General features: G+C 61.1%; 62 protein-coding genes, 1 tRNA gene and 1 other RNA gene (1 of these 64 only partly in view). 29 read left to right on the top strand and 35 right to left on the bottom strand.

Annotation, left to right across the window (positions count from 1 at the left end):
* Positions 1-582 carry the 3' portion of a complex I NDUFA9 subunit family protein gene (locus Q0Y42_RS00970; RefSeq protein WP_297799184.1) on the top strand. The gene continues 384 nt to the left of window position 1, outside the view, so the window shows 582 of its 966 coding nt (coding positions 385-966); its start codon lies off the left edge, out of view; it ends in the stop codon at positions 580-582.
* Positions 583-646: 64 nt separating this feature from the next.
* Here Q0Y42_RS00970 and Q0Y42_RS00965 read toward each other — a convergent pair whose 3' ends face one another.
* A complete protein-coding gene (locus Q0Y42_RS00965; RefSeq protein WP_297799182.1) occupies positions 647-1,453 on the bottom strand; it encodes an undecaprenyl-diphosphate phosphatase in 807 nt (268 codons plus the stop codon).
* Between the two features lie 121 nt (positions 1,454-1,574).
* Here Q0Y42_RS00965 and Q0Y42_RS00960 point away from each other — a divergent pair, with 121 nt between their 5' ends.
* The 3 genes from Q0Y42_RS00960 to queG all read left to right on the top strand — a co-directional run bounded on the left by Q0Y42_RS00960 (position 1,575) and on the right by queG (position 4,387).
* Entirely contained in the window at positions 1,575-2,483 is a 909-nt protein-coding gene (locus Q0Y42_RS00960; RefSeq protein ID WP_297799180.1) for a cation diffusion facilitator family transporter, read from the top strand.
* Between the two features lie 82 nt (positions 2,484-2,565).
* Entirely contained in the window at positions 2,566-3,252 is a 687-nt protein-coding gene (locus Q0Y42_RS00955; protein ID WP_297799178.1) for a glutathione S-transferase family protein, read from the top strand.
* A 25-nt stretch (positions 3,253-3,277) separates the two neighbouring features.
* Complete coding sequence (gene queG / locus Q0Y42_RS00950; protein ID WP_297799176.1) at positions 3,278-4,387, top strand: tRNA epoxyqueuosine(34) reductase QueG; 1,110 nt, start codon at positions 3,278-3,280, stop codon at positions 4,385-4,387.
* Positions 4,388-4,393: 6 nt separating this feature from the next.
* Here the strand turns inward: queG and Q0Y42_RS00945 are convergent, their stop codons facing one another.
* On the bottom strand, positions 4,394-4,936 hold the full coding sequence (locus Q0Y42_RS00945; protein WP_297799174.1) for an FKBP-type peptidyl-prolyl cis-trans isomerase: 543 nt from the start codon (positions 4,934-4,936) through the stop codon (positions 4,394-4,396).
* Positions 4,917-6,119 carry a threonine ammonia-lyase gene (locus tag Q0Y42_RS00940; RefSeq protein WP_297799172.1) on the bottom strand — a complete coding sequence of 401 codons (1,203 nt, stop codon included), beginning with the start codon at positions 6,117-6,119 and terminating at the stop codon, positions 4,917-4,919. Before Q0Y42_RS00940 ends, Q0Y42_RS00945 begins: the two co-directional genes overlap by 20 nt.
* A 159-nt stretch (positions 6,120-6,278) precedes the next feature.
* Between Q0Y42_RS00940 and Q0Y42_RS00935 the strand changes: the two genes are divergently transcribed.
* Complete coding sequence (locus Q0Y42_RS00935; RefSeq protein ID WP_297799170.1) at positions 6,279-6,806, top strand: hypothetical protein; 528 nt, start codon at positions 6,279-6,281, stop codon at positions 6,804-6,806.
* A 137-nt stretch (positions 6,807-6,943) separates the two neighbouring features.
* Complete coding sequence (locus Q0Y42_RS00930) at positions 6,944-7,261, top strand: hypothetical protein (RefSeq protein WP_297799168.1); 318 nt, start codon at positions 6,944-6,946, stop codon at positions 7,259-7,261.
* On the opposite strand, the gene Q0Y42_RS00925 is transcribed toward Q0Y42_RS00930, so the two are convergent.
* Together Q0Y42_RS00925 and Q0Y42_RS00920 are read right to left on the bottom strand one after the other, a co-directional pair.
* Complete coding sequence (locus Q0Y42_RS00925) at positions 7,239-7,454, bottom strand: hypothetical protein (protein WP_297799165.1); 216 nt, start codon at positions 7,452-7,454, stop codon at positions 7,239-7,241. The two genes, Q0Y42_RS00930 and Q0Y42_RS00925, sit on opposite strands and share 23 nt — an antisense overlap.
* Positions 7,454-7,795, bottom strand: coding sequence for a RidA family protein (locus Q0Y42_RS00920; protein WP_297799163.1), 342 nt, complete (start codon positions 7,793-7,795; stop codon positions 7,454-7,456). The genes Q0Y42_RS00925 and Q0Y42_RS00920 overlap by 1 nt, the downstream gene beginning before the upstream one ends.
* A 137-nt stretch (positions 7,796-7,932) precedes the next feature.
* Between Q0Y42_RS00920 and Q0Y42_RS00915 the strand changes: the two genes are divergently transcribed.
* Positions 7,933-8,364 (top strand): SRPBCC domain-containing protein, encoded by a 432-nt coding sequence (locus Q0Y42_RS00915; RefSeq protein WP_297799161.1) that lies wholly within the window; start codon positions 7,933-7,935, stop codon positions 8,362-8,364.
* Between the two features lie 13 nt (positions 8,365-8,377).
* Here Q0Y42_RS00915 and Q0Y42_RS00910 read toward each other — a convergent pair whose 3' ends face one another.
* From Q0Y42_RS00910 to Q0Y42_RS00870, 9 genes are all read right to left on the bottom strand, one after another.
* Positions 8,378-9,358, bottom strand: coding sequence for a type II secretion system F family protein (locus tag Q0Y42_RS00910; RefSeq protein WP_297799159.1), 981 nt, complete (start codon positions 9,356-9,358; stop codon positions 8,378-8,380).
* Positions 9,359-9,370: 12 nt separating this feature from the next.
* Positions 9,371-10,354 (bottom strand): type II secretion system F family protein, encoded by a 984-nt coding sequence (locus Q0Y42_RS00905; RefSeq protein WP_297799157.1) that lies wholly within the window; start codon positions 10,352-10,354, stop codon positions 9,371-9,373.
* A 5-nt stretch (positions 10,355-10,359) separates the two neighbouring features.
* On the bottom strand, positions 10,360-11,907 hold the full coding sequence (locus Q0Y42_RS00900; protein ID WP_297799156.1) for a CpaF family protein: 1,548 nt from the start codon (positions 11,905-11,907) through the stop codon (positions 10,360-10,362).
* A 3-nt stretch (positions 11,908-11,910) separates the two neighbouring features.
* Positions 11,911-13,698, bottom strand: a complete 1,788-nt coding sequence (locus Q0Y42_RS00895) for a cellulose synthase operon protein YhjQ/BcsQ (protein WP_297799154.1) — start codon at positions 13,696-13,698, stop codon at positions 11,911-11,913.
* A 3-nt stretch (positions 13,699-13,701) separates the two neighbouring features.
* Complete coding sequence (locus tag Q0Y42_RS00890; protein WP_297799151.1) at positions 13,702-14,382, bottom strand: CpaD family pilus assembly protein; 681 nt, start codon at positions 14,380-14,382, stop codon at positions 13,702-13,704.
* Between the two features lie 5 nt (positions 14,383-14,387).
* Positions 14,388-15,842 carry a type II and III secretion system protein family protein gene (locus tag Q0Y42_RS00885; RefSeq protein WP_297799149.1) on the bottom strand — a complete coding sequence of 485 codons (1,455 nt, stop codon included), beginning with the start codon at positions 15,840-15,842 and terminating at the stop codon, positions 14,388-14,390.
* A gap of 11 nt (positions 15,843-15,853) precedes the next feature.
* Positions 15,854-16,819, bottom strand: a complete 966-nt coding sequence (gene cpaB / locus Q0Y42_RS00880; protein ID WP_297799147.1) for a Flp pilus assembly protein CpaB — start codon at positions 16,817-16,819, stop codon at positions 15,854-15,856.
* A 110-nt stretch (positions 16,820-16,929) separates the two neighbouring features.
* Positions 16,930-17,436, bottom strand: a complete 507-nt coding sequence (locus Q0Y42_RS00875; protein ID WP_297799145.1) for a prepilin peptidase — start codon at positions 17,434-17,436, stop codon at positions 16,930-16,932.
* 104 nt (positions 17,437-17,540) lie between these two features.
* Entirely contained in the window at positions 17,541-17,723 is a 183-nt protein-coding gene (locus Q0Y42_RS00870; protein ID WP_297799142.1) for a Flp family type IVb pilin, read from the bottom strand.
* Positions 17,724-18,044: 321 nt separating this feature from the next.
* Between Q0Y42_RS00870 and Q0Y42_RS00865 the strand changes: the two genes are divergently transcribed.
* Both Q0Y42_RS00865 and Q0Y42_RS00860 read left to right on the top strand, forming a co-directional pair.
* Positions 18,045-18,599, top strand: a complete 555-nt coding sequence (locus Q0Y42_RS00865; protein ID WP_297799140.1) for a TadE/TadG family type IV pilus assembly protein — start codon at positions 18,045-18,047, stop codon at positions 18,597-18,599.
* Positions 18,600-18,613: 14 nt separating this feature from the next.
* Positions 18,614-19,180, top strand: a complete 567-nt coding sequence (locus tag Q0Y42_RS00860; RefSeq protein WP_297799137.1) for a TadE/TadG family type IV pilus assembly protein — start codon at positions 18,614-18,616, stop codon at positions 19,178-19,180.
* On the opposite strand, the gene Q0Y42_RS00855 is transcribed toward Q0Y42_RS00860, so the two are convergent.
* From Q0Y42_RS00855 to Q0Y42_RS00835, 5 genes are all read right to left on the bottom strand, one after another.
* The gene (locus Q0Y42_RS00855; RefSeq protein WP_297799134.1) at positions 19,171-20,478 is read right to left on the bottom strand and encodes a chorismate-binding protein; all 1,308 of its coding nucleotides are present in this window, start codon (positions 20,476-20,478) and stop codon (positions 19,171-19,173) included. The genes Q0Y42_RS00860 and Q0Y42_RS00855 overlap by 10 nt on opposite strands.
* 1 nt (position 20,479) lies before the next feature.
* Positions 20,480-21,256, bottom strand: coding sequence for a tyrosine-protein phosphatase (locus Q0Y42_RS00850; RefSeq protein WP_297799131.1), 777 nt, complete (start codon positions 21,254-21,256; stop codon positions 20,480-20,482).
* Positions 21,257-21,293: 37 nt separating this feature from the next.
* Complete coding sequence (locus tag Q0Y42_RS00845) at positions 21,294-21,608, bottom strand: transcriptional regulator (protein WP_297799129.1); 315 nt, start codon at positions 21,606-21,608, stop codon at positions 21,294-21,296.
* A gap of 1 nt (position 21,609) precedes the next feature.
* Positions 21,610-22,248 (bottom strand): hypothetical protein, encoded by a 639-nt coding sequence (locus Q0Y42_RS00840; RefSeq protein WP_297799127.1) that lies wholly within the window; start codon positions 22,246-22,248, stop codon positions 21,610-21,612.
* Positions 22,249-22,454: 206 nt separating this feature from the next.
* On the bottom strand, positions 22,455-23,900 hold the full coding sequence (locus Q0Y42_RS00835) for an AMP nucleosidase (RefSeq protein ID WP_297799125.1): 1,446 nt from the start codon (positions 23,898-23,900) through the stop codon (positions 22,455-22,457).
* A 303-nt stretch (positions 23,901-24,203) separates the two neighbouring features.
* On the opposite strand from Q0Y42_RS00835, the gene Q0Y42_RS00830 reads away from it, so the two are divergent.
* The 12 genes from Q0Y42_RS00830 to Q0Y42_RS00780 all read left to right on the top strand — a co-directional run bounded on the left by Q0Y42_RS00830 (position 24,204) and on the right by Q0Y42_RS00780 (position 34,433).
* Positions 24,204-25,511 (top strand): site-specific integrase, encoded by a 1,308-nt coding sequence (locus Q0Y42_RS00830; RefSeq protein WP_297799122.1) that lies wholly within the window; start codon positions 24,204-24,206, stop codon positions 25,509-25,511.
* A 211-nt stretch (positions 25,512-25,722) separates the two neighbouring features.
* Positions 25,723-26,427: a hypothetical protein gene (locus tag Q0Y42_RS00825; protein ID WP_297799120.1), complete on the top strand. Its 705-nt coding sequence runs from the start codon at positions 25,723-25,725 to the stop codon at positions 26,425-26,427.
* Positions 26,428-26,538: 111 nt separating this feature from the next.
* On the top strand, positions 26,539-26,751 hold the full coding sequence (locus Q0Y42_RS14040; protein WP_366107850.1) for an AlpA family phage regulatory protein: 213 nt from the start codon (positions 26,539-26,541) through the stop codon (positions 26,749-26,751).
* 2 nt (positions 26,752-26,753) lie between these two features.
* On the top strand, positions 26,754-27,308 hold the full coding sequence (locus Q0Y42_RS00820) for a helix-turn-helix domain-containing protein (RefSeq protein ID WP_297799118.1): 555 nt from the start codon (positions 26,754-26,756) through the stop codon (positions 27,306-27,308).
* Complete coding sequence (locus Q0Y42_RS00815) at positions 27,301-28,062, top strand: hypothetical protein (RefSeq protein WP_297799116.1); 762 nt, start codon at positions 27,301-27,303, stop codon at positions 28,060-28,062. The genes Q0Y42_RS00820 and Q0Y42_RS00815 overlap by 8 nt, the downstream gene beginning before the upstream one ends.
* A gap of 196 nt (positions 28,063-28,258) precedes the next feature.
* The gene (locus tag Q0Y42_RS00810; protein ID WP_297799115.1) at positions 28,259-28,534 is read left to right on the top strand and encodes a hypothetical protein; all 276 of its coding nucleotides are present in this window, start codon (positions 28,259-28,261) and stop codon (positions 28,532-28,534) included.
* A gap of 8 nt (positions 28,535-28,542) precedes the next feature.
* Positions 28,543-29,493, top strand: a complete 951-nt coding sequence (gene mobQ, locus Q0Y42_RS00805; protein WP_297799113.1) for a MobQ family relaxase — start codon at positions 28,543-28,545, stop codon at positions 29,491-29,493.
* A 347-nt stretch (positions 29,494-29,840) separates the two neighbouring features.
* Entirely contained in the window at positions 29,841-30,338 is a 498-nt protein-coding gene (locus Q0Y42_RS00800; RefSeq protein ID WP_297799110.1) for a TIR domain-containing protein, read from the top strand.
* Positions 30,339-30,342: 4 nt separating this feature from the next.
* Positions 30,343-31,503 (top strand): toll/interleukin-1 receptor domain-containing protein, encoded by a 1,161-nt coding sequence (locus Q0Y42_RS00795; RefSeq protein WP_297799108.1) that lies wholly within the window; start codon positions 30,343-30,345, stop codon positions 31,501-31,503.
* The gene (locus tag Q0Y42_RS00790) at positions 31,504-32,166 is read left to right on the top strand and encodes a hypothetical protein (protein WP_297799105.1); all 663 of its coding nucleotides are present in this window, start codon (positions 31,504-31,506) and stop codon (positions 32,164-32,166) included.
* A gap of 42 nt (positions 32,167-32,208) precedes the next feature.
* On the top strand, positions 32,209-32,790 hold the full coding sequence (locus tag Q0Y42_RS00785; protein WP_297799102.1) for a hypothetical protein: 582 nt from the start codon (positions 32,209-32,211) through the stop codon (positions 32,788-32,790).
* Positions 32,791-33,467: 677 nt separating this feature from the next.
* A complete protein-coding gene (locus tag Q0Y42_RS00780) occupies positions 33,468-34,433 on the top strand; it encodes a hypothetical protein (RefSeq protein ID WP_297799100.1) in 966 nt (321 codons plus the stop codon).
* A gap of 201 nt (positions 34,434-34,634) precedes the next feature.
* Here the strand turns inward: Q0Y42_RS00780 and Q0Y42_RS00775 are convergent.
* The 7 genes from Q0Y42_RS00775 to Q0Y42_RS00745 all read right to left on the bottom strand — a co-directional run bounded on the left by Q0Y42_RS00775 (position 34,635) and on the right by Q0Y42_RS00745 (position 39,011).
* Positions 34,635-34,709: transfer RNA gene (locus tag Q0Y42_RS00775), tRNA-Gly, on the bottom strand.
* A gap of 154 nt (positions 34,710-34,863) precedes the next feature.
* A complete protein-coding gene (locus Q0Y42_RS00770; RefSeq protein ID WP_297799097.1) occupies positions 34,864-35,799 on the bottom strand; it encodes a TraB/GumN family protein in 936 nt (311 codons plus the stop codon).
* 36 nt (positions 35,800-35,835) lie between these two features.
* Positions 35,836-36,033, bottom strand: a complete 198-nt coding sequence (locus Q0Y42_RS00765) for a helix-turn-helix transcriptional regulator (protein WP_297799095.1) — start codon at positions 36,031-36,033, stop codon at positions 35,836-35,838.
* Positions 36,034-36,040: 7 nt separating this feature from the next.
* On the bottom strand, positions 36,041-36,517 hold the full coding sequence (locus tag Q0Y42_RS00760; protein ID WP_297799093.1) for a hypothetical protein: 477 nt from the start codon (positions 36,515-36,517) through the stop codon (positions 36,041-36,043).
* A gap of 78 nt (positions 36,518-36,595) precedes the next feature.
* Entirely contained in the window at positions 36,596-38,008 is a 1,413-nt protein-coding gene (gene rmuC / locus Q0Y42_RS00755) for a DNA recombination protein RmuC (protein WP_297799091.1), read from the bottom strand.
* Positions 38,009-38,079: 71 nt separating this feature from the next.
* Positions 38,080-38,682 (bottom strand): recombination mediator RecR, encoded by a 603-nt coding sequence (gene recR / locus Q0Y42_RS00750; protein WP_297799089.1) that lies wholly within the window; start codon positions 38,680-38,682, stop codon positions 38,080-38,082.
* Positions 38,682-39,011, bottom strand: a complete 330-nt coding sequence (locus tag Q0Y42_RS00745) for a YbaB/EbfC family nucleoid-associated protein (RefSeq protein WP_297799087.1) — start codon at positions 39,009-39,011, stop codon at positions 38,682-38,684. Before Q0Y42_RS00745 ends, recR begins: the two co-directional genes overlap by 1 nt.
* Before the next feature lie 146 nt (positions 39,012-39,157).
* On the opposite strand from Q0Y42_RS00745, the gene Q0Y42_RS00740 reads away from it, so the two are divergent.
* Positions 39,158-39,772 (top strand): malonic semialdehyde reductase, encoded by a 615-nt coding sequence (locus tag Q0Y42_RS00740; RefSeq protein ID WP_297799085.1) that lies wholly within the window; start codon positions 39,158-39,160, stop codon positions 39,770-39,772.
* Between the two features lie 57 nt (positions 39,773-39,829).
* On the opposite strand, the gene Q0Y42_RS00735 is transcribed toward Q0Y42_RS00740, so the two are convergent.
* The 3 genes from Q0Y42_RS00735 to ffs all read right to left on the bottom strand — a co-directional run bounded on the left by Q0Y42_RS00735 (position 39,830) and on the right by ffs (position 42,397).
* Positions 39,830-41,701, bottom strand: a complete 1,872-nt coding sequence (locus Q0Y42_RS00735) for a DNA polymerase III subunit gamma/tau (RefSeq protein ID WP_297799083.1) — start codon at positions 41,699-41,701, stop codon at positions 39,830-39,832.
* Positions 41,702-41,767: 66 nt separating this feature from the next.
* Positions 41,768-42,166 (bottom strand): DUF3597 domain-containing protein, encoded by a 399-nt coding sequence (locus Q0Y42_RS00730; RefSeq protein ID WP_297799082.1) that lies wholly within the window; start codon positions 42,164-42,166, stop codon positions 41,768-41,770.
* Between the two features lie 133 nt (positions 42,167-42,299).
* Positions 42,300-42,397, bottom strand: an RNA gene (gene ffs, locus Q0Y42_RS00725) — signal recognition particle sRNA small type.
* A 95-nt stretch (positions 42,398-42,492) separates the two neighbouring features.
* On the opposite strand from ffs, the gene nudC reads away from it, so the two are divergent.
* A complete protein-coding gene (gene nudC, locus Q0Y42_RS00720; protein ID WP_297799080.1) occupies positions 42,493-43,416 on the top strand; it encodes an NAD(+) diphosphatase in 924 nt (307 codons plus the stop codon).
* On the opposite strand, the gene Q0Y42_RS00715 is transcribed toward nudC, so the two are convergent.
* A complete protein-coding gene (locus tag Q0Y42_RS00715) occupies positions 43,417-44,154 on the bottom strand; it encodes a 3-deoxy-manno-octulosonate cytidylyltransferase (protein WP_297799078.1) in 738 nt (245 codons plus the stop codon).
* 150 nt (positions 44,155-44,304) lie between these two features.
* On the opposite strand from Q0Y42_RS00715, the gene Q0Y42_RS00710 reads away from it, so the two are divergent.
* A complete protein-coding gene (locus Q0Y42_RS00710; RefSeq protein WP_297799076.1) occupies positions 44,305-44,997 on the top strand; it encodes a cytochrome c family protein in 693 nt (230 codons plus the stop codon).
* 73 nt (positions 44,998-45,070) lie between these two features.
* On the opposite strand, the gene Q0Y42_RS00705 is transcribed toward Q0Y42_RS00710, so the two are convergent.
* The gene (locus tag Q0Y42_RS00705) at positions 45,071-45,856 is read right to left on the bottom strand and encodes an NlpC/P60 family protein (protein WP_297799074.1); all 786 of its coding nucleotides are present in this window, start codon (positions 45,854-45,856) and stop codon (positions 45,071-45,073) included.
* Positions 45,857-45,964: 108 nt separating this feature from the next.
* Positions 45,965-47,350 carry a leucyl aminopeptidase family protein gene (locus Q0Y42_RS00700; RefSeq protein ID WP_297799072.1) on the bottom strand — a complete coding sequence of 462 codons (1,386 nt, stop codon included), beginning with the start codon at positions 47,348-47,350 and terminating at the stop codon, positions 45,965-45,967.
* A 63-nt stretch (positions 47,351-47,413) separates the two neighbouring features.
* On the opposite strand from Q0Y42_RS00700, the gene Q0Y42_RS00695 reads away from it, so the two are divergent.
* The 5 genes from Q0Y42_RS00695 to Q0Y42_RS00675 all read left to right on the top strand — a co-directional run bounded on the left by Q0Y42_RS00695 (position 47,414) and on the right by Q0Y42_RS00675 (position 51,651).
* Positions 47,414-48,274, top strand: coding sequence for a tetratricopeptide repeat protein (locus tag Q0Y42_RS00695; protein WP_297799070.1), 861 nt, complete (start codon positions 47,414-47,416; stop codon positions 48,272-48,274).
* A 63-nt stretch (positions 48,275-48,337) separates the two neighbouring features.
* Entirely contained in the window at positions 48,338-48,805 is a 468-nt protein-coding gene (locus Q0Y42_RS00690; protein WP_297799069.1) for an iron-sulfur cluster assembly scaffold protein, read from the top strand.
* Between the two features lie 82 nt (positions 48,806-48,887).
* Positions 48,888-49,124 carry a membrane protein insertion efficiency factor YidD gene (gene yidD, locus Q0Y42_RS00685; RefSeq protein WP_292050530.1) on the top strand — a complete coding sequence of 79 codons (237 nt, stop codon included), beginning with the start codon at positions 48,888-48,890 and terminating at the stop codon, positions 49,122-49,124.
* A complete protein-coding gene (gene thrS / locus Q0Y42_RS00680; RefSeq protein WP_297799064.1) occupies positions 49,121-51,070 on the top strand; it encodes a threonine--tRNA ligase in 1,950 nt (649 codons plus the stop codon). The genes yidD and thrS overlap by 4 nt, the downstream gene beginning before the upstream one ends.
* A gap of 122 nt (positions 51,071-51,192) precedes the next feature.
* Complete coding sequence (locus Q0Y42_RS00675) at positions 51,193-51,651, top strand: hypothetical protein (RefSeq protein ID WP_242912888.1); 459 nt, start codon at positions 51,193-51,195, stop codon at positions 51,649-51,651.
* A gap of 130 nt (positions 51,652-51,781) precedes the next feature.
* Here Q0Y42_RS00675 and lpdA read toward each other — a convergent pair whose 3' ends face one another.
* The 3 genes from lpdA to Q0Y42_RS00660 all read right to left on the bottom strand — a co-directional run.
* On the bottom strand, positions 51,782-53,182 hold the full coding sequence (lpdA, locus tag Q0Y42_RS00670) for a dihydrolipoyl dehydrogenase (protein WP_297799061.1): 1,401 nt from the start codon (positions 53,180-53,182) through the stop codon (positions 51,782-51,784).
* On the bottom strand, positions 53,179-53,643 hold the full coding sequence (locus tag Q0Y42_RS00665) for a hypothetical protein (protein WP_297799059.1): 465 nt from the start codon (positions 53,641-53,643) through the stop codon (positions 53,179-53,181). Before Q0Y42_RS00665 ends, lpdA begins: the two co-directional genes overlap by 4 nt.
* Positions 53,644-53,647: 4 nt before the next feature.
* On the bottom strand, positions 53,648-55,251 hold a 1,604-nt coding region (locus Q0Y42_RS00660; protein WP_297799056.1), incomplete at its 5' end, for a 2-oxo acid dehydrogenase subunit E2.

Here is a 55,251-nt window from a genome sequence, read left to right as displayed (position 1 = left end):
GCTGCCGACTATGCCCGCACCAAGGGCGAGGCCGAACAGGCTGTCCGTGCCGCCTTCCCCTCGGCCGTTGTCGTGCGTCCGTCGGTGATCTTCGGCTCGGAAGACCAGTTCCTGAACCGTTTCGGCAATATGGCCGCCCGCATGCCGGTGATGCCGATCATCGAGGGCGAAAGCCGCCTGCAGCCGGTCCACGTTCTGGACGTGGCCGAGGCCGTCGCCCGCCTGACCGTCAACCCGCAGTTCGCGGGCGAGACCTTCGAACTGGGTGGTCCGGCCGTTTGGACGATGAAGCAGGTCATCGACTATGTGCTGGCGGAAACCGGTCGTGACCGTCTCGCCATCGCCCTGCCGACCGTCGCGGCCAAGGCTGTCGCCTCGCTGACCCAAATCCCGGCGGCCATTGGCCTGACCCCGGCCCTGACCGTCGATCAGGTCAAGATGCTGGCCACCGACAATGTCGTGTCCGAAGGAGCGAAGGGCTTTGCCGATCTGGGCATCGAGCCGGTCGGCATGAAGGCCATCGCCGAGGGCTATCTGTGGCGCTACCGCAATGGCGGTCAATACGCCACCGTGACCGCCTGATCCGGCAGGTCTCGACCCGATAAAAAAGGGGCTCCGATCCGGAGCCCCTTTTCTTTTGCCTGTCTTAGAAGCCACCCGTGACGGCCAGACCGATCAGGCCCGCGACACCGACGATGATCCGCCACCATGCGAAGGGGCCAAAGCCGCGCTTGGACACAAAGTCGAGCAGGAATTTCACCACCGCCAGACCGGCGAGGAAGGCCGAGACAAAGCCGATGGCAATCAGACCGATATCGTCAAAGTTCAGCGTGGCGCGGTTCTGCAGCAGGTCCCAGAACACCGCCGAGCCCATGGTCGGCAGGGCCAGAAAGAAGCTGAACTCGGCCGCCGAGCGCTTGTCGGTACCCAACAACAGACCACCCGCAATGGTCGCCCCCGAACGCGACACGCCCGGGATCATGGCCAGACACTGGGCCAGACCGATCAGGAAATAGACGCGGATCGGATATTTGTCGGCATCCAGATAGACCGGCACCTTCTTCATCCTGTCCAGCGCCAGCAGCAGGAAGCCGCCCACGATCAGGGCGATACAGATCACCAGCGGCGTCTCGAACAGCACCTGTTTGATGAAATCATAGGCGGTAAAGCCGATCACCACCGCAGGCAGGAAGGCCACCAGCAGGCCGATGATGAAACGGCGCGCCTCGGCATCGGTCGGCCAGCGGATCGCCAGATGGATCAGTTTCTTGAAATAGATGCTGATAATCGCCAGCAGGGCGCCCAGCTGGATGACGATTTCGAACGTCTTGCCCGTGCTTTCAAAGCCGAGGAAATGCCCCAGCAGCAGCAGGTGCCCCGTCGAAGACACCGGAATGAACTCCGTGAGCCCCTCAACGATCCCCATCAGGATCGCAATCAGCCAATCCGCCATTGTTCCTCGCTGTGATCAGGTGTGGCGCAAATCATGGCCAAACCGGTTTAACCCGACTGTCTTAGTCCCGTGCGGCCTTTGCCGCCATTGGCGAAACGCACCTTTTGCGCGACAAGGGGGCATGAACGAGGCCGTACACGATCCCGCAGCCGTAAACCGCCGCATCACCACCTTGAGTGTCGCGGTGGCGTGCATACTGGTTGTCGCCAAAGGGTTTGCCTATGGCGCGTCGGGATCGGTTTCCATACTCGCCTCGCTGACGGATTCGGCGCTGGACCTGCTGGCCTCGCTGACCACCTTCTTCGCGGTGCGCTGGGCCGCCGCCGCGCCGGACAACGAGCACCGCTATGGCCACGGCAAGGCTGAAAGCCTCGCGGCTCTGGTGCAATCGGGTCTGGTCGCGGCCTCGGCCGTCTTCATCGGACTGGAAGCGGTGCGCCGCATCTTCAATCCGCAGCCGGTGACAGGCGGCGGATGGGCCATCGGTGTGACGGTCTTTTCAATCGCCGTCACCGCATGGCTGATCTGGCAACAGGGCCGCGCCATCCGCAGCTCGGACTCCATGGCGGTAAAGGGTGACCGCGCCCACTATTCTGCCGACCTTGCCGCCAATGCCGTTGTACTGATCGGGGTGATTTCAGGAGCCCTGCTCAGGGCACCGGGGCTTGATGCCGCCGCAGGTCTGGTCGTGGCCGTCTGGCTAGGATGGGGAGCCTTCGGGCTGGCGCGTTCCGCAGCAGGGCACCTGCTGGACGAGGCCGCGCCCGATGAGGTCCGCAATGCTGTTGTGGCCGCCGTGCTGGAAGACGAGCGCCTGACCAATGTCCACCAACTGCGGACCCGCATGGCGGGCAATACGCTGATGGTGCAGATGCACGTGGATGTGGATCGCAACCTGACGCTGGCCGACGCGCATGAACTGGTGGTTGCAGCCGAGCGCCGCGTGATGGCACTTCAGCCCGATGTGGATGTGATTATCCATGCCGACCCTGCGCCGACGCCACCGAACACCCTTGTTCCGCAAACATAAATTCTGAAATCTGTATTTTTCTGCGCGTCACGCATCGCGGTAAACGCACTCTTAACGTGCGTCATGGTTTGAGGGTTGTGAAATGTCAGCCCCTGCCGTCCTCTATCACTTCGCCTTTCATCCGGCCTCGCGCGCGGCGCGCTTGGCGCTGGGCGAAGCCAAGATCGACTGGGGCGAGGAACTGGTCCGTCCGTGGGACGAGAACTGCCCGCTGTTCGAGCTGAACGCGTCGGGCATGCCGCCGGTGCTCAGCATCATAGAGCGCGGCAAGACCATCCACCTGTGCGAACTGGACGCCATTCTGGGCTGGATCGAGGACCGCTCCAAGACCGAAGTCCTGCTGTCCAGCGACATCGCCGAACGCGCCGAGGCCCGTCGCCTGACGACCTGGTTCGCCCGTCGTTTCTCGGACGATGTGGATTCCATCCTGCTGCACGAGCGGGTTGAAAAGCCGCTGCTGCGTCTGGGTTCGCCCGATGCCCGCCAGCTGCGCGAGGGCCGCGAGGCGCTGAAGCACCACCTCGTCATGCTGGAAGAGCTGGCCGCCGGCCGTGAATGGCTGGCCGGTCGCCGCATCAGTCAGGCCGATCTGGTCGCCGCCGGTCACCTGTCGGTGCTGGACTATTTCGGCGAGATGCCGTGGGGCGTCGTGCCCTCGCTCAAGATCTGGTACTCCAAGATCAAGTCGCGCCCCTGTTTCCGCACGCTTTTGTCGGACCGCCTGCCCGGCGTGTCCCCGGCCAGCTGGTACACGGACCTCGACTTCTAAGCCTGCAACGGCGTAGAGGGCGCTGATGGCCGCCGATCCAAGAGACTTCATCCGCAAGCGCGCCGCTGAACTGGGGTTCAGTGTGTGCCGCTTTGCCAATGCGCGTGAGCCATGGTCGGCGGGCGAGCGGCTGAAGGCCTTTGTCGAGGCCGACTATCACGGCGACATGTCGTGGATGGAAACCACTCTGGACCGCCGCAGCCACCCCAATGGCATGTGGGACGGGGCCGAGACAGCCATTGTTCTGGGCATGAACTATGGCCCCGATCACGACCCCCGCCCCGAACTGGACGAAGCCTCCAACGGCTATATCTCGGTCTATGCGCGTGGTGACGACTATCACGAGGTCATCAAGGGCCGACTGAAGATACTGGCGGGCCAGATCGCGTCGCGCCTCAGCCAAGAGGTGAAGGTGTTTGTGGACACCGCCCCCCTGATGGAGAAACCGCTGGCCATGCGCGCGGGCATGGGCTGGCAGGGCAAGCACACCAATCTACTCAGCCGCGAACTGGGCAGCTGGTTCTTCATCGGCACTATTCTGACCGCCGCCAAGATCGACGCCGATCCTGCCGAGGTCCAGCACTGTGGGTCCTGTCACGCCTGTCTGGACGCCTGTCCCACCAAGGCCTTCCCCGCGCCGTTCCAGTTGGATGCACGGCGGTGCCTGTCCTATCTGACAATCGAATACGGCGGCGTCTGGCCAAGTGAGTTCCGCGCCCTGACCGGAAACCGCATCTATGGCTGCGACGACTGTCTGGCCGCCTGTCCGTGGAACAAGTTCGCGCAGGAAGCGCGCGAGACGCGGCTTCAGGCGCGCGAGAGTTTGGTCGCACCCAAGCTGGCCGATCTGCTTGCCCTGGATGATGCGGCCTTCCGCGCGCTTTTCACCAAGAGCCCCGTCAAACGGATTGGCCGCAACCGCTTCATCCGCAATGTCCTGCACGCGGCAGGAAACTCGGACGATGCGGCGTTGATTGCCCCCGTCGAAGCCCTGTTGGCCGACGACAACGATGTGGTGCGCGCCACTGCCGTCTGGGCGCTGAAACAGCTGTCGCCCAGCCGTTTCGAGGCGCTCAAAAAAGAAAAGCTCCTGACCGAGAGCGAGGCTTCGGTCAGGAGCGAATGGGAAGCCTAACGGGCTTTAGCCGTTCTCGGTCTTGCCGCCCTTGTGGCCGCCCGGCACCGGCGCGACGTCCAGCACCTTGAGGCGGAAGACCAGCACCGAGTGCGGCGGGATCGGGCCGGACTGGCTGTCGCCATAACCCAGCGCCGGCGGGACATAGAGGAACCACTCGTCGCCCGGACGCATCAGTTGCAGCGCCTCGGTCCAGCCCGGCACGACCTGTTCCGGCGCGAAGATGGCGGGGGTGCCGCGCTCGAACGAGGAGTCGAACACCGTGCCGTCGATCAGGGTGCCTTCATAATGCACGCGCACCAGATCATTGCTGTCGGCCTGAATGCCGTCTGCGGGACCGGAGGTAATGACCTTGTACTGCAGCCCTGACGGCAGGGTCTTCACCCCGTCCTTGGTCCCGTTCTCGATCAGGAATTCCTGAGCGGCCTTGATCGCGGCCTCGTCATTGGCAGTGGCAGCGCCGTCATTACGGCCACAGGCCGAGGCCCCCAGAGCCAGTGCGGCAATGGCTGCGACAACAGTAGCGGGCTTAGCCCATGCGAAGTTCATAACCCTTGTCCCTCAAGGCTTGTCCAATGTCTTCGGCGTGCCTGGCATCGCGGGTCTCGACCATGATGTCGAACTCCGCCCCCTTGGCCGGCACGTCCAGTGCGAGGCGGTTGTGAACCACATCAATGATGTTGCCGCCAAGCCCCCCGATGACCGCCGCCATCGCCGACAGCATGCCCGGACGGTCATCGCCCAGAATGCGATAAACGATCAGGCGCTTTTCGCGCACCATCTCGCGGTTCAGCACTACGGCCAACATGCGGGCATCGATATTGCCGCCCGTCAGCTCGATGCCGATCTTCATGCCTTTGAAGCGTTCGGGATTAGCCAGAATGGCGGCCAGACCACCTGCGCCCGCGCCCTCTGCGACCGTCTTTTCCAGCGTCGCCAGCAAGGCCACGCCTTTTTCAAAGTCGGCTTCTTCACAGACAAAGATTTCGTCGACCAGATCGTTGCACAAGGCGAACGGAATCTCGCCCACGGCCTTGATGGCGATGCCCTCGGCAATGGTCTGGCCCGTGCAGACAGGCGGCTCGCCACGGCGGCGGGCGGTGAAGGAGGGGTAGCGTGCAGCTTCCACGCCAAAGACCTTGATGTCGGGCTTCATCCCCTTGGCCGCGATGGCGCTGCCCGCAATCAGGCCGCCCCCGCCGATGGGAATGATGAGGGCGTCCAGATCGGGGGCATCCTCAAGGAACTCCAGACCGCACACGCCCTGCCCCGCGACGATACCCTCATCGTCAAAGGCCGATACGAAAACATAGCCATGCTCGGCCTGAAGCCGCTTGGCCTCCTCGGTCGAACCGGAGAAGTCGAGGCCGTGGATCACCACATTGGCCCCGTGGGCGCGGGTGCCGTCCACCTTCACGAAGGGCGTGCCCTCGGGCATGACGATGGTGACGGGCACACCCAGCCGCCCGCCGTGATAGGCCAGCGCCTGGGCGTGATTGCCCGCCGAGGCAGCGACGACACCGCGCTTCTTCTCGTCCGGCGTCAGTTGCAGCAGGCGGTTCAGCGCGCCGCGCTCCTTGAACGATCCGGTGAAATGCAGGTTGTCGTATTTGATCCAGATGTCTGCACCCGTCAGTTGTGACAGGCGACGCGAATGGCGCACAGGCGTGCGGTCAACCTGACCGGCAATACGCTGTTGTGCGGCACGGATATCTTCAAAAGTAACAGTCATGGGCGAAGGTGTTTCCTCAGGCGCGTCGTTGTCGCAATGGGCTTATGTTGCCCCCATCCTTACCTGCCGTTGTGGACCAGCCTTCTCTCGCGGACAAGCTTGACACTGCGTCATCCTACGGGCCATGCCTGATCTTCCCTTTAGGAACGAGGCCCCCCAATGTCGATTAAAGCGTACAAAGTCGCCCGCGTTTCACTGGCCCTTCTGGCGCTCGCCGGTGCCGGCTCGCTGGCGGCCTGTTCGACCACTGGCACGGGCGCAATGCCGGTCGCCAGCAGCGCCTTCAACCGCGCCGATTTCGAATGGTCCAGCGCCGCTGGACAGGGCGGCATCAACGGTGTCGTCGCATCCGCTCAGGACGGCGTGGCCTTTTCCTGCGTGGCCAGCGCAGGCCTGACCCCCGCGACGCGTTTCACCGACGCCCGTATGCGCACCCTCTATGGTGCCACCAACCGCGCCGTGCTGCCGGCCGACGTCGTGCGGGCCCGCACCGTGTCGGACCCGCATGAAGACTATCGCGAGTTCGTGCGTTCGACCGCCTGCGAGGACAATCGCTTTACCTTCTCCGGTCTGCCGGATGGCCGCTATTACCTGATCGTGCCGGTCCGTGCCGGTGACGCGCCGGTGCATGTCCTGATGCAGCAGGTCCAGATCCGAGGCGGTCGCACCGTCAATCTCAGCCTCTGATTATCCGCGACAAGAATACCGTTACTGAAAAGGCCACTCCGTCGGGGTGGCCTTATCTCTATCATCACTAGGCCATTGTTTGGCCGCACGGATCGGCAGTTTGGGCGACAGTACGCAAGATCGGGAGCGCGTCTGTCATGTCCCAGCACAACATCATCGGGTCCGAGGCCTTCGACAACAAGCGCTACATTATTGTGCGCAACGTCCGCGCCGGAGTGGGGCGTAACCGTCGCCGCCGCAACACCATCCTGCTGATCAGTGTGGCCGTAGTTGCGCTTCTGGTAGGCGCCTTGCTGGCCGTAACGGCTCTGGTGCCGATGCTGATGGCCCAGCCCGCGGCTGAACCTGCGGCGGTTTCCAGCGCCGAGAATGCGCAGCTGCGTGTCCAGCCGGTTCAACCCGCGCCCGACACCACAGCCGCGCCTGCAGCGGTCAGTTCATCGCCTGCCGCTTGATCTTGTCCTCAAGGTTGCGGATGCGGCGATCCATGTCCGCGACCTGTTCCTTCAGACGTTTGGCTTCCGAAGCCATGTCGACGGGCGTGCCGTCGTCATAGTGGATCTGTGCGCCCTTCTCGATCAGGTCCAGGCGGTACAGCGCCGTGACGCGCGCGGCGCGAAAACGCTCCAGTTCCGACTTGTCGTCCATCAGACGGCTGCCGTCACGATGATTTCGACGCGGTATTCCGGTGCTGCCAGCTTGGCCTCGCCCGTTGCGCGCGACGGCGGATTGGCCTGATCGACCCACGCATCCCAGACGCTGTTCATCGCTTCGAAATCGGCCATGTCGGCCAGCCAGATGGTCGCCATCAGGATTTTCGACTTGTCGCTGCCGACCTCGGCCAGCAGGGCATCGATCTCTTTCAGAGCGGTACGGGTCTGCTCAACGACATCCTCGTGCGTCTCGCCGACCTGACCCGCCAGATAGGCCACGCCGTTGTGCACCACGGCCTGGCTCATACGGTGATTGGATTGATAGCGTTTGATCATGGTGGTCCTTTCCTCGCTGCGAGCCATAGCCGCAGCGGCGGGCCCCGCATAGCGCCCGCACGTCACCGACCCGCTTTTTGACAGGGTTGACCGCATAGGGGCTTTTATCAATGCCCGCGTCATGTCAGAGGCAGGATATGGACAGCACCCGCATCGAAAACCGTATCGGTATCCGCGCTTCGGCCGAGCACATCTGGCAGTTCATCGAAGAGTTCGACCACTGGTCGCGGTGGAACCCCTATGAGCAGAACACGGTGGGAGCCATCGGCTTCAACGCGCCTCTGTCCTATGAGGAAAGCTGGCCGTCCGTGGGGCCGCGCACGGCCTCGGCCAGTGTGTCCGACTGGGTCCCCGCCGGTAAGCTGGTGTGGGCGGAAAAGCGCGGCTTCCTGTTCACGACCTCGCGTTTCATCACGCTGGAAGAAGTCGAAAAAGGTGCCACCATCGTCACCAACGGCATCATCTTTGGCGGCCTGCGCGGCGAGATGTTCCACGACAAGCACCGCGCCAAGTTCCGCGCCGCTCTGACCGAGATCAACGAAAAGCTGAAGGCTGTCAGCGAGAGCTGATCAGCCCCCGGCCCTAGTTATTGGCCATCATGTCCATGATGCTGATGACGGCCGGTCCCATGATCACGACAAACAGCACCGGCAGGAAGAAGATAATCATCGGTACGGTCAGCTGGGCCGGAAGCGCCGCCGCCTTCTTTTCGGCTGCGGCCAGACGCAGTTCGCGGTTTTCCTTGGCCATGGTGCGCAGCGCGGTGCTGAGCGGCGTGCCATAGGTTTCGGCCTGCGTCATGGCCGTGGCCACCGACTTGATGCCCGGATGGTTGGTGCGCTTGGCCAGATTTTCATAGGCCATGCGACGGTCCGGCAGATAGGACAGCTCCGCCGACATCAGGCTCAGTTCCTCGGCCAGTTCCAGTGACTGGGTGCCGATTTCCTGACTGACCTTCTGGATCGCAGCCTCGATCGACATGCCCGACTCCACGCAGATCAGCAGCAGGTCGAGCGCATCGGGAAAGGCCTCCACGATCTTCTGGCGGCGCTTCTGGATGCGGTTGGTCAGATAGATATTCGGCGCATAGAAGCCGATGGCAAAGGCCACCACCACGCCCGCCACCTTGGTCATCAGCGGCACGTCGAAATCGGTGATGACGAACAGATAGACCGCTGCCAGCACCATCAGAATGAAGGGCATGGAGAAGCGGAAGAAGTAGAAGGTGGTGATCGGGCTTTGGCCACGGAAACCGGCCTGTAAGATCTTCTCGTTGACCTTGGGGTCCTCAAGGAGGGTCGACAGGTTCAGGCGGTCCACGACGCGCTTCTTAAAGCCCTCGTCGGTCTGGCGGAGGGTGGGCGTATTGCCGCCCTGCATGGCCGCACGCGAGCGACGGCGCAGCTCGTCACGCTGGTCGGCAACGCGCTTGATGCGCTTTTCCAGATCCTGATCGCCGCCCAGACCCGACAGCAGGGTGAACAGGGTCGCAAAGACCGCCACGCCCACAAGGATCGACAGCAGGTTCTGCGGGGTGGTCATGAAGCCGATGAAACCTTCCATATCCGGCTCCCGTCAGAACTTGAAGTTGATCATCTTCTTCATCGAGAAGATGCCGATACCCATCCAGCAACCGGCGACCAGCAGCATGAACTGCCCGCGCGGATCGGTGAACATGGTGATCATGTAGCTGGGGCTGGTGATCATGACGATGGTCATCACCAGCGGCGGAAGCGAGCCGATGATCATGGCCGAAGCGACCGCTTCGGACGACATGGCCTTGATCTTCTCGCGCATCAGACGACGCGCGCGCAGCACGGTGGTCAGGTTGGTCAGGGCCTCGGCGAGGTTACCGCCGGTCTTCTGCTGGATGGCGATCACGATGCAGAAGAACTTCAGCTCCGGCGTCGGCATGCGGGTGTACATGCGGTCCAGCGCGTCGGTCAGGGACATGCCCACGCCCAGCCCTTCGAGTAGGCGCTGGAACTCACCGCCCAGCGGCTCCGGGCTTTCGCGGGCCATGATCTTGAAGCAGTCATTAACCGGCAACCCGGTCTTGATACCGCGCACCAGAATATCGACGGCGTCAGCAAAGGCGGCGGAGAATTTCTTGATCCGGCGCTTGGCCAGAAAACCCAGTGCCCAACGCGGAACGCCAAAGCCCAGCACCACACCCAGTCCCAGACACAGCAGCAGCGGAGCCTTGAGTACCAGCGGGAACAGGAAGCCCAGAACGCCCGCCACCACGCTGATGATGATGAAGGTGCGGACCGACATATTCAGGCCGGCCTGATGGATACGGGCCGACAGGCGCACACGGGCCTTGCGGTCGCGGCGCTCGGCATCCTGAAGCTGGGTCAGGATCTGTTTGCGGCGCGCCTCGGGCGACTGTGACGCCGAGGATGCGCGTTTGACCTGCCCCGCAGAGGCGGGCCGGGCGGCGGCCAATGCCTTGGCGCGCTTGACGCCGTCGGCGGCGCTGTCATCGCCACCGACCAGCACCCACCCCAGACCGGCGATGGTCACAAAGGCCAGAACTGCTGCGAGTGCCATCAGCATAGAGATTACTCCGAAGCGTCCAGAGCGTCGGCCAACTCGCGTTCAAGGCCATAGTAGCGGGCACGGTCCCAGAAGCGCGGACGGGCAATGCCCGTGGAACGGTGACGACCGTTCACGCGGCCCGCGGCGTCCTCGCCGGTAATGTCGTAGACGAACAGGTCCTGCGTCACGATCACATCGCCTTCGAGGCCGACGACTTCGGTCACGTGGGTGATGCGGCGCGAACCGTCGCGCAGTCGGGCGGCCTGGATGATGATGTCGATCGAGCCAACGATCATCTCGCGGATCGTCTTGGACGGCAGGCCATAGCCACCCATGGTGATCATGGATTCCATACGGCTGATGGCTTCACGCGGGCTGTTGGCGTGCAGCGTGCCCATGGAACCGTCGTGGCCGGTGTTCATGGCCTGAAGCAGGTCGAAGGCTTCAGGACCACGCACTTCGCCGACGATGATGCGTTCGGGACGCATACGCAGACAGTTCTTCACCAGATCGCGCATGGTGATCTGGCCCTGTCCCTCAAGGTTCGGCGGGCGGGTTTCCAGACGGACCACGTGCGGCTGCTGCAACTGAAGTTCCGCGGCGTCCTCACAGGTGATGACGCGCTCGGTCGGATCGATGAAGGCGGTCATCGTGTTGAGCAAGGTCGTCTTGCCCGAACCCGTACCGCCCGAGATCAGAACGTTACAGCGCGCCGCACCGATGACGCCCAGAACACGGGCACCGTCGGAGCTGATGGAGCCGAACTCCACCAGATCGCGCATGGTCAGCTTGTCCTTCTTGAACTTACGGATGGTCAGGGTCGGACCATCGATCGCCAATGGTGGGGCGATAACGTTCACACGCGAACCGTCCGGCAGACGGGCGTCACAGATGGGCGAGCTTTCGTCCACGCGGCGGCCGACCTGCGACACGATCCGCTGGCAGATGTTCATTAGCTGGGTGTTGTCGCGGAAGCGGACATTGGTCAGCTGGACCTTGCCGCCCACTTCGATGAAGACGCGGTTGGCCCCGTTGACCATGATGTCGGCGATGTCGTCGCGCGCCAGCAGCGGCTCCAGCGGACCATAGCCCAGCACATCGTTGACGATGTCCTGAACCAGATGCTCCTGCTCGGCCACCGACATGGAGACGTTCTTGATCGCCACCAGTTCGGCGACGATGTCGCGGATCTCTTCCTGCGCGGCCTTCTGGTCCAGCTGGGCCAGTTGCGACAGGTCGATGGTGTTCATCAACGCGTTGAAGATGGTGGTCTTCGTGGCGTGATAATAGTCGCTCTGCTCGCGAACGATCTCGGTGACGGCCTGGGCCTTCTTGATCTGTTCGAAGCCGGCTGTCTTGCGCGGGGCAGCCTTGGGCTCGGGCGCAGGGGCCGTCAGACCTTCGAGAGCTTCCAGACCGAAGCCGTCAATCTGTGCGCCCGAAGACGCCGCAGATTTGGCCGGCGGGTCCTGACGTGTTTCCGCGGCCAGCGGCGCGACTGGCGAAGCATCGTGCTCCTCGTCATGAGGAGGGACGATGGGCTTTACTGCTGATTGCCGCTTGCCGAACATGGACTATCGTCTCCGGAAGAGCCCCGAGAGGCTGGGGGCAGCCTTGCGCGCCTTGACGGGCGCGGTCGGCAACTGGCGCTGCGATACGATCTGCGCCAGGGTTTCAAAGGCTTCTGCCGCCTTGGTCTTGGCGGCGGTGTCCAGCACCATCTGGCCATTGTTGGCCGCAGAGCCGAACACCTTGGCGTCGAACGGGATCGACAGCGACGGGTGGATACCCAGCGCCTGACCGAATTCCTTGGCGGGGATTTCCGGACGACCCGGCATGCCCACCTGGTTGAGGATGACGCGCGGCGGGGCATCGTTCGGGCGGGCCTGACGGATCAGGTCCACCAGATTCTTGGCGTTCCGCAGCGACGCCAGATCAGGCGTGGCCACCAGCACGACCTCGTCCGCCGCGATCAGCTGTTCGCGCATCCAGCGCGACCACAGGTGCGGCAGGTCCAGCACCACGAACGGGGCCGTGGTGCGGATGCGGCTGGTCACCTCGTCAAAGGCGTCGGGACGGATTTCCCAGTCGGTATCCAGCGTTGCCGGCGCGGCAAACAGGCTCAGACGGTCGGTGCAACGCACCATCATCCGGTCCAGCAGGGTCGCATCCAGACGCTCGGGCTGGCTCAGGGCATCGGCGACGCCGCCGAAAGGATCCTGATTGAAGTTCAGACCCGAGGTGCCGAACGGCAGGTCGTAATCGACGATGACCGTATTCACACCGATCCGCTCGCTCATGGCGAAGGCGGTGTTGTGTGCCACCGACGAGGCCCCTGCGCCGCCGCGTGCGCCGATGAAGGCAATCGTGCGTCCCACAAATGGTTGGTCCGGATCGGCGAACAGACCACCAATGGCCGCGATCAGTTGCAGCGGCTGGATCGGGGCAACGATGTATTCGCTGACGCCGCGACGCATCAGCTCGCGATAGAGCAGGATGTCGTTGGCGGCACCGATAACAACCACCTTGGTGCCGGAATCGCAAACCTCGGCCAGCTGGTCGATTTCAGCCAGCAGGCTGCGCGCATCCTTCATGCACTCGACGATGATCAGCGGCGGGGTCGGCTCGGACTGATAATGTTCGATCGCAGCGGCGATGCCACCGATACGCACCTGGGTCGTGGCGCGCGACATGCGGCGGTCCTGAGCCGCGCGTTCGGCCGCTGCCAGAGTGTCCTGACGCTCGGAGAAAACATGCACCGCAATGCGCGGGATCGAGACATTGGCGGCCTGATCATCGAAGTCGAGACCGGCGACACCGGCGACGACCGGCACGCTCGCTCCACCGGCTGGCTCGACGCTGCTGGGCGACACCACCGTAGCGGGGCCAATCGGCTCAATAACCGGCTCTTGGACCGGCTCTGGAGTTGCATCGGCGACCGGCTCTGCGGCGGCAGGGGCCACATCCTTCACATCCACCAGCGTCGGTCGGGCCTCAATGACTTCGATGTCATCCAGCTCAATCGTCGCGACGGGATCGGACGACATCGGCTCAAAGGTTTCAGGGGATGACGCGAACTTCAATGCAGACATATCAGATGCCTCGAGGGGTTCGGACGGAGGCGGCACGGTCTCGTCGGGCTGGGTATCCGCTTGTGCGAACGCCTCCTCAACCCGGTTCAACGCCGTTTCCATAAAGTTGAGAGAAGCAGCACCGACATCATAGCCAGGCTTTATCTCCGGCGCGGCCGCCGTCGAGACCACATCGTCGGTTTCTGCCGCGATGGTATTGATGGTCGTCAGGAAATCGTCGTCGATTTCGAAGCCGTCCAACGGATCGTCGACGGGGGTCGCTTTGGTCATGACTTACTCAACTACGTCTGAAATGCGTGCTTCCACCAAAAGGGGTTCACGCGTGGCAGAAGTGGGGGTGCCCTGCCTGTAGGCATCATAGACGACGGCGCGGCGTTGGGCACTGGCAGGCGTCATCTGTTGCGGACTGACGATGTCGTTCGGGTTGGCAATCTGGGCAGCCAGATTAGCCGTCACGGCACAGCCGAAATTGGCCGATCCCGTATTTTGAGCCGTACGCGTCGCACTGCCCCAGGCCGTACCGCATTGCGGCACCTGTGCGCGGATGGTTTCAAAGCCGACCAGAACAGGAGCGTCAGCACCCGGGGCCTCATAGGACCCCATGCTGATCTGGCTGCTGCCGATGCCGTAGCCGGCAAGGGCGTTGACGATATTCCGCGCCGTGGCGTTGGTGACATTGTCACCCGCACCCGGCACCTGGATTACCAGACCGGTCTGGGCCGAGGCGCGATAGCGCGTGGCCAGTTGCGACACCGCGCGGCGCTGGGGCTCCGAAAGACCGTCGCTGCGTGCACGCAAGGCGATGCGGTCAAAGTCCGGCTCGACCTGCAGCACATAGCGCGACAGCGGGTTGATAGCCGGACCACGGTCGAGACCGGCATCAAGGCCACCGCAAGCGGCCAAACCAAGGGCAGAGCCCGCGATCAGAACTGCGTAGAGGGATCGGTTCATCATGTCGGTCACTCGATCACATAGCCGACCGGGCCCTGCCAGCGGGTACCTGCGGTACCGGCTGCCGGAGAGCCATAAGCTTGGTTCAGCTGGCCAAAGAAGATGGTTTCGGCGTCGTTCGCGATGCGCAACCCGTCCGCCGGAGTTTGCATGCGCGACGGCGAGGTCGGGGTCACGATGTAGGGCTCGACGATGACCACAAGCTCGGTCTCGCCCATCAGATAGTCCCGGGAGCGGAACAGGGCACCCAGCACCGGCACATTGGTCATGCCGGGCAGGGCATCCACGGCCTGACGGGTGGATTCCTGCAACAGGCCCGCGATCATCATTGCACCGCCCGACGGGATTTCAACGGTCGTTTCGCTGCGGCGGACCGTCAGGCCCGGCAGGGTGATGGACGACGCCGTGCCGGCACCGATGGTGATGCCCGACCCCGGATTGAGTTCAGAGACCTCGACCTTGACCTGCAGGCTGATGCGGCCTTCGGACAGAACCACGGGACGGAAGGCCAAAGCCACACCGTAGGGTTTGTACTCCACCGTCACCTGACCATCGCGGTCACGGCTCTTGGGGATGGGGAACTCGCCGCCGGCAAGGAAGCTGGCTGCCTCGCCGTTGACCGAGGTCAGGTTCGGCTCCGCCAGAGTGCGCAGCAGTCCAACCCGTTCGAAGGCGCTGATACCGATGCGGCCACTGGTCAGATCACTGCCCGGATCCGTAAGGCGTTGCCAATCCGCAGAGATGCCGCCTTGCAGACCCGAGTTGACCGAGAAATTCATACCGGTCGAGAACTCGAAGGGGTGGCGTCCATTGCCGTTGATCAAGGCCTGGGTATTGAAACCCAGTTGCTTGATGGCATTGCGCTGGACCTCGACGACACGCACCTTGAGGGTGACCTGATCGGCCCCCGAGGACGAGATCATGTTCACGACCTTGGACGGGTCGGAGGCGTGGGCGCGGGCCAGTTGGCTGGCGCGCTCGACGTCGCCCATGCTGGCGACAGTGCCCGTCAGGATGATGCCGTCATTGACCGCTTCGGCGCGCACGCCGCTGCCCGGGAAGGTGCGGTTCAGCGCTTCCTGAAGGGCAGCCACACCGGCATCGACGCGGATCTTCAGCGTCAGGATCACGCGGCCGTTCGAGCCGACAAACACAGCGTCCGTCTCGCCCGGTGCCAGACCCACAACCGTAATCCGGCGATGGGTGTGCAACATGGCATTGGCCACGGCCGGATTGGTCACGACGATGTCGCGCACGTCCGAGGGCAGGTCGACAGCGAAGGACGATCCCTTGGGCAGGTTGATGTGACGCGGTGCCGAACCCGACACGACGGTCGCCGTACTGGCCGCCGCCGGATTAAGGGCCTGAGCCTGTGCCGCAATCGGAGCGAGCAGGGCTACAGCCCCGGCCAAGGCGGCGCTGGCGACAGCCGTCATACGGTACCGGCTCTTGTTCGATGTCATCGAAAGCCTTCTCATTGCAGAACCACCACTTCCGGCTCGCTGGTGCCGCGGAAGATGCGGACAGCGCGAGGATCATTGGCGGGATTGGGGGCCCCCGCATCGCCTGCTGCGGCGACGGTAGTCCGGCCGCCATAATATTCACCACGACGTACAGCGCCGGGGATCAGGCCTCGCGGCCCGCTCGCATCGGCGTAGGAACGCAGCACAATCGTCAGGTCGCCTTGGGCGCGGGCAAGAGCTAGCGTCTCTGCATCGCGGTCGTTGACCTCGACCGTCGCGGTCGCACCGACGACTGCCTTTTCTTCGGCGGCGGCTTGCGTCGACTGGTCGATCGCCAGAACGCGCAGGTTCTGCAGAACGGTAGCCGTCACGGTACGCTTGCGCGTGTCCTGACCCGACGGGACATCCACCTCGCGGGTCAGCAGGACATCGACGCGGTCGCCCGGCAGGATAAAGCCACCGGCGGCGGTATCGGCCGAGACCGGAATACTCATGGCGCGCATGCCCGGCTCGAGGAAGGCGGCGAGATAGCCGCTTTCGCCCGCACGGACGATCTTGCGGGCCTGGATCGGCTCACCGGCCAAAATCTGTTCGCGGACAATCGCACCGGTGAAGGAGTCGATCGCGGTCGGGCTGTTGATCGAGACCACAGCATCGACGACCTTTTCTACGGTACCGTCCTTCGTTTCTTCGGTAGGAACCGCAGCGTCAGGGCGCGGCACGGAACCATCGGTCACAAAAGCCGGATGTACATCGGCAGCAGGCCAGTCCTTCCAAACAAGGTCGGCGGCAGTCAGCTGATGCCCGGGGGCGAGGTCATGAGCGGCAACCAAAACCTTGGTCGTCGCAGCAGCTGGCGCTGTAACTTCTGCGCCCTGCTTCTGCTGACCCGACGATCCCATAGAGCGCACGACAAGCGCGAGACCGACCGCAGCCAGAGCAGCAACGCAGATTACAGCAATCTTTGCAGGCTTCATTGATGTTCTCCGGCAGTCAAAAGCCGCAGGGATCCACGCTTTTGCCACCAAATGGCATTTGAAAGTTCAAATAAAGCAGCACATCGGAACGATGTTACTAACGAACTTGGTTACGATAACTTCAACAACAGTTGAGAGTACGGGAACCCGAGTACTGCCCCCGCGGCGATAGCCACGCCATAGGGGATGTCACCCTTGGGCTGCATCAGGCGCTGCAACCACGAAGGCAGGGAAACGGGCATCATCGGTACCCATTTACGCGCCACCAGAAGAGCCACTGAAAGGGCCCCGCCAGCCAGCGCCGTGATGGCCAGAAACGGCACCAGTCCCGACATACCGACCCATACTATGGAAGCGGCTAAAAGCTTTGCATCTCCGCCACCTAGTATCCGCAGGGCGAACAAAACGATGCCGATAGCGAGTGCAACAAAGCCCATCGCCAGGGAGATCACTCCGTCCTGCCACGACAGGCCAACAATGAGCGCAATCGGGATAAAAATCCCGACCAGGGCGATGGAGATCCAGTTGGGGATTTTCATCGTCGCGAGATCGTAAACTCCGCCCAGGATCACCAGGGCGGGGTACAGAAACAAAAGGGCGCTCAGAGCATAAAACATGGCTCCAACAGTGCCATAATTTGGTTAAGCCAATCTTTCGGGCACTAAAAAGGGCCGGAGAAGAACTCCGGCCCTTCAAACTCAAGATAGCCAGGAGGTCCTAGTTACTCAGGAGCCTCACCCGTCTGAATACCGGTTTCAACGGCCTCAAACTTATCTCTCAGGGTGGTGCCGATGGCACCAACAGCGCCGATGATGACAACGGCGATAAGGGCGGCGATCAGGCCGTATTCGATGGCGGTTGCGCCGGATTCGTCTTTAGCGAAGCGGTTCAGCAGATTACGCATGTGTAGTCCTCTCTCGTTTTGGCAGGAGGACACTGGCTGCCCCCCGCAGTAGAGCCTCCGCAGCACGCTACGGAGCCCCTGATGCGTGATCAAGCTGACAAACATCCCTTAAACGACGGTAAAGTTTTGCGCCTGTGAAGGACATAATCGTGGTTACCAAACAGTGTATTACCAATATTTTGAAAGACCGTTGTTATACATTGAATACCTGAGAATTTACAATTGCGCGTTATTTTTGATCGATTTGAAAAGAGGGCGTTAAGGCCATCGGGGGCATGTAGGTCCCCTCAAGCTTGAGGATGGCTGTCCGGGGGTGGGCAAATGCTGGAACAACCAAAGACGCGTTGTGCGCGTGCGTCGGGTAAAGGCCGCGCCGGAAAGCGCCGTGTCCGCGAGGGAGCGACCGCAGTCGAGTTTGCTCTTGTTGCCTTCCCATTCTTTGTACTGATGTTGGCCATCTTTGAAGTGGCGTCGATCCTGACCGTCAGCTCGCTGCTGGAGTCGGCTGTCATGAACAGCGGTCGTCTTGTCCGTACGGGGCAAATCCCAGCCAATGCGACCAAGGAAGACTTTATCAAGGAAGTTTGCGGGCGGATGACCGTTTTCGAAGGAGCCTGCCTGCAACGTCTCCAGCTCGACCTCCAGCCCGTTGCCTCATTCAGCAATCCGGGCATCAACGACCCCATCAAGGACGGGGTGTTCGATCCCAACGATACCAAGTTCAACATAGGCGCACCGCGCAGCTTTATGTTGATGCGCGTTTGGTACCGCCAGCCGATTGTCAGCCCTCTGCTAGGCCACGCCATGACGCGGCTGAACAATGGTGACACCCTGCTGCACGCCAGCACGGCCTTCCGTAACGAGCCCTACGCGTGATGGGAGGTCGCAACATGATCCGAACCCTCACCCGCCATTTCCGTAAGGATGAACAGGGCGCGGCCGCGCTGGAGTTCGCACTGCTGCTGCCGCTGTTTCTGGTCATCTACATCTGCGTGATCGAGTTTACGCAGGCCTTTATGGTCCAGCGCCGCGCCCACCACTCTGCCGCCATGATGGCCGATATCGTGGCGCAGGCGAATACGGTGACGAAGGCCCAGCTGAATGACTTCTTTGCGGTGGGAGGACTGATCATGGCCCCCTACTCCTCCACCCCGTTGGAAGGCCGTGTCACCAGCGTCGTCCTGAACGCCAAGAACGAGCCCCGCGTGCAGTGGAGCTATGGCAATGCCATGTCGCCGCTTCAGAAGGACACTTTGGTTACAGTGCCTTCCGATATTTTGGAAAAGGATGGCGACAGTCTGATCATGGCCGAGACGGTCTATGTCTATGACTCGCCGTTCGACATCGCCGTGCCGGGGTTCAGCGATTTCCTGTCGGGTCAGACGACCTTCCGTCGCACATTCTATCTGCGCCCGCGTGAAGTGGCGTCGATCTCCTGCACCGACTGCTACAAGTAAAGCGCGTCTCTTAGCGCCCTGATCTTGGCGTCCGTCTCGGCCAGTTCCTCGGCGGGCTGGCTGTCAGCGGTGATGCCCGCCCCCGCCATGGCCCGCCAATGCCATTGTCCTTCGGTCAGTTGGAACGAGGCCGAGCGGATCAGGACCGAGGCCGTGATCGTGTCGTCCGCTGCCATCCCCTGCACGAACAGGCTCCCGCACCACGCCCCGCGCGGGGCCTCATAGTCGGCAATGACCTGCATCGCCCGATGCTTTGGTGCCCCTGTGATCGAGCCTGCCGGAAAGGTCTGCCGCAAGATGTCGGGCCAATCCACACCATTCTTCACCCTGCCACTGACCACCGACGTCAGGTGATGGACGGTCGCAAAGCTCTCCAGCCCGCAGAGTTGTTCAACCACGACAGTACCCGCCTCGCACACGCGCGACAGATCGTTCCGCATCAGATCGACGATCATCAGGTTTTCCGCGCGGTCCTTGGCGCTTGCCTCAAGCTCGCGCGCCAAGGCCAGATCTTCCTGTGGCGTATCCCCTCGCGGCCGCGTCCCCTTGATCGGGCGGGCCTCCAAGCGCCGCAAGCGCGGTGAATAGGTCAGGAAAAGCTCGGGCGAGTTGGAAACCAGCGCGTGGCCGTCCGCCAACCAGCAGGCGCTATAGGCAGCCCCGCGCTGGCCCGCCAACCGCAGGAACACGTCGTAGGGATCAGCCCCCGCCTTGAGCGTGCCACACCATTCACGGGCTATATTGGCCTGAAACAGCTCGCCTTGGCCGATGCGATCGACGACGGCGGCAACCGCTGCACGGTAGTCCGATCCTGCGCGGCATTCGGTAAAATCCAGAGAGGGCGCGGGCGGCGCTTCTGCCCGACACCGAAGCGCCAACCAACCCTCGGCGCGTTTCACCTGCGCCTCTGCTTCTGCGGTATCGGCTCCCCAGCCACTGGCTTCGACGCGGCTCAAACGATGATCAAAAACCAGCCATGCCGGATAACGTCCCAGAACCAGATCGGGCCAGACTGCATCACGCTCTCCTGTCGCTTGACGCGCCCCTGCGTCATAGGACACCAGCCCGACAGCGGGAGCACCCGCCCAGTCAGGCTGCTCCAACGTCCTGAACACATCATCCGCACGATCCAGCACAAGTTGCCGGTCCGGATCACAGGCTACGTAAGAAAAGCGCCCGCCATGGTCCTGTGGCCTTCCCGCCCCCGCGATCAGACTGACCGGCCATGATCGGGCACGCAGCCCCGAGGCCACATCCAAAGGCTCTGCCCACGGCAGGGGCGCACGGACCACGGCCACGTCAGATCACCAGATGGGACAGGATCATTTGGCGGCGCGCGACATCCACACCCAGGACCTCGGACAGATAACGCTCCACCGTCCCCGCCTCTTTGCGGATGGCCTCAAACGCACCATGAAGGAAATCCGCCCTGACGCCGAGGAAGGCCACCACGGCTTCATGCGATACGGGCCGCCCCGTTACCTTCTCCAGCTTGAGGGCCAGATCGCCTGCCCGACCTTTCAGATCGACCGCCTGATTGGTCGCCATATAGTCGGCAAAAATATCGTCCTCCTCCACCCCCAGCACCGTCTGCGTGAGGGCGCACAGCAGGCCTGTTCTGTCCTTGCCCGCGGCACAGTGGACCAATAGCGCCGATGGTGCCTGGGCCAAGGCGTCAAACCAGTCCCTGAACAGCGCCACATGCGCGGGATCAAACGGCATGCGGCGATAGGTGTTGGCCATATAGTCGCGGCCCGTCTCCTCGGTCAGAGCGCCGCTCTTGAGGAACTGGATATGAGGGGCCTCTCCATCACCGCCGATATCGGTGGATATCATCCGCCCCGCCCAGCCTTCCGGCAGGCGATCGGGTTGCTTGGCCCGCTCGCTGGAGCGGCGCAAATCCACCACATCCGACAAGTTCAGATCGGCCAAAGCCATCAGGTCCGCGTCACTGGCCCGCGACAGCTGGCCCGAGCGAAAAAGAACCCCGCGCCGAACTTCGCCATAGCGACCGCGATAGCCGCCGAAGTCGCGGAAATTCTCGATGGCTTCAAATGAAAGAAGGCGGTCGCTCATGACCGCCTTCCATAAACTGATTGGTGCGTTTCGCCATCTAACGTTGTGCGACCAAGGCCGAAATCTGGTCCAGATACCGTATGAAGGCTTCTCGGCCAGCAGGACTAAGCCGCGCCCGCGTCAGGGGTTTTCGCCCCTGAAAGGTCTTTTCCACCTCGACGAAACCGGCCTCTTCCAGCTTTCTCAGATGCACAGACAGGTTGCCGTCCGTCGTCTGAAGCCGGGATTTGATCTCGCCGAAATCCGCGACATCCGCCCCCGACAGATAGGCCATGATCCCCAGACGTATGCGGCCATGGATGACCTCGTCGATCCGGTTGATGTCGAAATCTTCTGCGTCGCCAGCGGCCATATCAGCCCCCTGCCCGCGAAGCCTGTTTCATCAGATAGAGCCCCGGACACAGGGCCACCGCCACCAGCAGCACCAGATAGATGGCATAGGTCCAGTCGGTGAAGGCGAACCAGCCCAGCGCCACAGCGCCCGCAAAACTGATCACGCCGACGCCGATCATCCAGCCCTGCCGCACAATCTGGCCGGCGATAATCCACGCCGCGCCATAGGCGATCATCACCACCGCGGGCATCAAGGCCATGGACGACCAGCTCCCCGTCGACAGGGCAAAGGCCGTCAGCACCATCCATGTGCCAAAGATACTAAAACCGCATGCCGACCATGCCGCGCCGATGGCGACATTGTCGCGGGTGCCACTGCCCGCCACCGTATCAAGCTTGCGGATCAGCATGAACAGCACGACGCCGAAGCCTGCACCAGCAATCATCCAGAGGCCAAACAGACCCCAGCCCTCAATGGGCAGTATCCCAAGCTTGCCCATCCATTGGATGAACGTCGCCGCGCCAAACCATAGCGACGCGGAGACAAGGATCGGCCCGACCAGTACCGGGGCCTGACGCCCTTCCTCGGCGAGCTTCTTCATATAGGCGATGTCGCTGTGGACATCGGCACCGCCGTGCATTGCAGGGTCTTGAGACATTGGGCGTCCTCCTTATGTGACGCCGTTATCAACGATATACTTTATTTTGTAAAGTACTTTTCCGAGACATACTCGCGCGCCTTTGGGGTACCGTCGGGCAGGCGAACAGATGCCCAGCATATACGGCAGACATGCCGCCCTGTCTGAAAACAAAACCCCCTCCGTGTGTGACGCGAAGGGGGCTTTGATCAGGTGAGCGACCCGACTTAACGGAAGGGCGGCTCGTCGAAGGCGCGCAGCTTGCGCGAGTGGAGGGCAGCGCCCTCGGCCCGCAGCAGGTCCACGGCCTGAATACCGATCTGCAGGTGCTCGGAAATCGCACCTTCATAGAAGCGGTTGGCCTGACCCGGCAGCTTGATCTCCCCGTGCAGCGGCTTGTCCGAGACGCACAGCAGCGTGCCGTAGGGCACGCGGAAGCGATAGCCCTGGGCCGCGATGGTGGCGCTTTCCATGTCGATAGCGACGGCGCGGCTCTGGTTGAAGCGCAGCGCCGACTTGGAATAGCGAAGCTCCCAGTTCCGGTCGTCGGTCGTAACGACCGTGCCGGTGCGCAGGCGCTTCTTCACCTCTTCACCCGGCGCGCCCGAAACCAGCTTGGTCGCGTCGTACAGGGCGCGTTGCACCTCTGCGATCGACGGCACGGGGATGTCGGCCGGAAGCACGGCATCCAGCACATGGTCGTCACGCAGATAGGCGTGGGCCAGCACATAGTCGCCGATGGTCTGGCTGCCACGCAGGCCGCCGCAGTGACCGATCATCATCCAGACGTGCGGGCGCATAACGGCCAGGTGATCGCAGATGGTCTTGGCGTTGGACGGGCCGACGCCGATGTTGACCAGGGTGATACCCTGACCATCCGGACGGGTCAGGTGATAGGCCGGCATCTGATGCTTGCGCCATGCCGAGTCCATCACTGCCGCTTCGGGGTTCGGGGTATCCTTGGTGACGATCACGCCACCCGAGCAGGTCAGGCTGTCATAGGGACTGTTCGGCTTTTGCAGCTCTGCCGCCGCCCAGCGCACGAACTCGTCCACATAGCGGTTGTAGTTGGTGAACAGGATGTAGCTCTGCACCGCCTCGACCGGCGTGCCGGTATAGTGACGCAGACGGGCCAGCGAGAAGTCGGTGCGCAGGCCATCAAACTGCGACAGCGGGAAGTCGTGATCCGGATCGAACAGACCGTCCGAGATCTCGTCGCCAATGTGGGCCAGTTCCGTGGTCGGGAACCAGCGAGCAATCGCCGCCGTCATCGAGCGGTCAAGCACGACGTCCGAGCCATCGAGAACATAGGGGAAGGGGATCTCCTGATCCGACGGACCGACCTCGAAGGTGGCGTCGTATTCGTCCGCCAGCAGGGTCAGCTGCTCCAGCAGATAGTTGCGGAACAGGTCGGGGCGGGTCACCGTGGTCGTATAGGTGCCCGGACGCGAGAGACGGCCAAAGGCGCGGGTCTCAAGATTCTGGGGCTTGTCGCCGTACCAGCTGACGGTCAGGCGCGGATAGGAGAATAGGCCTTGGGCCCGTGCTTCCGGATCGGCGCGCTCGCCGGTCTCGATAAACACCTTCACCGCATCGCGAAGGTTGGCCACGGATTGGTTGTAGAGGGATTCGAGGCGGTCGATTACCGCCTTGGGGGTCATCTTATCTGTCATGGCTTCCTCTAACGGAAAACCATGACAAAGGCGAGACATCGCAATGTCAAAGCCGGCAACATCGTGTTTCAGGATGTATTTTGGAGCGGGTAAGGGGAATCGAACCCCTGACATTCAGCTTGGGAAGTTCAAAAAAGTAAGGTTTCAGGGCGTTTCGAGAGGTTGCGGATCGCCTCAGTCTTGAAACAACCCATTGCCAAATAAAGACTTTTGTTGTCGGGTGGCATTGCCCTCGGTTGCAGTGAGTTTCGTCCATTCGGGACAACAGCGGGACAACGCACGCATATCTGAGGGGTGTCCGACGTGGAGACTCCCGTGCCGAACCTAACGCAAAAATTCATCGAGAGCTTGAAGCCCATCGACCGGATGCAGACCATTCCCGACACCGGGATGAGAGGCTTGGAACTCTATGTCACCAAGACAGGCATCAAGACCTTTTCGGTCCGGTACACCCTGGTCGATGGAACACGTCGCCGGATGACCTTAGGCCGATGGCCAGTCCTGACCCTAACCGATGCTCGCGCTCAAACCCTCGACATCCTCAGTCAGGTCGCCAAGGGAAAGGATCCAGCCCAAGCTAAACAGATTCACCAAGCTGAAGCGCGGGCATTAGAGATCAAGACGGTCCACGATCTGGGCGTAGCTCTTCTGGCAGCCTCAGAACGAAAAGGCGTCCGCCCCTCAACACTCACTTATTGGGGCTGGCTGATCCGAAAACACATCAACCCACGCATCGGTCATTTTCGCACATTGGAAATGAACTCCAAGCTCGTGCGTCCCGTGCTTCAAGAAATCGGCTCTGATGCGGGGCCCGTCACTTCCAACCGCTGCCTGACGGTTCTGAAGCGGATGTACAATTTTGCAGTGGAGGAGGAGCTCATTGAGCACAACCCTTTGGCCGCAATAAAATTCGCCTTCAAGGAAACAAGCCGAGATCGAGTCCTGTCATCCAGTGAACTTTCACAGCTTTGGACAGCTCTGGAGAGCATCATATCCACCTCCAGAGAGGTGGCCCCAACCTCGGCTCATGTTGGTGTATCAACCAGCATGGCACTAGCAATACAGACCTGCCTTTATACATGTCAGCGAGGAAGCGAGGTGGCTGGTATGCTCTGGGGTGAGGTTGATCTTGATACTCTTGTGTGGGTGATCCCCGCCGCCCGCACCAAAGCTAAGCGTGAGAACCTAGTTCCATTAAGCCCTCAAGCAGCCACCGCTATCGCCCAAGCCAAGTTACTCGCAGAAGCGCGCTACGGTCGCCCTTTGGCACCAGGGGACGCCGTTTTCCCCTCACCTCGCGCCAAACGCCTCGATGCCCAATCTGGATTGGGTTCTAAAATCCATCCGATCGAGCGACTGAGCCTCAACCGCGCCATGTCTCGTGTGACCGCTGAAGCCGGCATCGAAAATGCCACCCTTCACGATCTCAGGAGAACAGGCGCTACACTTATGTGCTCTGAAAAAATCGGAACGTTGGAAGAGATTGTCGCCCGCATATTAAATCACAGCCCTTCAGCACCAAGCGTGACCGGCACATATAATCGATATGGATATGTGAAAGAGAAGCGCGCAGCTCTAAATGAGCTAGGGAATCTAATTGAAAATGTATAACAACATGAAGAATGACGAATACATTTCTATCCTAGATTTGGCGACCACATACGCATCCAGAGGCCATAGCTCAAACATAGATCATGTTCTAAGCAAGGATGATGTAAATAGAATAATTAATAAATTGAATATTAACAATAAGCTATTTCTGTTTTTTAATTATACTTTTTATTTGTTTATAACAATTTCATTGGCAACAATCGCTTTCTATATGGCCAATTTTAACAACACAACCAGCATTTACGCCATTCCACTATTGGTCACGGTTCTTATTTTGTTTGCTTTGAGATCAGCAATATCTAAGATTAATTTTCAAGCATCAATTAAAGAATACTCAACAAGGCCAAATATTAATAATATAAATTCTATCTCGTTTATATTCTTTTTTAATTACTTGAATAATAATAATGCAAATATTTATCAATATGACGATTCTTATCCATCAAGTTTCAAACTGTATAGAGGACACAAGGGCCTAAAAAGATCATTTTTACTCCCGTGGCTTCTACAAGAGAAGCTCGCCCTCAAAGAAATACACAGGCCTTCATTCCTATGGCGAGCTCAAAAACTCTACCTAAAATCCAGCGAAATTGACTTAAAATCTCACACATTCACCGTGCTCCGGGACGCATTTGTGGAGCCTTCATCTCTACGAAAAGTCGATAGCGAGACTTTTGAGCGGGTGAGGAAATTCGCCGAGTCCCTCGATATAAAAGACAAATCTTGGAAAGATTTTTTCGAGGTACACGCCGCCTATCACAATCTCACTCGCGAGAAAGGGCACGCACCTAAGAACAAAGAAGTCCAGGTCAGCGGCCTAAGCTTTGATCAAGTTCAAAAGTATCTTAACCCGACTGAAAATCGAAAAGAGAGGAAACTCCTTTTCGAAGCAGCGGTCAAAGCCGCATCAAAATAAGGTACTGTATTTTATAAGTCTTTTTTCGGCCATAGCTGTCCGGAACTAGCCTTTGATACCCGTCAATTTTCCTGCCCTCTGTAGCAGCACTTCGCAACACAGAGGCCAATTATGAACCTTCTCACATCAAAGCAGGTGCTAGAAATTACGGGCATTGGGTGCCGCTCAACGCTCTGGCGCGCAGTCAAAGCATCGACCTTCCCTTCCCCATTAATCCTCGGCCCACGTAGCATTCGCTGGCGCTCGGACGAGGTCGATACATGGATAAACGAAAGGCCTAGGCGAACCTATAAAGCGTCTGCGCAGATGAGCATGGAGGCTTGATAATGAGGCAGTCCGCACGTTCCTCTAAAGCCATAGCCGCTCAGAAATTCGAATGGATCGAGGCCGTGGCCAGCGATCCAAAACTATCGGCTCAATGCTGTCGTATAGCCATGCTTTTGCTCAAGCACTTCAACCGCGATTTGGGAGAAGCATGGCCTTCTCACGACACTCTTGCGAAGAGGCCTGAACTGACGGCCAGGACTGTCGGCACCGCACTGCGGACGTTAGAGAGCAAAGGCTATCTCCAGGTCCGCCGAACCAAACGCGGTATTACCAATCGATACAAAATTGGCTTTCCGAATGGGTATCGCCGCCTCCGAAACCGACGCTCCAGTCAACTTGCTGATTTAGGCAGGCCCGCAGGAAATAACAGGTATCCAACCAAGGAACCGATTTTCCTACAAACCCTTGAAAATAATAATTCCCCCTTACCCCCAGATAAGGTTCCCGCTTCCCAATCCGCAGAAGTGCGCGCCTTTGTACGAGAAGGAGCTGTAGAGCTGGTCAGAACCCTGCGTGCAAAATCTTCCAGCACGAAGGGAAGCCGCTATGCGTGATCGTGATTACGGCAGAGGTAGAGATCTTCGTTCAATCTCAAATGAGCCCAAGAACGAGCTGATCGATATCGGAGAAGAGTTTGACTTCTATGCTGACGAAGCAGCCACCAAGCAGGAAGCCGAGGCCCAGCAGCTAGCGCTGTCTCTAAGCCAGATCATCGGCGGGCATGTTGAACTAAAACTCTTCCTACAGCAGCTCAAAGCAAGCTTGAGCGCAAAGGAAAAGCGTGAAGCAGAACGGCTAGCCGCTCTTTCTCGAATGACCGTGGATCCGTCGAGCGTTGAGCAAGCAGCCATGCGAGGGGCTCAAACTGGAGCCGCTCATCAATTGTCCTCCGTCGCATCGCACTTCGAGCAAGCAACAAACTCTGTCGAAAGCCTGAAACAAGCTCTTCTGCGTGATCGAGCAAGCACCGCAAAGGATCGCTCGCTCTGGATACGCGGAGCAATCGCAGCGGTGATAGCTATGTCGTGCGCATCGTTGATAGCTGGAGGAAGCGGGTTCATAGCTGGGCAAAAGGCCGGTGCCGATCGAGGCTATGCTGAGGCCCGCGATGAAGTTGCCGCGGCCTCCTGGGCAAACACCCCCAACGCTAGATTTGCGAGGCAGCTCGATCAGGACGGTAGCCTGACGGCAATGCGCGAGTGTTCGGGAAAACAATGGCGACGTATGCGGATGAGTGGGCAGCACGTCTGTTTCGCGGGAGCGGTATCTGCGGGCGGCTCACTTCAGGGATGGAGGGTCCCCAAATGATCCGCAATCCCGGTAATGTCTCACATGGGGTCCAGCGTCGAAACGCTGGCGGGGGCTTGGGGCAAGTCGCCCCATCGCGAAGCGAACGGGTGCAGGGGCGAAGCCCTTGCCGCACGCATTGGGTACCAATGCTAAAGTGCGCCCTTGGTCCTTTCCGACCGGCGGGTGTGGTGCCCCCCACGCAGGAGATGGCGCAATGACTAGGCCATCCCCGGAACGCTTGGCTCTCGCGCGCCAGAAGCTTTCCCAAGCACAGGCCCGTTTCGACGCCATGGCCGCCAGAGCCAAGGCGGGCGAGCGAAAGGCGGATACACGGCGCAAAATCATCCTAGGTGGTTTGCTGTTGGAGGCGGCGCGCAATGACACGCGTTACGTCTCTGTCCTCAACAGTCTTATGGATCGCATCTCGCGGGATATCGACCGTAAGCCTTTCGAGGGCTGGTCTCTTGATCGCGAACTTGCCGGAGACTGAGACGGGCCATGTCGATCTTTCATCTGTCGGTGAAGTCGATCTCTCGCTCGATGGGCCGCAGCGCGGTTGCCGCTGCGGCCTACAGGGCTGGCGAGAAGCTCACCAACCATCGCGACGGCCTAACCCATGACTTCACCGGCAAGCCGGTTATCGAGGCTCTGATCCTAGCGCCAAGGGATGCCCCCGCTTGGGCTCTCGACCGCTCCATTCTGTGGAACCAGGTCGAAGCTACCGAACGACGTAAGGACGCCAAGGTCGCGCGGGAATACGAAATCGCCCTCCCCGCCGAGATTAGCCCGGCTGAACGGCGCAGCCTTACCCTCTCCTTCGCCGACCACCTGGTCACCCGCTACGGTGTAGCCGTCGACGTTGCCATCCACCCGCCCAATACCGAAGGCGACCAACGCAACCACCACGCCCACCTCCTCACCACCACCCGCGCGCTTAGCTCGGATGGGTTCAGCACCAAGACCCGCCAACTGGACGTGTCCTCCACCGCATCCGTAGAGGTCGAGCACCTGAGAAAAACCTGGGCCGATATGGTCAACCGCGCCTTAGAGCGCGCCCACATCCCCCAAACGGTCGATCACAGGAGCTTTTCGCGCCAAGGCATCGAGGCCGAACCCACAATCAAGCTCGGACCAATCTCAACAGCCATTGAACGGAGGGCGTCGAGGGATCGTCGTAATGCTCCGTCAAGTTCACCCGTCACGGATAGAGGGCGATCCAATCAGCTGATCTTGCAGATGCGCAGGCTTTCGAGATTCATTGATCAAGCACGGGATCATTTGAGACGGGAGATGAAGGCCTTAAAGCAAGCTTCAAAGACGGCTTATCGAACGCCCAATCAGATTGTCAGCCGTGCCCTCGGACTTGCATCTAAAGTCACAGCGCAGGATCGATCACAAAGCTCAAACCTCAAGCGAAACACCCGCCAACGAGACAGAGGCGGAAGATAGTATCGGCGTTGAACGATGGGTTGTTCAATGCATCATCTGAGAACTGTCTACTCTGACCTGCCGAGCTAATCGCCAACTAACGTCTCATTTTGACGCAACTCGATCTTTGAACTTGTCCACTTCTGGGATGGCTCACCCGCTTCGCTCACTTCGTAAGTCTGATACCAAGCGGCCGTTAAGGCGGTCGGCTTTAAGAGTTGGTTGCTTTGAATAGTGGCGAACCACATTGGCAAAGACGACCAAAATTTTAGCGATAATTTAGTGCTATAGTACCAGCAATATCGTTGCGGTTGTTGCTGGCATGATTTGTGCTGGCTCAGGAAATGTTCACATAGGGAGCATTCACCATGCCGCGGCGCGTATTTTTCAGCTTTCACTTTGATAACGACTACTGGCGCACCCAGCAGGTCCGCAACATTGGTGCCCTAGAGGGGCAAGCCGTTTGCACGCCAAACGCTTGGGAAGAAGTCAAAAAAAAGGGCGACGCAGCTATCGAGCGGTGGATTGCTGAAAATATGAACGGCAAATCGTGTCTAGTATGTCTAGTCGGCTCACAAACAGCGTCCCGTCCGTGGGTCATCCATGAGATCTCGAAGGCATGGAACGATGGTAAGGGCGTGGTGGCAATTAGCATTAACAAACTTCTCGACGTGAATGGTCAGCCATCGGCCGCAGGGGCAAACCCCCTCTCCAAGGTCAGCTTCACTAACAAATCAGGCACACTAGCCGACGTGGCACAGCTCAAGATACCGGCGGGCTCAGACAGTAAGGCTGTCTATGCGTCGATCTCGGCCAACATTGAGTCTTGGATCGAGGAAGCCATCCGTATCCGAAACCAGGCCTGAAACCGTGGCAGTATATGAACTCGCGATCCTCGGCGATGTCTCCCATGCTGATAGGGACCAACTGACGAACACCATCGCGTCGCTGCTCGTAGATTTCGAGTTGGACGTGGGAACGTCTGTTGCAGTCCGCACAGGCGAGGACATTGCACAGCGTGACAAACATGCAAGCTCTGCGGCCGCCTATTTCGGCGGCGACTCTAATAAAGATCTCGACGCTGCGCGCGCGCTAGTCGAGGCGAGCGTGCCAGTCATTCCCACCATTAAGGCTGGCGAGGACTTTAACTCGGTCATTCCAAGCTTCCTACAGGGCTTTAACGGGCACCGTCGTCGAGCCGACGATCTCAAGTTCACTGAACTGGCGACAGCCCTCCTTGAATGCGCGGGCCTGCTTCGCCGCCAGCGACGAGTCTTCGTAAGCTATCGGCGTGTTGAGTCGCGAGCCGCCGCCGTCCAACTGCACGACGAGCTAAGCAGCCGTGGATATGATGTGTTCCTAGACACGCATGACATAATGCCCGCAGATCCATTTCAGGAAGTACTGTGGCATCGGTTGTGTGATTCCGACGTCATGGTGATGCTGGATACGCCAAACTATTTTGAGCGGAAATGGACTAGGCAGGAGATTGGTCGCGCCCGAGCAAAGGAAATTCACGTTCTCAGGGTGGTCTGGCCAGACTACACGCCAAACAAGATGACTGATCTCGCTGAGACCATTTATCTTGAGCCGCATGAATTGGAGGCTGCAGACGGACCAATCATCGATGCCACAGTTGATCAGATCGTTCTGGCCGTCGAAGCCCTACGGAGCCGCAGCATCGCTTCCAGATACATGTCGATGACGGGTAAGGTACGGGCTGAGGTCACCAAGATCGGCGCAACGTTCGAGGGCGTCGGCGCACACCGCGCACTTGCTATACGCCTGAATGACGGAGCGAAGATTTGGGCTTATCCTGTTGTGGGTGTGCCGACAGCTGAACTACTCAATGACATCGCCATAAAGGCTAAGAACGCTGAACAAGCTGGCACGCCCATTCTTGTTTACGATCATGTAGGAATTGGTGCTGCTTGGGCATCGCACCTAACTTGGCTCGACGAAAATATCACCTCCGTCCGTGCCATTCGGGCTGCAGAGTTTGGGTGGACGATCGTGGGCTTGGAGAGCTAGATGTCGGATGCGATCTTTCTATCAGCTGGGGTGCCCGATCCGAGACGCAGCCCAGAAGATGCAAAAACGGCGAACACCGTCGCGATTCAAGCTGCGGTTTCGGCCTTACTTTTCGTGACCTTAGGCCGCCGCCCGCTCGTTTGGGGGGGGCAACCTGGGATCACCCCGATGGTCTGGGTTGTCGCTGAAGACATGGGACTAGACTACGGCCGCTGGGTAAAGTTGTACCAGTCCCGCTTCTTCCAAGACGAATATCCTGAAGACAATATTCGTTTCCAGAACGTGACCTTCATCGATAGTGTCAACGATAGCCGTGACGACAGCCTATTGGCTATGCGGAAAGCTATGTTCCAGCAGAACCAATTTTCGGCTGCGATATTCATCGGTGGTATGAAGGGGATCGTCGATGAATATGAGCTGTTCCAAAAATTACAGCCTCAAGCGACTATTTTGCCCATCGCATCGACCGGCGGTGCGACCCTTGAGGTGGCGAAAAGATTGGGCACCTCCGATCCAGATCTCTTTGATAATCTCGACTACGTTAGCTTGTTTCATCGGCGCCTCGGCATCCAAGAACAGGAAAGGCGTTATATCCGTCCGGACGAACAGCCTGCTGACATAGCAGACCGTCTATGGAAGCCAGATCCACGCCGCCCCGCGTAGTTCTGCAGGGAAGAGTAGTTCGAAAAATAAGGGGAGCGCGTCTTGCTGATCACAGAAGAGCGTCTGCGCCAGCGCGCGTCGCTTGTAGAGAAGGCTATGAAAAAATCGGCGGGCCGCATTTTGATGGAACACGCCGCCATTGAAGATCAGGCCTTCGACATTTTTCTTAGCCATTCCAAGGCGGATGAAGAACTTATCCTAGGGGCCAAAGAACTTCTCGAAGATGATGGCTTCACCGTATACGTTGATTGGATCCAAGATCCGCAGTTAGATCGTACTAAGGTCACCCAAGAGACAGCTGCAGTGCTACGGGAACGGATGGCTCAGTGTGGAATGCTTGTCTACGCTCACAGCCTGCACTCGAGCACATCAACATGGATGCCTTGGGAGCTGGGCTTTTTTGACGGCATGAAGGGCAAGATTGCGATACTACCAATAGCAGCTAGCGATGAGCTAGAGTTCAAAGGTAACGAGTATCTCGGCTTATACCCTTATCTCGATCACGTTCCGGCCAGAGGAGCAACCAAGCCCAGATTTTGGGTCAACCGATCGTATTCCGTCTACGCTAACCTCGATCTTTGGCTCCGCAAGAACGTGCAGATCCAAGATCGAAGTCCATCTTGAGGCCGACGCTATCCGATTAACTTGCCGGCATAGTTGCCAGTCTAGCTACGTCCGCGCATCTAACACTGGAGTTATAGCCCTAATCCTATTGCCCCCAGTAGCCGACAAAGTTCCAATCCAAAAAATTCATTAATATCTTCGCCATGTCAGCAGATTCACCACGTTCACGATGGAATCAGAAATGGCGCAGGTACGCGCGCAGCGCCAGGCTTCGCGCTCACATCCTAGGTTTTGCCCCGCATCCCAACCAACGTGAAGCACTTCGCTACCACCACGAGCAGGACGTCCTGCATAAAAATGCTGAGTGCACCCCCCTAGAGGGCGATGAAATTTCGACTCTGTGTATATCCACCGTTGAATACTTCACGCCCTCTACGGTTAATCACCTGCATCGGGCTCTTCGTCTGCTCCGGCTAGGGAATGACACTTTTCGACATACAGATCCGTTACTCTGGATAAGCGAAGCGCGATCACAGGATCAACGAGGTAGCTGGTATCATCTAGGCTATATCTATCCGAAGGCGAGTAAGCGCATTTACTCACGCGGTGCTCCAGGACCTGTACCGCATTCCTTCGAGCACATCAGCGTTCAGGTGCACGCTATTACGCCGTCGCTATCGGCGTGCTGCCTAACGTTTTATCTGAAACCGGAGGTAAGAAATCAAGTCAGAGAGGAATTGGCTCGATACCGCTTCCCAGAATTTATCTCTTACGGCCGTGCGTACTCGGTGAACGATCCAGAGCGCGTGAAGGCCGCAGCAATTGATCGCTTTCGAAGGGGTTTAAGGCTTGAGATACATCAGTGGGGCAAGCGCCATTTGCCAGGCTTCTTTTCTGCGGAGAAGGCTGAGATTCGTCCTTGTCTCGAGTTAAACCTGTACGAGATGGGACCGCGTAGCCATCCTAGGGACACGATATGGGGGCTGGCTGGTCTTGAGCGCGGAATCAAGTGTTGGCGACGTGAAGCCGAGGCTGGAGGTGTCCTGGTCTTTCCTTCTCGAAGCACCTTAGAACGTTCGAAGCATGCTTTCCTGTTCCTAAATTCTGCGGACATTTCGGAGGCAAGTCTGCGGTCGTACGGCACGGCAAAGACCGATATCGCTTATTCCTTAAAGGACGAGTTAGAAGAAATCGTGTTGTCGTGGGGGCTTCAGGCCCTACTTTCGGCCATGCAAGAAAAGCTAAGTCTCGTGCGCGACAATCAGCTGGGACTTGGCCGTATTGGCGCACAGCGCGCAATCAAGCGCATGCAGGCAATGAACATTAAAAATGCGGACCTCCAGTCTATTTGCGGAGAACTTCAGACAGCTACAAGGTCGAGGTTTCATCGAGATAGCTACATCTATCGAGGGGGGAACTGGGCTGGTAAAGAAGCGAGAGATGATCTGCTTGCTTGGTTTTGGATTGCGGCCGGAAAACTGGCAAAGCGGCTCGCCCTGTTTGATCGCGATATCCGCGCCCTATCTCAGCATCAGGGTAATTTAATAGTCGCCGAGCAGAACCTGCGCCTACAGTCTTTGGTAGGGCGAATAACCGTTGTTGCTCTTATTCTTGCATTAATCTCTGCGTATGAGCCCGCAGTGCGGCTGTGGCCGAAGATGCAAACTTTAATCCAAGCGCTGTTAGCCGCCTATGGCCGCTAACTGACCTGACATTTCGGCAGTTCCTCTTAAATTCCGTAGCGTCCCACTTCTAGAGACTATGCGAGGCCCTAGCGCGAAGACGAAATTGACGGGTATCCGTTCAAATTATTTTCGGATTGGTAATCGAGGACAACGACGGGACAACGGCGAGATTTACGAGCTTATCGCTCGCTAAAAAATTCTCTAACTCATTGAAAATATTGGAGCGGGTAAGGGGAATCGAACCCCTGACATTCAGCTTGGGAAGCTGACGTTCTACCTCTGAACTATACCCGCCCGACGAGGTGTGCGGGACCATAGCAGCGGGCAGGGTAAAAGGAAGAGCGCAGTTGAGGGGCGGCCCAAAAAAGTTCGCTTCAGCGCGCACTTAGCTCACACGAAAAAGGCCCGGCAGTTTTGCCGGGCCTTCTCCAGTTTTGGGTCTTCTTGCTTAGTGCGTCACGCGCTCGGCGGTGATGCCTTCGGCAGCCAGCATGGATTGGACGCTGTCGGGGCCGGCGAGGTGGGCGGCACCGACGGCGATGAAGGCCGTGCCCGAACCTTCCAGCAGCTGCTTGATCTGGCGGGTCCAGTTGGCGTTGCGGCGGGTCAGTAGGGCCTCATAGGCTTCGGGCTGTTCTGCCTTCATTTCGGTGACGAGGGCGGTCTCGATTTCCGGGACGTTGCCGGTCGCCCAGGCATTCATCAGTTTTTCCATCTGGTCCGGCGTCTCGGCCAGATCGTCCAGCGAGGCGCGCAGCATGGCGATCTGGCCCTCTTCCGAAATGCCAGCCATCAGTTCCAGCTGCTCGCGCAGGGTCTCAAAGCCCTTGATCGGCTTACCCTCGGCGGCGGCGCGGGCCATGAGCACCTTTTCAACGCCGGCGTTCGGATCAAAGCCACCGATCATCAGCTGGACCAAAGCCAGCTGCATCGACACGAACCACGGACGCATCGGATCGAACATTGCAGCGTTGGCCCCGAGCTTTTGCGCCACAGCGTCCAGCTTGGCGATGTCCTCGGCGGTCATGATCGACGACAGCGGGCGATCCGGCGACAGGCCCAGCTGTTGGATCAGCGGCATAGCCTGCGCCTCGTTACCCATGTCGCTCAGCTCGAACCAGATTTCGTCAGCCGAGGAGAAGGCGGCATCGACATGCGCCTGACCCCATGCCGTGGTCGGCTTCAGCAGATGGAAGCTGCCGAACAGATAAAGGGTGCTGTCCTCGTCACGGATGACCCACATGGCGGGGCCTTGACCCTCGGCCTGCGGGACAGCGACAGGGGCCGGAGCCGGTGCCGCCTGTTGGGCCATGGCCGACGGAGCCAGCCACAGGGTGGCCACAGCCGCGGACGAAGCCATCAGGGCGCGGATGGATTTGATCATTGGGTCGTTTCCTAAATGGGGTGGTTCGACGCGGGCTCAGGCCACATCGTCAATGAAGATGTCTTCGATGGTCAGTTCGAACAGACGGGCGATCTTGAAAGCCAGCGGCAGCGAGGGATCATATTTGCCGGTTTCAAGCGCATTGACGGTTTGGCGGGACACGCCAAGTTCCTGAGCCAAATGCGCCTGGGACCAGTCCCGTTCCGCGCGGAGAACTTTTAAACGATTGTTCATGCTGGGATTATCGGCGGCGTAGCCACCAGATCCCCCACGCGATGCCATATCCGGCAATCATCAACATGAGCAGCCACAAGGCACCGGTCGCGGCATAGGCAGCCGGATCGGTGCGGCCGCTGAATGCGCTGGGTATGGCGATAGTCTTGGAGATGGGCGTCATGCCGATAAACAGCATGATCATGCTCAGCGCCATGGCACCAGAACCGCCCCAATACCATGCCCATTTGTGGGCCTCCTGAGCGGCCTCGTCGATGGACTGCATCCAGCGATAGCCGATCCACATACTGCCCACGGCACCGATCAGGCCGAGGATAGCCACTCCGGGCAGCATGTAGCGTGTCGCTGCGGGAAAGAGGCCTTCTTCATAAAGGGCACCGCCGATGCCCATAGCGACGCCGCCCACAAAACCCAGCAGCAGCGCCAGCACCAGCCATTTGATCGGCTTGGGTATGCGTTGAGGTTTGGCCTTGGGAACGCTCATGACAAGTGCCTTTCACTAAATGACAAGGACTCTTTACAACCATCCCGTCATTCATGTCAAGCACACTTGTCAAACGTCCTACTCGGCTGCGTCGTCCATTTCCGGCGCTTCCAGCAGGGTTGCCGCGACGGGCGCATCCAGCACCTCGACACCGCGAAGGCGGCGCTCGACGGCGCGGGTGCGTTTGCCGGCCTCGTCCACGGTCTTGCGGGCGGTATCCAGCTGCTTGCCCAGCTTGTCCCAGACGTCGCCGTATTTCTGGAACTCGGCCTTGGCCGCGCCCAGCACCTGCCAGACCTCGCTGGAGCGCTTCTGGATGGCCAGGGTACGGAAGCCCATCTGCAGCGAGTTAAGGAAGGCGGCCAGGTTCGACGGACCCGCCACCATGACACGGTACTGGGTCTGGATCTCGCGGATCAGGCCCGGACGACGCGCCACCTCGGCATAGAGGCCTTCGGTCGGCAGATACATGACGGCGAAATCGGTCGAATAGGGCGGCTTGATATAGCTGTCTGAGATCGTCTTGGCCTGAAGGCGCACGGCGCGTTCCAGCTGTTTGGCTGCCGCGTCGATCTGGACCACATCGCCCGCATCCTGGGCGGTCAGCAGACGGTCATAGTCCTCGTGCGGGAATTTGGCGTCGATCGGCAGCAGGATCGGCTCGCCATCGCCCTGCCCCGGCATGCGGACGGCAAACTCCACGCGCTGGGCGGACGACGGGTCGATCTGGGTGTTGGAGACATATTGATCCGGTGCCAGCATCTCTTCGAGGATGGCCCCCAGCTGCATCTCGCCCCAGCCGCCGCGCGTTTTCACATTGGTCAGCACGCGCTTGAGATCGCCCACGCCGCTGGCGAGCGACTGCATCTCGCCAAGGCCCTTGTGCACCGCTTCCAGACGGTCCGAGACCTGTTTGAAGCTTTCGCCCAGGCGCTGCTCCAGGGTGCCCTGCAGCTTCTCCTCGACGGTGGCGCGCATTTTCTCGAGCTTTTCCTCGTTGTCCTTGCGCAGGGTCTCGAGGTTCTGGCCGACCGTGGTGCGGACCTTTTCCAGTTCCACCGCCATGGCCTCGCGGCCTTCCTTCTGCTGGACCTGCAGAGTCTCGATCAGCTTCTGCAGCCCTTGGTTGGTCTCGGTCAGGCGCTTGTGCTGGCCGTCGGCCAGATCGGTACCTGTCTTTTGCTGGATTTCGGCAAAGGCGGTCAGGCGGGTGTCAAAGCTGGTGGTCAGGGCCGACAGCTGTTGGCCAAGCTGGCCCGCATTGGCGGCCAGCGCCTGCGCCAGCTCCTGACGCTGGGTGGCGGATTTGGCGTCGAACTCCAAACGCATCTGGCCCAGTTCGCGGCGCAAGGCCGCCTCGACCATATCGGCCAGATCATCGGATGATGCCGCCGCCTCGGCCCGCCTGGCTGCCGAGAAGGCAAGGAAACCCAGCACAGCCGAAACTGCTGCCAAGGCCACCGCCACGAAAAGGAGAATTTGTACCATCATAGACCGACCTCTAAACCCGTTCGGCCATTAGGCCCCCACCATTACGTCAATAACGGACGCAAACCGCATGGTCAGGCCGGACGGCGTGCCCTGAGCGCCTGTACAATCGTACCATCGTCCAGCCAGTCCAGCTCGCCGCCCACAGGCACGCCACGGGCCAGAGAGGTTACCTCTACCCCGGCGGCCGCCAGTTTTTCGGACAGGTAATGCGCCGTGGTCTGACCATCGACGGTCGCGGGCAGCGCCAACACCACCTCACGCACATCGCCGGCCTTGGCCCGTCCGATCAGTTCGCCCACGCGGATCTGATCGGGGCCGACACCGTCCAGCGCCGACAGAAGACCGCCCAGCACATGGTATTTGCCACGGAAGGCTCCGGAGCGTTCCATCGCCCACAGCGCCCCCGCCTCCTCGACCACACAGATCAGGCCGTTGTCGCGCGCCTCATCGGAACAGATGGCGCAGGGGTCGCGGGTGTCCGGCGCGGCGCAGACCGAGCAGTTGACGACCTTGTCCGCCGTCTCGGCCATGGCCGCGGCCAGCGGCACCAGCAGTTGTTCGCGGCGCTTGAGAAGCGCCAGCGCCGCCCGGCGGGCCGAACGCGGCCCCATCCCCGGCAGCTTGGCCAACAGGGAGATGAGGCGCTCGATTTCCGGTCCCGCGGTCGATGCCATCAGAACAGCTTCGGCATGCCCGGAATGTTCATTCCGGCCATCGGCCCTGCGGCCTCGCGCATCAGGGCGTTGTTGATCTCGTCCAGCTTGCGCTTGGCGTCGGCATGAGCGGCCACGATCAGGTCGGACAGGATCTCGCCCTCGCCCGGAGCCATCAGGCTGTCGTCAATCTTTACCGAGGTCACTTCGCCCGGTCCCTTCAGGGTGACGGTCACCAGACCGCCGCCCGAGGTGCCCTCGGCAACCGATTCGGCCATCTTGGCTTGGGCCTGCTGCAGTTTTTCCTGCATGGCCTGAGCCTGTTTCATAAGTGCGCTAAGGTCTTTCATAGGCCCTAGATAAGGTTTTCCTTGGCGCGTCTCCAGTCCCAACCACGCCGCATGGGCGCTTAAAAATCTTTGCGGCCCCTCTTGCATCCCGCGCCAATCGCGCTATTTGCAACAGCAGTTGTTTTATTTAACCAATGGAGGCCACCGTGGCCTATGATAATTCGAACGATCGTAGCCAGCCGGTTGCCGATCAGGTTCTCGCCCAGCTGTTCACCGAAGCCCGCACCCGCAATGCGTGGAGCGACCGTCCGGTTTCGGAAGACACGCTGAAGGCCCTGTATGAGCTGGTGAAATACGGCCCGACCGCCGCCAACTCGACCCCCGCCCGTTTCGTCTTCGTGACCTCGCCCGAGGGCAAAGACCGCCTCGTCCCGCTGCTGCAGGAAGGCAATCAGGCCAAGACCCGTCAGGCTCCGGTCGCGGTCATCGTCGGCTTTGATGTGAACTTCCACGAAACCCTGCCGGAACTGTTCCCGCACGCCCCGGGCGCCAAGGACTGGTTCCCCACCCGCGAGGGCCGCCGCGAAGTCGCGCACAAGAACGCCTCGCTGCAAGCCGGCTATCTGATCAGCGCCGCCCGCGCGCTGGGTCTGGATGTCGGCCCGATGACCGGCTTCGACTTCGACGCCGTGAAGAAGGAATTCTTCCCTGAAGGCGACGTCGAGGTGAACATGATCATCAACCTCGGCTACGGCACCGACGAGAACCTGTTCCCGCGCTCGCCGCGCCTGCCGTTCGAGCGCGCTGTCCAGATCGTCTGACGCGCAGAATTGCCCGAAAAGAGAAAGGCCGCTTCCCGAGGGAGGCGGCCTTTTTTGTCAGTCATCGTCGTCGTGATGCGCTTCGTGGTCATCAGGGATGGAGGGGGTCTCCACCGCAGGGGCCAGAGTGCGGATATCCCTGATCTCGGCACCGGGGAAGGCCGCAAGCAGGGAGACGATGAACGGATCCGTCTCGACCGCCTGACGCTGGGCCGCCTTGGCCTTGTTGTGCTTCTCGATCATGGTCTCGCCGCCGCCCTGACCATTGGCGGCGATAAGCCATGTACGGCCCGTCCATTCCTTCAGGCGCGACGACAGACGGCGCGCCAGATCGAAGGGTGCACCCTCGACCGGTTCATAGGTGATGGCACCGGGCTTGAAGCTGACCGGACGGACATAGCGTTCGACATCAAGCTGCAGCGTGATTTCGCGCTTTTCCCCGATCAGGGCGACAACCTGTTCGAAGGTCTGAGGATTGGGCAGTTTGGGGGCCTGTACCGGCTGGGGTTGCAGCATGGCCGAGGCCCCGCCTCCACCACCGCCGCCACTACCGCCTCCACGAGGACCTGAACCACCGCCCGGCAGTTGTCCGTCGCGGATCGACTTCAGCGCATCTTCCGGCGACGGCAGGTCCGCCGCATAGGCCAGACGAACGATGGCCATTTCCACGGCATCGGCGGGGTTGGGCGCGCGCCGCACCTCGTCCAGCGCCTTCAGCAGCATGGACCAGCTGCGCGACAAGGTGGCCGCTGAAATGGCCGCGCCCAGCGCCGTCAACTTTTGCGCTTGATCATTGGGCAGGCGCGTGGCGTTCGGGCCCAGCATCTTGGCGACCGAGGCCGCGTGGCAATGCTCCAGCAGGTCGTTGGTGATCTGCACCGGATCGGCGCCATAGCCGTACAGGGTGCGGAAATTCTGGAGGGCCTCGGCGGTGCGGCCTGCCATGATGGATTCAAACAGGGCGATGGTCTGGGTGCGGTCGGCAAGGCCTAGCATGTCGCGCACCGTCTCGGCGGCGACCACCTCGCCCTTCTCGCCCTGAACCAACGCCTGATCCAGCAGAGACAAGCCGTCACGGACCGAACCTTCGGCGGCGCGGGCGATCAGGGCCAGCGCCTCCTGCTCGATCTTCATGCCCTCGCGCTCGGCCACGCGGCCAAGGTGGCCCGACAGGACGTCCGGCTCCACGCGGCGCAGGTCGAAACGCTGGCAGCGGGACAGGATGGTCACCGGCACCTTGCGGATTTCGGTCGTGGCGAAGATGAATTTGGCGTGCGGCGGCGGTTCTTCCAGCGTCTTCAGCAGGGCGTTGAACGCCGCCGTCGACAGCATGTGCACTTCGTCGAGCACATAGACCTTGTAGCGGGCCTCGACCGGCGCGTAGCGCACGCTCTCGATCAGCTCGCGGATATCGCCGACGCCGGTATTGGAGGCGGCGTCCATCTCGATCACGTCCATGTGCTGGCCGGACATGATCGCCTTGTCGTGGCGACCGTGGGCGGTCAGTTCCAGCGACGGACGGTCGATGGTGTCAGTTTCGTTGTTGAGCGCGCGGGCCAGAAGGCGGGCGGTCGTGGTCTTGCCCACCCCGCGAACGCCCGTGAGCATGAAGGCGTGGGCGATACGGCCCGTGGCAAAGGCATTCGTCAGGGTACGGACCATGGCCTCCTGGCCAATCAGGTCCTCGAAGGTGCGCGGGCGGTATTTGCGCGCCAGCACCGTATAGGCTTCACCCTCGTCCGAAGGCGCAGCCTCGACGGCGGGGACCGCCTTTACAGGCTCCGGCTTGGCTTCCGCAGCGGGCGCTGGGGCCGGCTCGGCCGGTGCGCCGAACATGTCGGATGTATTGGGATCACGCTCATGCGCCTCCTCTTCAGGGGCGTCCACGTCCCACGGGGGGCCATCAAGATTGTGATCGGTATCGCTCATGCCTCAAGTCATAGCGCGAAGGCGGCGGTTTTCGCACCCCCTTCGCGCATGACCGGATGAGGAATCTTACAGATCGCTCGGCAGCTGACCGCCGTTGTCGCGGATCTTCTGGATGACCTGTTTGTGCAGCCACATGTTCATGGTCGCGGTGTCGGACTTGTCGCCGGTATAGCCCAGCTCGTCGGCCAGTTCCTTGCGTTCGGCCAGCGAGCTTTCCATGCCGACCAGCTTCATCAGGTCAACGATGGAGGTGCGCCAGTTCAGCTTCTGGCTGCGCTGCTCGTTCATGAAGTCGAGGATGCCCGCGACGTCCACGTCCTGGATCGAGGCCGGTTGCGGAGCAACCGCCGGAGCGGTCGGGGCCGGAGCCGGTGCCGGAGCCGCAGTGCCCGAAGCCGGGGCCGCGCCTGCCGCTTGATCCTTCTTTTTGAAGATGTTGCCGAAGATCTTACCAAGAACGCTCATGTCGCGGTCCTTTTCAGTGTCTGAATGGACTCTCGAAGCGAACCGCGCCCCCGACGGTTCCGTCAAAGAGCGTATTATCGTGCACAAAAAAACGCCCGTTGGCACGGACGCTGGCAAAATCAGTCATTTGTAGAAGGGTGGAGACCGCACGACCCGAAGGTGAATTCGTTGTGGCTGCTGCCTTCCGGCCCTGACCAGGTTGGCGAAGCCTTCGCCCGCACGATCTCCGAGACGGGATATGGCGCGTGGCGCAGGACAAATCAAGGGGCGAAATCAGGGTGAAAGCCCCATTCCTGTCGGCGCTTGGACCGCCTATGTTGTCGGACATGGTTCTTCAAAACACCTTTGCGGGCAATCCGCTCGACCGGTCCGGCGACCTGCGTAACGATCAGGACTGGATGTCCGCCCAAAGACGCCACCCCCAGGCCACCTGTATGGTGATGTGGGAGGGCCGCCCGCTGGTCGAGCCGCACGGCGACGAGGAGCGACTGGTCTGGCTGTCGTTTGAACATGCGCTGGATCTGGTGAAGGACCGCGACCTGTTTCTGGGGATGTGGAAAGACATTCCCGCCTTTGCCATCGAGTTCGAAGGCTCGATCGACCCGACCAACGGTCCTTGCGCCCACATGGGACGGTTTGTGGAACTGCGCGAGGCAGCCGCGATCCTGAGCGCCAATGAAGCGGCCATGGCCGGTGAGGCCAAGGGGTTGTTCGACTGGCGTCGTCGTCACGGCTTCTGTTCGGCGTGCGGCAAGCCGTCGGAACAGGCGTCGGGTGGCTGGCGCAGGGTCTGCCCCGCCTGCGGAACCGAGCATTTCCCCCGCGTCGATCCCGTCGTCATCATGCTTCCGGTCTATAAGGGCGGGGACGAGCCGATCTGCCTGCTGGGACGCCAACCGCAATGGCCCAAGGGCCGGATGTCGGCACTGGCCGGATTTCTGGAGCCTGCGGAATCGGTCGAGGAGGCCTGCGCCCGCGAGGTAGGGGAAGAAGCGGGCCTCAAGGTCACCGCCGTCCAATACCATTCCAGCCAGCCTTGGCCCTTTCCGGCCCAGCTGATGCTGGGCCTGATCGCCGAGGTCGACAGCTGTGATGCGGTGCCGGATCACTCCGAACTGGAAGCCGTGAAATGGCTGACGCGGGCCGAAGCCCGCGCCCTGATCGATGGCAGCCATCCCGATTTGATCGCACCACCGCCCTTTGCCATCGCCCACCAGCTGATCTCCAGCTGGGCGTTCGAAAGCGAATAATCAGCCGTTCAGGCTGCGGGCCACAGCACGGGCGGCCTCAAGATCCTCGGCATTGTCGACCGAGACCGGTGCCTCGTCGATGATGCCGGTCCAGATGGTCATGCCCATTTCCAGCGCGCGGAGTTGCTCCAGCTTCTCGCGCTTTTCCAGCGGCGACGGCGGCGCGGCACAGAAGCGCACCAGAGCCTCGCGGCGATAGCCGTAGATGCCGATGTGGTGCCAGATCGGCGCATCACCGTAGAGCACCGAGCGGGTGAAATAGAGGGCGCGGCCCGAGCGGCCATCCTCGTCCACAGCGACAACAGCCTTTACGACGTCGGGGTTGGCGCGCTCGCTCGCGTCTGTTTCGGCGGCGACGAGGGTCACAATATCCGCCTGACGACGGGTTTCCAAAAGGTCGGCGCAGATTTTTGACAGATTTGGCGAGGCGAACGGCATGTCGCCCTGCACATTGATAACAATGTCGTGCGCGCCGGTCGGGTCGAGCAGGTCCGCCGCCACGCGGATACGGTCAGAACCACTGGGCAGGTTCGGATCGGTCAGTACTGCTTCACCGCCAGCCGCTTGAACTACATCGACAATTTCTTGATCACCCGCCGCAACTGCGACGCGGAAACCCGATTTCGACGCCGCTTCCCAAGCGCGAACGATCATCGGCTTTCCCTCGATGTCCGCCAGCGGTTTGTTGGGCAAACGGGTCGCTGCCAAACGTGCGGGGATCAGTATCAGAGGTTTCATAGCCAGAAAGAAGTCCAGTTTCGCCCGACAATGTCGTCGGACAGGTTGATAAGGTCGCGCTAGCGTGTAAGAGACGCCAACGTAAGGAATACGCCTGAACGCCGCAATGCGAGCGGGGGGCTCATCTAGATACGGGATGCGACGACGCGCATGAGCGGCGATCTGAAGTTCAACAAGATTATGGGCGCGTGCCTGGGCACGGCCTTTGCGATCCTGGTGGTCCAACAGGTTTCGGGCGCGGTGTATCACACCAAGGCTCCGGAGAAGATGGGCTATTTCGTGGATGCTCCGGAAGAATCCGCAGGTGGCGACGCGCCGGCCCTGCCGATCGACTGGGGTACGGTCCTGCCGACGGCCGACGTTGCCGCCGGTGAAGCCGCCTTTGCGCGCTGCCAGGCCTGCCACACCATCAACGCTGGCGGCGCTTCGGGCATCGGCCCGAACCTGCACGGTGTTCTGGGCGGTCCTGTGATGCACGCCGCAGGCTTTGCCTATTCGGACGCCATGGCCAAGCACAAGGCCGAGGCTCCGACCTGGGGCTATGACGAGATCGACAAATTCCTGACTGCACCGGGCCGTTATGTTCCGGGCACCAAGATGTCGTTCGCCGGTATCCGTGACGAACAGACCCGCATCAACCTGATCGCCTATCTGCGCACGCAGGGCTCGAGCCTCGGCATTCCGGCTCCGGACCCGTCGCGTCAGCCGGGTGCTGCCGCTCCGGCTGAAGGTGACGCTGCGGCTGCCGAAGGCGCTGCAGCCACCGAAGCGACCGGCGAAGCCGCCGCTCCGGCTGCCGATACCGCTGCGACCCAAGCCGCACCGGCTGCTCCGGCAGCCTAAGGGCCAGACGTCCAGACATAGAAAAGGCGGCTCCTTCGCGGGCCGCCTTTTTTATTTGGCTGATTGTCCGGTTTTAGAAGGTCGGACGACGATAGAGTGCCGCGCCCAGCCCTGCTGCCGCAGCCTGGCCCGACACATCGGCCAGCGTCGTCTCTACGACCTTGCCCGAGTTGGCGCAGGCATGGATGACGGTTTCGGCATCAACGACCAGCGCGGCATGACCCAGCGCCTTGTCCTCGCCAGATACCCACACGACGATATCACCCGCCGTCAGTTCACCCTGCTCCAGCGAGCGACCGACCGCAGCCAGATCAACCGCACGGCGCGGGGCTGCGCGACCGCAGGCGAACAGCACCTGCTGCACCAGCCCTATGCCATCGACGATGTCAGAGCGAGCACCCTTTTCCACCGATGCACCGAGGAAGCCGCGCGCCACAGCCACGGGATCGGCCTCGAACTCGGCCACAGGCGTCAGATCGGCACCCTCAAGGCCCGCTTCGTCGCCGGTAACCAGAGCATTGAACGGATAGCGCCCCCCGTGCGAGCGCACGCGATAGGCGGGAAAACCGTGGGCAGGCTTCAGGACGGCCTCGCCGACCCAGCCCACCGTGCCATCGCGACGGCTGCGACCATAGGCGCGACCACCGCGACGGAAGAGAATCTCGAAAATCTCGCCATAGATCAGCTGGGATACACGCTGACCGTCCTCGGACAGGACGTCCGTGACCGGCTCGGCCATGGCAGCTGAGTCCAGCGCGGTGAAGCGCGGCGCACGGGTCAGACCTTCCAGAGCCTGTTCGGCCAGGTCGGCCCCCATCAGCCGTTCACCGGGGGGGATCAGTTCTGGGATCAGGGTCAAGCGCGCACCCGAGACAGACACAAAGGACAAATCGATCACCAACCCTACACGCGCTTTTCCGAAGGGGATGTTAACGCGGCGGGATCATCTGTCCCGCCGCGTCCATCATCATGCGCCTAAGCGACCCGACAGATAGTGGAACCATGCCCGCAGGGTCTGGGCCTCGCCCCCTTCGGGATAGCCGGGGCGGTTGCGCGGGTTCCACGCGAACACATCCATGTGCGCCCACGAACCCGTCTCGGGCGCGAAGTTCTGAAGGAAGAGAGCCGCCGTCACCGAACCGGCCTGTGCCCAGGCGGCGCTGTCGTTGCGAAGGTCGGCGATCTCGCTGTCCAGCGAGGCGCGATAACCCGACCACAGCGGCATGCGCCACAGCGGATCGCTGACCGCCTGACTGGCTGCCACAACGCCCTCTGCCAGTGCATCATCGGCGGTGTAGAGCGGCGGAAGTTCCGGCCCCAGGGCGATACGCGCCGCACCGGTCAGGGTGGCAAAGTCCACCGTCAGGTCCGGCTCATGCTCGCCCGCCCGGGCCAGCACATCGGCGAGGATCAGTCGGCCTTCGGCATCGGTATTGCCGATCTCGATGGTCAGGCCCTTGCGGCTGTTCAGGATATCGCCCGGACGGAAGGCATCGCCCGAGACCGCGTTCTCGACCGCGGCCACCAGCACAACGAGGCGCACCTTCAGGCCCGACTGCATCACCAGCCGACCCAGCGACAGGGCATGGGCGGCACCGCCCATATCCTTCTTCATATTGCGCATGCCCGCCGCGCCCTTGAGGTCGAGGCCGCCGGTGTCGAACACCACGCCCTTACCCACCAGCGCCACGAGCGGCAGATCGGTCTTGTCCAGATTCCAGCCGATCTCCAGCACACGCGGCGCGCGGTGGGCGATGGCGGCGCGGCCCACGGCATGGACTGCCGGATAGTTGTCTTCCAGAAGCTGGTCGCCGATGGTCACCTTCAGATCGGCACCGTTTTCCTCGGCGATCTCGCGGGCGATGGTTTCCAGCTGGAGCGGGCCCATGTCCTGCGCGGGCGTATCGACCATCTCGCGGGTCAGGTGGCAGGCATCGACGATGCGGCGCACGGCCTCGACGTCGATCCCTTCAGGGGCAACCAGACGCGGGCGCGGCTTGCCTTCGGACGACTTGTAGCGGTCGAACACATAGCTGCCGACGCCAAAGGCCACAGCCGCCACCTCGCCCTTGTCGGCGGGCAGGTTCTCGATCTTCCAGTCACCGTCCGGCAAACGGCCCGCCAGGCTGCGGATCACCGCCGGATCGAAATCCTTGGCGACCCCGAACAGGGCCTCGGCGACCTCGCCGTCTGCCCCCGGCACCAGCAGAAGCTGCCCCGGCTTGCCTTTGAAACCATTGACGCGGGCCCACGCCTCGGCGGGACCATCCAGAGCGGTCTGGGCGTCCACCAGACGGACCGGACGCGCCTTGCCCGACGGCAGCTGCAGGAAATCACGGGGTTTGGCAGACATCAGCATTCTCTTCTCGCCCTTAACGGGCATTAACCGGACCTTAGCGCAGAACGACGCAACATCATGTCACCTTCGTTCGGGAACTTCTTCATGTCGCGCACCCGCTGCCTCGCTGCAACCTTAGGTCTCGTACTGGTGTGGCCTGTCGCTGCAGCGGCCACGACCCAGACGCCAGAACCCGCCGCCGCGCCCGCACCGCGCGTTCCCGCCGATGCAGCCACACGCGCCGCCTATGATCGCGCAGACGCTCTCAGCCGGTCGCTGTTTTGGGGCAATGAGCACGCCATCAATCCGATGGACCCTGTTGCGGGCGTAAAAATGGCACAAGCTCTGCGCGAATTGGGCCAGCATGACCGCGCCGCCGAGGCGGCCCAGGGCGTGCTGACCACCCAACCGCGCAATGTCGAGGCCATGCTGGAAGTGGGCCGCGCCCATATCGCCCGCGGTCAGGCCTTTTACGGCATCGAAGCTCTGGAACAGGCCCGCGCCCTCGCCCCGCGTGACTGGCGCCCGCTGTCGCTGCTGGGCGTAGCCTATCAGCAGGTCCAGCGTAGCGCCGATGCGCAAGCGGCATGGCAGGCCGCACTGGCCCTGTCCCCTGACCAGCCCGAGGTGCTGACCAATATCGCCATCGCCCACATGAGCAGCGGCCATCTGGCCGAGGCCGAGACCCTGTTGCGCCGCGCCGCCGCCCGTCCGGGAGCCTCGCTTCAGGTACGCCAAAATCTGGCGCTGGCACTGGGCCTGCAAGGCAAGACCGGCGAGGCCGAAACCATCCTGCGCCGCGACGTCCCGCCGGAAGTCGTCGAGCAAAATCTGGCATGGCTGTCGCGCCGCACGCAGGAAATGAACGGCCAGATCCCCGCCGTTCCCGAACCGCCCGCATCGCCGACCGCACGAAGCTGGAATTCTCTGAACCCCTGATTGGCCCAATCGCTAATGCGCCACGGCTTCATTTTTGCGGTTTGAGGGCCTATCTACTTTCCCGTGATCGACGACCTTTACAGCGCCCGTATCCGGACCCTTGCGCCCAACATGCCCCAGGCTGGGCGCCTGACTGCCCCCGTGGGTCCGGGTTTGATGGTGCCCATCAGGGTCGTATCAAAGCCCATCGTTGATGTCGTCATCGACGATCAGGGCCGCGTCACCGACTTTGCCCAAGAAGTCAAAGCCTGCGCTCTGGGCCAAGCCGGTGCCGGCGTCGTCGGCGAGGCCGCAATCGGGGCCACCGAGCCCGAGATCGAGGCCGCCCGCGACGCCATGCTGGCCATGCTGAAATCCGGCGGCGAAGGCCCGACGGGCCGTTTCGAAGGGCTTCGCATCCTGAAACAGGTGGCCGACTATCCGGCCCGCCACGCCTCTTCGATGGTCGCCATCGAGGCCCTGCTGGAGGCTGTCCGGCAGGCGCTGAAACACCATACCGATACACGAACTAACATCGCCGGTGCGGCGTGAGACTTTTGCGCGGGTTGAAACCCTGTCCCTAACGGGGGATAAGCCCAGCAACCATTCTCAGCAGCCCCCGGCGAAGGGACAAATGTCTCTCTACGAACGCGGCGTCCGATTGGCCCATCGGGGCTATAAGGTCACGCTGTCACCCCTGATCGGCCAGCAGTGCCGCTTCCTTCCGACCTGTTCGGACTATGGACGCGACGCCCTGATCCAGCACGGTCCGGTTCGCGGGGGGTGGCTGACTGTACGCCGTCTCTGTAAATGCCATCCATTCGGCGGGTCGGGTTACGACCCCGTCCCTCCAGTTAAGACCAAACGATGATCAACCTTACCTTCCCAGACGGCGCCGTCCGCCAATACCCAGCCGGTTCGACGGGCTTTGACGTCGCCTCCGCTATTTCGCCGTCGCTGGCGAAAAAGGCAGCCCTTGTCGTGTGGAACGGCGAGCAGCGCGACCTGCACCGCGAGATTGAGGGCGACGGCGACTTCCGCCTTCTGATGCGCGATGACCCCGAGGCTCTAGAAACCATCCGCCACGACGCCGCCCACGTGCTGGCGCAGGCCGTGCAGGAGCTGTTCCCGGGCACGCAGGTCACCATCGGCCCGTCGATCGAAGACGGCTTCTATTACGACTTCGCCCGCGACGAGCCCTTCTCGACCGACGACTTCCCGAAGATCGAGAAGAAGATGGCCGAGATCATCGATCGCGGTGCCAAGCTGGAACGTCAGGTCTGGAACCGCGACGAGGCCATCGCCCACTTCGAGAAGATCGGCGAAAGCTACAAGGCCGAGCTGATCCGCGACCTGCCTGAAACGGAAACCATCACCGTCTATAAGCAGGGCGAATGGGCCGACCTGTGCCGTGGTCCGCACTTCCCCTCGACCAAATTCGTGGGCAAGGCCTTCAAGCTGACCAAGCTGGCCGGTGCCTATTGGCGCGGTGACAGCAACAAGGCGCAGCTTCAGCGCATCTACGGCACCGCATGGGCCACCAAGGAAGACCTCGACGCTTACCTCCAGCGCATCGAGGAAGCCGAGAAGCGCGACCACCGCAAGCTGGGCCGCTCGATGGAACTCTTCCACATGCAGGAAGAGGGCCGCGGCATGGTCTTCTGGCATCCGAAGGGCTGGGTGCTGTGGCGCGTGCTGGAAGCCTATATGCGCCGCCGTCTGGACGCCGCAGGCTATGTCGAGGTGAAGACCCCGCAGGTTCTGGACCGCAAATTCTGGGAAGCCTCAGGCCACTGGGACAAGTACCGCGCCAATATGTTTGTCTGCGAGACGGTCGAGGGCGAAACCCTGTCGCTGAAGCCGATGAACTGCCCGGGCCACGTTCAGATCTTCGATCAAGGCCAGCGTTCGTACCGCGAACTGCCGCTGCGTATGGCCGAGTTCGGCGCCTGCCACCGCTATGAGCCGTCGGGCTCGCTGCACGGCCTGATGCGCGTGCGCGGCTTTACCCAAGACGACGCCCACATCTTCTGCCGTGAAGACCAGATCGTCGAAGAGACGGCCAACTTCATCAAGCTGGCCCGCTCGGTCCACGCCGACCTCGGCATGGAAACCAAATACATCTCGCTCGGCACCCGTCCGGAACTGCGCGCCGGTACCGAAGAGTTCTGGGACAAGGCCGAGGCCCAGATGGCCGAAGCCGCCCGCGCCGCTGGCACCGAGCCTGTCGTGACCGAAGGCGACGGTGCCTTCTACGCGCCGAAGCTGGACTTCATCGTCAAGGACGCCATCGGCCGTGAATGGACCTGCGGCACCATCCAGTTGGACTATGTCCTGCCGGAACGTCTGGATGCGACCTATATCGCCGAAGACGGCCAGAAGCACCGTCCGGTCATGCTGCACCGCGCGATCCTCGGCTCGTTCGAGCGCTTCATCGGCATCATGATCGAGAACTACGCCGGTGCCTTCCCGCTGTGGCTGGCCCCGACGCAGGCCGTGGTGACCACCATCACGTCTGACGCCGACGGCTATGCCGAGGATGTCCTCGCCAAGTTCAAGGCCGCTGGCCTGCGCACCGAGATCGACCTGCGCAACGAGAAGATCAACTACAAGATCCGCGAGCACTCGGTGAACAAGGTGCCGGTCATCGCCGTCGTCGGCCGCAAGGAAGCCGAAGAAGGCAAGGTCGCCATCCGCCGCCTCGGCTCTCAGGCCCAAACGATCGTCACGATCGAAGAAGCCATCGCCATGCTGACCGACGAAGCTCTGGCGCCGGACCTGAAGCGCGCCCGCGACGGTGTCGAACACAACGTCTAAGGCCCGCTAAAGCCCAACTACAGAAAAGCCGCCGAGGGAAACCCCGGCGGCTTTTTCTATACGCGCCTTAGCTCTTGCTCTTCCGACACATCCCCCTGATCCTTTCGTCAAGGAGAGCCTGCATGTCCAAATCCAAAGTACACCTGAGAGTGATACTGGCCAGCGCTGCACTAATCGTGCTGATCGCTGCCTATGCGGCTGTACCCAAACGCGCTCACGTCAACGCGCCAACATCCTTGCCAAGCATGGAATGGGCTAAGCAGTTTGAAGCCAGTCTGGACCTAAAAACAGCACTCCCGAACGAAAGCGATGTTGAGGCTGCCAGCGAGTATGCACGATACTATTGGCTGAGCGATGACGACGCTAAACCAACGATCATTGCGTCCTATCAGAAGGCACGGCCCCAAAATATCTTGGAAAGCATGGGTCTTGTTTCCCTCGAGAAATCCAAGACAGCCCAAGGTATTTACCTAGGTGCTCCAGCTTATGAATGGTTCGACGGGGGCTGTTCCATCATCACACTCAAGATAGATCACCGCACCCAGACAATTCTCAGCGCCCAATGCAACGGTTTCGCCTAAATTGAGAAGCGTTATTCCGCTCCTCGCGAGATACTCCCTGCATACGGGGGAGGAGAAATATCGCCCCTCAAGTCGCGAGCCTCCGCGAGGCGAGCATAGGGGCGAGAGGGGCAAAGCCCCTCTCTCAAACTTAGATATGTATAGCGTGACCCAGAGCGCGGAGCGACGCCTCATGGAAGGCTTCGCCGAGGGTCGGGTGGACGTGGATGGTGCCGGCCACGTCTTCCAGCACAGCGCCCATTTCCAGCATCTGGGCGAAGCTGTTGGACAGTTCGCTGACGTGCTGGCCGACGGCCTGGATGCCCAGCAGGCGGTGATCGTTTTTATCAGCGATCACGCGCACAAAGCCGCCATCCTCGCCTGCCTCGATAGCCAGAGCGCGGCCGATAGCGGCGAACGGGAAGACGGCCTGAATGACATCGTCGCGGCCTTCGACATCCGAGACGCCCAGACCCGCCGAGACGATTTCCGGCTCGGTGAAGCAGACGGCGGCGATGGTGGTTGGGTCAAAGCGCTTGTTATGGCCCGCAATGATCTCGGCCACGACTTCGCCCTGTGCCGAGCCCTTGTGCGCCAGCATCGGCTCGCCCGTCAGGTCACCGATAGCCCAGACGTTCTTCATCGAGGTGGCGCAGCGGTCGTCGATCTTCACGAACGGGCCGTCCATGGCCACGCCCATAGCCTCCAGACCCCAGCCCTTGGTGCGCGGGCGGCGGCCCACGGTCACCAGCACCTTGTCAGCGGCAAGTTGCAGCGGATTGCCGTCCTTGTCCGTGACGTTCAGCTTGCCGTCACCAAAGCCACCAGCGCGGGCACCGAGGTAAAGCTCGACGCCGTGACGCTCCAGCCATTTGGCGACCGGATCGGTCAGGGCCTTGTCATAGAGCGGCAGGATGCGGTCGGCCATTTCCACAATGGCGACCTCGGCCCCCAGCTTGCGGTAGGCAATGCCCAGTTCCAGACCGATATAGCCGCCGCCAACGACGACCAGCTTTTTGGGCACTTCCGGCAGGGACAGCGCCTCGGTCGAGGAAATCACGTCACCACCGAACGGCAGGAACGGCAGTTCGACAGGTTCCGAACCCGTCGCCAGAATGACGTGCTCGGCGGTGATGCGGATATCGCCATCCTCGGTCGCCACGATGCAGGTCTTGGCATCCGAGAAGGTGGCCCAGCCCTTGACGACCTTGACCTTGGCCTTCTTCAGCAGGGCCGAAACCCCGCCGTTCAGCTTCTTGACGATGCTGTCCTTCCACTCGACCGTCTTCTTGAGGTCGATGGCAGGCGCAGATGCCGTAATGCCCAGCGTGCCGGCATCCGACGCCGCCTTGGCGACGGTTTCATACTTGCCCGCCGCATGGATGATGGCCTTGGACGGGATGCAGCCCACGTTCAGGCAGGTACCGCCCAGACCAGCCGATGCATCCACCAGCACGGTCTCCAGACCCAGTTGGCCGCAACGGATACCGGCCACATAGCCGCCCGTGCCCGCGCCAATGATCAGGACTTTGGTTTTCAGGTTCTGGGTCATCGTGTTCGTTCGAGAAGATATTGAAATCTAGTTGGTATGCGGTCGTGATATTCTGCAGGTATTCTAGGCGCGTAGAATGTACGGAACGATCCGTCTGATCGTTCAAAACCGAATGCGACTTCCCCGAGTTCGAGGTCCATCCGATCCCAACAAAACATCATGCGGCTATCGATACGGCGCTTGTAATCGCCCACAGCAGTTATCGAATACTCTGCCTTTGGTCGCCCCTGGATTACGTCCAGTACCTGTACAGTCGCCGTATCATCCCAGATCTCGAAGTACTCATCGAAACGAGGGGTTTCTGTGCGCACAAGCCGAGCAGTACGAACGATAGCAATCGGCGGACCGTTCTCAGAGAAAAGATCGGACCACACCGGAGGCTCCTCAGGTAAACACGCCGCCGCCTCACTCGCCGCGAACAGCGCGGCCACTGCTAAAGCTATAGCCGTGCCGCGCTTCATCGCATCACATCCAAAGCGTTGCCGGGTTTTCCAGCAAGTTCTTGATCTTCTGTACGAAAACAGCCGCGTCGTGGCCGTCGACGATACGGTGATCGAAGCTGGAGGACAGGTTCATCATCTTGCGCACGACCATCTGGCCGTCCTTGACCACCACACGATCGGCGATCTTGTTCGGACCGATGATGGCGACTTCGGGATGGTTGATGATCGGGGTGTGCACCACACCGCCGAGCGTGCCCAGCGAGGTGATGGTGATGGTCGAACCCGACAGTTCCTCGCGCTTGGCCGAACCGTCCTTGGCCGCACCCGACACGCGGGCGATTTCAAGGGCGGTGTCATAGGCATCGCGCGCCTCGGCGTGACGGACCACCGGCACCATCAGGCCGTTCGGCGTCTGGGCGGCAATGCCCAGATGCACAGCGGCGTGCTGGGTCAGGATACCCGCCTCGTCGTCATAGTGGGCGTTGATCTGCGGCTGGTCCTTCAGAGCCACGACGATGGCGCGGGCGATGAAGGGCAGGACGTTGAGCTTCGGCTTACCCGAACCCTTGTTCTGGGCGTTCAGGTGGCCACGCAGCTCTTCCAGAGCCGTCATGTCGATCTCTTCCACATAGGTGATGTGGGGGATGCGACGGACGCTCTCGGCCATCTTTTCCGCGATCTTGCGGCGCAGGCCGATGATCTTGACCTCGGTCGTACCCTCGGCCTTGGCGAACTGCGAAACCGCACCGCCCGCCACCGGAGCCACAGCCCCGCCGCGTGCCACGAAGGCATCAAGGTCGGCATGTTCGATACGGCCCGCAGGGCCCGAACCCGGCACGAAGACCAGATCAATACCCAGATCACGCGCACGTTGGCGCACCGCAGGCGAAGCCAGCGGACGCTCGCCCGGCTTGCGACCCGTCAGGGCCGGAACAGGCTTGGCATCGGCTTTCGGTGCCGGAGCCGCGGACTTAGGAGCCTCGACCTTGGCCGGAGCGGGAGCCGCCGCAGCGACAGGCGCTGCCGCCGGAGCCGCGGCCACATTGCCCGCGCCCTCGACATCGAAGCTGACCAGCGGACCACCGACCGGCAGGGCCTGACCCGCCTCGCCGTGCAGCTGAACCACCTTGCCCGCGACGGGCGAGGTCAGTTCCACCGTGGCCTTGTCGGTCATCACCTCGGCGACGATCTGGTCTTCCTCGACCATATCACCAACCTTGACGTGCCAGCCGACCAGCTCGGCTTCAGCCGTGCCTTCGCCAACGTCCGGCAGCTTGAACACATAGTTCCCCACGGTCGCAACGGCGACAGCGGGGCCTTCGGAGGCGACTTCGGGTTTCGGTGCCTCAACGGGCACCGGCGCTTCTACAGCAGCCGGAGCCGATGCAGGGGCTTCTTCCTCAGCCTCGGCATTGCCTTCGCCTTCAACTTCGAACTCGACCAGAGCGCCGCGCACCGGAAGCATTTCGCCCGGCTCGCCGTGCAGCTTGGTAACCTTGCCCTCGACCGGAGAGGTGATCTCCACGGTCGCCTTGTCGGTCATGACCTCGGCGACGATCTGGTCTTCGGACACCGCGTCACCGACCGCGACGTGCCACTGGACCAGTTCGGCCTCGGCGGTGCCTT

This window comes from uncultured Brevundimonas sp., from assembly GCF_947305955.1.
In the GTDB taxonomy this organism is placed as follows: domain Bacteria; phylum Pseudomonadota; class Alphaproteobacteria; order Caulobacterales; family Caulobacteraceae; genus Brevundimonas.
Note: the sequence above shows the minus strand (reverse complement) of the source record. Positions and strands in the feature narration are given on the sequence as shown.

Coding starts and splice junctions, on each gene's coding strand:
- Q0Y42_RS00965 (WP_297799182.1), bottom strand. CDS start 1,453: ATGGCGGATTGGCTGATTGCGATCCTGATGGGGATCGTTGAGGGGCTC.
- Q0Y42_RS00960 (WP_297799180.1), top strand. CDS start 1,575: ATGAACGAGGCCGTACACGATCCCGCAGCCGTAAACCGCCGCATCACC.
- Q0Y42_RS00955 (WP_297799178.1), top strand. CDS start 2,566: ATGTCAGCCCCTGCCGTCCTCTATCACTTCGCCTTTCATCCGGCCTCG.
- queG (WP_297799176.1), top strand. CDS start 3,278: ATGGCCGCCGATCCAAGAGACTTCATCCGCAAGCGCGCCGCTGAACTG.
- Q0Y42_RS00945 (WP_297799174.1), bottom strand. CDS start 4,936: ATGAACTTCGCATGGGCTAAGCCCGCTACTGTTGTCGCAGCCATTGCC.
- Q0Y42_RS00940 (WP_297799172.1), bottom strand. CDS start 6,119: ATGACTGTTACTTTTGAAGATATCCGTGCCGCACAACAGCGTATTGCC.
- Q0Y42_RS00935 (WP_297799170.1), top strand. CDS start 6,279: ATGTCGATTAAAGCGTACAAAGTCGCCCGCGTTTCACTGGCCCTTCTG.
- Q0Y42_RS00930 (WP_297799168.1), top strand. CDS start 6,944: ATGTCCCAGCACAACATCATCGGGTCCGAGGCCTTCGACAACAAGCGC.
- Q0Y42_RS00925 (WP_297799165.1), bottom strand. CDS start 7,454: ATGGACGACAAGTCGGAACTGGAGCGTTTTCGCGCCGCGCGCGTCACG.
- Q0Y42_RS00920 (WP_297799163.1), bottom strand. CDS start 7,795: ATGATCAAACGCTATCAATCCAATCACCGTATGAGCCAGGCCGTGGTG.
- Q0Y42_RS00915 (WP_297799161.1), top strand. CDS start 7,933: ATGGACAGCACCCGCATCGAAAACCGTATCGGTATCCGCGCTTCGGCC.
- Q0Y42_RS00910 (WP_297799159.1), bottom strand. CDS start 9,358: ATGGAAGGTTTCATCGGCTTCATGACCACCCCGCAGAACCTGCTGTCG.
- Q0Y42_RS00905 (WP_297799157.1), bottom strand. CDS start 10,354: ATGCTGATGGCACTCGCAGCAGTTCTGGCCTTTGTGACCATCGCCGGT.
- Q0Y42_RS00900 (WP_297799156.1), bottom strand. CDS start 11,907: ATGTTCGGCAAGCGGCAATCAGCAGTAAAGCCCATCGTCCCTCCTCAT.
- Q0Y42_RS00895 (WP_297799154.1), bottom strand. CDS start 13,698: ATGACCAAAGCGACCCCCGTCGACGATCCGTTGGACGGCTTCGAAATC.
- Q0Y42_RS00890 (WP_297799151.1), bottom strand. CDS start 14,382: ATGATGAACCGATCCCTCTACGCAGTTCTGATCGCGGGCTCTGCCCTT.
- Q0Y42_RS00885 (WP_297799149.1), bottom strand. CDS start 15,842: ATGACATCGAACAAGAGCCGGTACCGTATGACGGCTGTCGCCAGCGCC.
- cpaB (WP_297799147.1), bottom strand. CDS start 16,819: ATGAAGCCTGCAAAGATTGCTGTAATCTGCGTTGCTGCTCTGGCTGCG.
- Q0Y42_RS00875 (WP_297799145.1), bottom strand. CDS start 17,436: ATGTTTTATGCTCTGAGCGCCCTTTTGTTTCTGTACCCCGCCCTGGTG.
- Q0Y42_RS00870 (WP_297799142.1), bottom strand. CDS start 17,723: ATGCGTAATCTGCTGAACCGCTTCGCTAAAGACGAATCCGGCGCAACC.
- Q0Y42_RS00865 (WP_297799140.1), top strand. CDS start 18,045: ATGCTGGAACAACCAAAGACGCGTTGTGCGCGTGCGTCGGGTAAAGGC.
- Q0Y42_RS00860 (WP_297799137.1), top strand. CDS start 18,614: ATGATCCGAACCCTCACCCGCCATTTCCGTAAGGATGAACAGGGCGCG.
- Q0Y42_RS00850 (WP_297799131.1), bottom strand. CDS start 21,256: ATGAGCGACCGCCTTCTTTCATTTGAAGCCATCGAGAATTTCCGCGAC.
- Q0Y42_RS00845 (WP_297799129.1), bottom strand. CDS start 21,608: ATGGCCGCTGGCGACGCAGAAGATTTCGACATCAACCGGATCGACGAG.
- Q0Y42_RS00840 (WP_297799127.1), bottom strand. CDS start 22,248: ATGTCTCAAGACCCTGCAATGCACGGCGGTGCCGATGTCCACAGCGAC.
- Q0Y42_RS00835 (WP_297799125.1), bottom strand. CDS start 23,900: ATGACAGATAAGATGACCCCCAAGGCGGTAATCGACCGCCTCGAATCC.
- Q0Y42_RS00825 (WP_297799120.1), top strand. CDS start 25,723: ATGGCCAATTTTAACAACACAACCAGCATTTACGCCATTCCACTATTG.
- Q0Y42_RS14040 (WP_366107850.1), top strand. CDS start 26,539: ATGAACCTTCTCACATCAAAGCAGGTGCTAGAAATTACGGGCATTGGG.
- Q0Y42_RS00820 (WP_297799118.1), top strand. CDS start 26,754: ATGAGGCAGTCCGCACGTTCCTCTAAAGCCATAGCCGCTCAGAAATTC.
- Q0Y42_RS00815 (WP_297799116.1), top strand. CDS start 27,301: ATGCGTGATCGTGATTACGGCAGAGGTAGAGATCTTCGTTCAATCTCA.
- Q0Y42_RS00810 (WP_297799115.1), top strand. CDS start 28,259: ATGACTAGGCCATCCCCGGAACGCTTGGCTCTCGCGCGCCAGAAGCTT.
- mobQ (WP_297799113.1), top strand. CDS start 28,543: ATGTCGATCTTTCATCTGTCGGTGAAGTCGATCTCTCGCTCGATGGGC.
- Q0Y42_RS00800 (WP_297799110.1), top strand. CDS start 29,841: ATGCCGCGGCGCGTATTTTTCAGCTTTCACTTTGATAACGACTACTGG.
- Q0Y42_RS00790 (WP_297799105.1), top strand. CDS start 31,504: ATGTCGGATGCGATCTTTCTATCAGCTGGGGTGCCCGATCCGAGACGC.
- Q0Y42_RS00770 (WP_297799097.1), bottom strand. CDS start 35,799: ATGATCAAATCCATCCGCGCCCTGATGGCTTCGTCCGCGGCTGTGGCC.
- Q0Y42_RS00765 (WP_297799095.1), bottom strand. CDS start 36,033: ATGAACAATCGTTTAAAAGTTCTCCGCGCGGAACGGGACTGGTCCCAG.
- Q0Y42_RS00760 (WP_297799093.1), bottom strand. CDS start 36,517: ATGAGCGTTCCCAAGGCCAAACCTCAACGCATACCCAAGCCGATCAAA.
- rmuC (WP_297799091.1), bottom strand. CDS start 38,008: ATGATGGTACAAATTCTCCTTTTCGTGGCGGTGGCCTTGGCAGCAGTT.
- recR (WP_297799089.1), bottom strand. CDS start 38,682: ATGGCATCGACCGCGGGACCGGAAATCGAGCGCCTCATCTCCCTGTTG.
- Q0Y42_RS00745 (WP_297799087.1), bottom strand. CDS start 39,011: ATGAAAGACCTTAGCGCACTTATGAAACAGGCTCAGGCCATGCAGGAA.
- Q0Y42_RS00735 (WP_297799083.1), bottom strand. CDS start 41,701: ATGAGCGATACCGATCACAATCTTGATGGCCCCCCGTGGGACGTGGAC.
- Q0Y42_RS00730 (WP_297799082.1), bottom strand. CDS start 42,166: ATGAGCGTTCTTGGTAAGATCTTCGGCAACATCTTCAAAAAGAAGGAT.
- nudC (WP_297799080.1), top strand. CDS start 42,493: ATGGTTCTTCAAAACACCTTTGCGGGCAATCCGCTCGACCGGTCCGGC.
- Q0Y42_RS00715 (WP_297799078.1), bottom strand. CDS start 44,154: ATGAAACCTCTGATACTGATCCCCGCACGTTTGGCAGCGACCCGTTTG.
- Q0Y42_RS00710 (WP_297799076.1), top strand. CDS start 44,305: ATGAGCGGCGATCTGAAGTTCAACAAGATTATGGGCGCGTGCCTGGGC.
- Q0Y42_RS00700 (WP_297799072.1), bottom strand. CDS start 47,350: ATGTCTGCCAAACCCCGTGATTTCCTGCAGCTGCCGTCGGGCAAGGCG.
- Q0Y42_RS00695 (WP_297799070.1), top strand. CDS start 47,414: ATGTCACCTTCGTTCGGGAACTTCTTCATGTCGCGCACCCGCTGCCTC.
- yidD (WP_292050530.1), top strand. CDS start 48,888: ATGTCTCTCTACGAACGCGGCGTCCGATTGGCCCATCGGGGCTATAAG.
- thrS (WP_297799064.1), top strand. CDS start 49,121: ATGATCAACCTTACCTTCCCAGACGGCGCCGTCCGCCAATACCCAGCC.
- Q0Y42_RS00675 (WP_242912888.1), top strand. CDS start 51,193: ATGTCCAAATCCAAAGTACACCTGAGAGTGATACTGGCCAGCGCTGCA.
- lpdA (WP_297799061.1), bottom strand. CDS start 53,182: ATGACCCAGAACCTGAAAACCAAAGTCCTGATCATTGGCGCGGGCACG.
- Q0Y42_RS00665 (WP_297799059.1), bottom strand. CDS start 53,643: ATGAAGCGCGGCACGGCTATAGCTTTAGCAGTGGCCGCGCTGTTCGCG.